A 57,671-nucleotide genomic window follows, 5' to 3' on the forward strand; every position below is an offset into this window, starting at 1 on the left:
CGCCGCTCATAACTTCAGACGGCATAAGAAGTATTGTTAAAATAGCTGAACTACCCTCAGGCGAATTACTACTAGCTTCGTCTCAGCTTGGGCTTATTTCTATTACACAGTCACACGAAGCTATAAATCTACTACATAAAGGTGAACAGGTACTTCGGCAAAACATCAAGTCGTTTGGTTTTAGTGATGAGTTTGGGTATGGAGTTAGTACTCAAAAGCAAGATTACCTAATAAATGTAGAAACAGGAGAGTTAAAACCCTTTAGTTTTTGGAAGGGGAACCGCTGTATCGATGAAAATTTATCAAAATATGCTGAACTGTCTAAAAGTAATATCCTTAACGGTGATTACTGCAGCTCTAGGTTTAGTCACGCCATTCAGCAATCAGGTTTTCTTCTCTATTTATATCATGATGAAGGGAATTCCGCCTTTTACAATATATTAGATAATGGTGTGGTAGTAGATAAAATTCCTGCACCCCGACAAATGCTTAGTTCATTCTTAACAACTTCAGGTGAAATAGTCGGTTTTGATAGTGATAGTAATTTCCATATACAAATGTCCAAGTTTAGTTGGAAGTCTATCTCTCCTGATGACGGGAGGTGGGTTGGGCTTACCTGTGTGATTGAAGTAGCTGAAGTATTCTTACTTTGCACTTCTGGACAAGGTATCAAATCGATTAACAAAGGTTCAGGAGAGATAAGTACCTCCGATTTATTAGCTGATACTGGTGCTAGGTTCATCAGAGGAGCCCTACATAGTGAAAGTAATCATTTGTGGTTTTTGACCAATATGGGGCTTTTTGTGGTCACTTCAGATAAGAAATTATTTTCCTTTAATGAAAGTGACGGCATATTCGATACAGACTTTGAATATCGTGGAATACACCAATTTGGAGAGCAGTTAATTATTCTTGGCGATAAGTATTCTTATTTGGTCAACGAAGAAAAAGCGATATCAGCCATGCAAGCCAAAGAAAGCTTGAAAAGTAAAGTTGTATTTACGAGAGCAGAATGGACTGATAGTAAGATGCAAACTCATAACATCTATTCGCAGCCGACAGCATCTCAGAAGTCTATTAAGTTAGAAAGTGATTTTGATAAACTTTCTCTTGATGTTAGGACGAGCAGCTTTTCAAACCATGATAATGAAAAGTTAGAGTTTAGAATCTTAGGTATGGACGAAGAGTGGAAGTTACACCCGTTATCCCAAGCATTTCTCACCATGGCAGATTTAGCGCCTGGTCGGTATGAGTTTCAAGCAAAAGTAAGTGGTAACGAAAATCCGATCACCTCTCTTACCTTCGAGGTAGAACCACCAATATACTTTCAAAGGTATGCGTTAGGCGGGTATCTTCTTGTGGCCCTAAGTTTGTTGATTGCATATAAGTTGAAATATTTAGCAGCGGCTTGGAGTTATTTCAAAACCACCAATCTATACGCACATCTTACTCGCTATGAAATTACTGACGGGCATTCAAAGTTCGAAAAAATGCTGCGCAGTAAAGAGCGTTTTATAAACGATATCACCTCTGAACTTCGAACACCTATTCAAGTGATTAATGGTTCATTAGAAAAAATTTCTGATGCAGATAAGGGCTCGCGCAAAGAACTAATCTGTATTCAAGACAATGTGAAAAGGGTCGAGCAATTAATTAACCAGATGAGTCAGGATGTCCCGACAGCTTTCAAAGCAGAAGATTATTACAAGTCCTATTCACCTGAAAATATTCGTTTTATTGTTTTATCTCTTGAGCCTTTAGCTAAACAAAAAAGACAAAATTTAGAAGTTCGGATAAAGATGAAGAAAGAGGTGTCGCTCATCAGCGGTAGCCTAGAAAAAATCTTAGCTAACTTAGTCCAGAACGCTATCAAATTTACAGCTGAACTGGGAACGATAAAAGTGAGTGCAGTACAGGATAGCAAGGCGCTAAAGATTATTGTAAATGATGATGGTGAGGGAATAGATGAGAACTTGCAAAGCAAAGTGTTTGAAAGGTTTGCTAGGGGCAACACAAAATTAGATGGAGATGGTGTGGGATTGGCTACGGTTAAAACTCTAGTAGAGTTAAACCAAGGAGAGATTGCACTCCAAAGCCAAAAAGGTGTGGGAACAAAAGTAACCGTAACATTGCCGGTTGATGATATTGCTTTTGTGAATTCGCACGCTGAAGATCTTGTGCCAGCGGATGCAAAAACAAACAAGAAATCGCTGTTAATTGTTGATGACAGCAGAGAATTCCGTTCTTACCTTTTCGACCTTTTCTCAGACAAATATCGTTGTCTAGTCGCGCGAAATGGTGTCCAAGCCTTAGATGTAATGCAACATTATTTGGTGGACTTGGTAATAACGGATCAAATGATGCACGAAATGGATGGCCTTGGTTTAACTAAGGCTATTCGCCAAAACCCTAGCTACGCAAACATTCCGATATTAATGCTCACTGCTGAAACAGGAGCTGAACTGGAGAAAGCAGCGCTAGAAGAAAAAGTGGATTACTTCTTAGCAAAGCCTGCTTCAAATGAAGAAATAATTCTGCGTGTTGAACACTTATTGTCGATCAGAGAAGCAAAAGAAAAAGAAGATGATGAAAGTACGCTTCCCGTTTTCAAATTCGGGTGCTTAATAATTCCAGAATTTGATAACGAGAAGGATATGGCATTTTATCTAAACTTTATAGCTGTTCTTGAAAAGAACTATCATGATGAAGCATTCAATAGAGACCAAGCTGCCTCACAATTATTGATAAGCCCAAGAAGCTTAAATCGAAGGATGTCGGAGTTGTTCGACTACAATTTCAGCGAGTTTCTGTCGCGCTTTAGAATCGAAAAGTCTATTCCACTGCTGCTAGAAGGAAATAGCATTTTGGATACATGTCTAGACGTGGGTTTTGGAACGGCTGCTTACTTTTCTACCTCTTTCAAAAAGGTCATGCATCTACCACCTAAAAAGTACATAGAACAATATAGTAAAACTGTCGCTTAGTTTTTTTAAGACAGAGTGAAAAAAGCTGCTAAACATACCTACGCCTTTCAGCCAAAAAGCCTATCAATAGAAACGATGCCACATAGCCTGCACCTTGGTACTGCCAAGGCAAGTAGGCTAGGGTGTGTTTCAAAAAGGGGGCGCCGTACAAGGTTAGTGCGCCATAGCCGAAGGCGCACAGCACTACAAACAAGCTAACGCGAATAATAAAGTGATAAGGTGCAAGAATGCGTTTTACATGGCCGTTAATCAGGTCGCCGTACACCACTAAAATTGTGGCCATAAGCATAATGCTCATTTCGGTGTAATAGGGGCTTAATGTGCGAGAAAGGGCACTGAAAAGTTCACTCATAAAATTACTACTATTATGATGCTTTGCTATGTGCCCATTATAAACACGGTGCGGTCAAAAGCGTTAGCTAACGCCTTTATTTAATGCGCTTACCGCTTTAAAGCCCTGTTCAATAGTGGCTATGCGGTCGGTGGTTTGGTCGCGCTCTACAAATTTATGTTCAATGCCAGCTAACTTGCCATGCGCAAATATCTCTTTAAAGTTAATAGTGCCTGTGCCCACATCAGCAAAACTGCCGTCTTCAGCCAAATCTTTTACATGCCAAAGCTTAAAGCGGCCTGGGTACTGCTTAAAGTAATCAACGGGATTTTTACCTGCTTTAACCGTCCAGTACAAATCTAACTCCATGGCAACAAGGTCTGGATCGGTCTGGGTAATTAGTACGTCCAACGGTGTCTTGCCGTCGCGTACTTCAAACTCGAAATCGTGGTTGTGGTAGGCAAGGGTAATGCCTTCTTTCTTACAGGCTTCACCAATGGTGTTTAGCTTTTCTGCAAGGGCTTGGTAAGGCGCTATACCCGTACCGCGCTGAGCTTCGCTAAGCCAAGGTACCACTAAGTACTTGTGACCAACGGTGTGAGCGTCATCTAAAATTTGTGAAAGGTTGGTATCGAACTCATCTAACTGAATATGAGCCGAGGGCGCAGTAAGGCCATTTTCGTCAAGCAGTTGCTTAATCTCTTTTGCACTATGGTCAAAGTAGCCTGCAAATTCCATTTCCGTATAGCCTACGTCAGCTACCAGTTTAAGCGTAGCCGGTACACTTACCTTCATAATATCTCTTAGGGTATAAAGCTGCAGGCCAACCGCGCTATTATGCATGCCCTTCATCATTGCTCCTTTATCACCACCATGCCCGTTCGCCAAACTCGTATCAGCCAAAACAGCAGGAGCGCTCATAGCCGCCAATAAACCAGACGAGTATTTAATGAACTGTCGTCTTGAAACGCCAGAGCCAATGTCGCTGGCCGCGTCTAAAATTACTGTCTTGCTTAACGTTTCTTTACTCCAATTCACTGTGTGCTCCTTTATATGTCTAGGTTCATAGGGGCTGGCGTTTTACTCTCACTAATTAACTCAAAGCTTTGCCTGTGCTCCCACGTACAATAAGTTCAAACGGCATAATAACCTTGGGGGCTTTGCGAATTTTGCCGTTCAGTAGGTCCACTAAAAGCGTTACCGCCGTTCTACCAAACTCTTCTGCCGGTTGTGCAATAGTCGTTAGCGGCGGGTCGACAAAGGCTGAGAACGCAATGTCGTCAAAACCTGCTACAGAAATATCGTTTGGCACATGCAAATTAGCCTGCTTGAAGGCTTGCATAGCACCAATGGCTGTTTCGTCGTTTTCACAAAAAACAGCGGTAGGCCTGTCTTTCAAACGGGCGATAGTTTCACCAGCGTTGTATCCGGCCTGCAATGTAAAGTCGCCTGGGAACAGCAAGTTTTCATCAAAGGAAATACCTGCTTGCTTTAGTGCGTCTTGGTAGCCAACTAACCGGTCCTGGGTCAGCGGGCTTGAGTTTGGCCCTTTGATCATGGCAATGCGGGAGTGCCCTAACGATATTAAGTGCTCGGTCATCGCTTTGGCCGCGGCGCGGTTATCTAACGACACAACAGGATATTGGCCATGGTCAATCACTTCACAGGCATTGACCATGGGAAGTAGACCGTTGTCGTTGACCATAGTGGCATCAAAAGGATTGTGTGCACGCAACTGAATAAGCCCGTCTGCCTGCGAAGTGCTTACCATTTTGGCGTAATGGCTTTCAATTTCACTGTTACCAAGGGTGTTGGCAAGCAAAATGGAATAACCTAGCTCTGCAGCGGCTTCCTGCATGCCGCTAATAACACGGGCAAAAAACACGTTCGCCACAGTGGGAACCAGCACCACCAAGTTGTGGGTTTTACCCGAGCGAAACTTAACCGCCATTAAATTAGGTTTGTATCCCACAGCCTGAACCGCAGCCATCACCTTGTTGCGTGTTTTTGGAGAAACACGCTCAGGTTGTTGTAGTGTTCTTGATACGGTAGCAACCGAAACGCCGGCACTATCTGCTACATCTCTAATATTTGCCATTTCTATTTTTGTTGTTTGTTAGTTCATGTATGCATTGTAAACCCAACCAGCTAACGGTAGGCGTTATACGATGGTAGCGAATTCAAATTAAACGTTAAGTTAAAAATGTAACCGTTTTCATTTTAACTTAAAGAATACGTACTTTAACGAGAACGTCAAAGGTTATTTGTAGATTAATTGTAAGTCTCACTTCATCCGTCTTCTATATTCAGCCCGTTTTATCGCCACTTATTTGGGCTGATAGCCAATGTTACACTACCAAATGTAAACTTTTGATTAATAAAATGCTGTTTTTTGTGTTGACCATTAAAATGTAACGGGTTACATTTAGTCGCATTAGCTACACCAATAGTGCAATTGCACAAAGAGGAATTTCGATGCAACCAATACGAATGGGAATGATCGGCGGCGGGGAAGGCGCATTTATCGGTGCCGTACATCGCCATGCCGCAGGGTTAGATGGGAACTACCAGTTGGTGTGTGGCGCATTTAGCCGCAATGAAGACAATAACTCACGCACTGCCGCATCGTTAAACGTGCCGTTAACTCGCGCATATAGTAGTTGGCAGGCAATGCTTGACGAAGAAGCGAAGTTGCCTGAGCAAGAGCGCATGCAGGTGGTAGTAATCGTCACACCTAATCATCTTCATGTACCCATTTCAATTGCCGCTATTAAAGCGGGTTTCCATGTGTTCTGTGAAAAACCAGCTGGCGTTAGCTTTGCTGAAGTAAAAGAACTGCAAGATGTTATTCACGCAAATGAATCGCTATATGGCTTGGCTCATACCTACCTTGGCTATCCAATGGTATGGCAAGCACGTCATCTTATTGAAAGCGGTAAGCTGGGCAACATTCGAAAAGTGTATGTTGAGTATCCCCAAGGCTGGTTGTCTGGCGAAGAAGAAACGCACAATAAACAAGCGCAGTGGCGCACCGACCCAGCAATTTCTGGGGCAACAGGCGCAATGGGCGACATAGGTACTCATGCCTTTGGTTTGGTTGAGTTTGTATTAAACGACGGTGTTACTTCGCTATGTGGCGAGTTGAACACGCATGTTGAAGGACGTCGATTGGACGATGACGGTGCTGCGCTTATCAAAACCAGAAAGGGCGCGTCGGGTGTGTTGATTGCTTCACAGGTATGTGCCGGGGAGGAAAACGCGTTGAAGATCCGTGTCTACGGTGACAAAGGCGGTCTAGAGTGGCGCCAAATGAAGCCAAACTCCGTTGTCTATCGCCCTGTTGATGCCCCTTATCAGGTGTTTAGAGCGGGCCAAGGTCAAGTTGGTCTATGTGATGAGGCATCTGCACGTTGTCGTGTTCCAGCTGGTCATCCAGAGGGTTACTTAGAAGCCATGGCAAATTTGTATACCGACTTTGCCAAAGCAGTGCGCGCTAATCGAAAAGGCAAAGCTGACGGCGTTCCTGGAATAAATTCAGGCTTACGCGGGATGGTATTTATCGACGCCATGCTAGCTAGTACTGACAGCGACACTAAGTGGGAGTCGGTTAGTCAGGAAGGAACGCAATAATGCAACTACAACTTAATATGAAAAAGGTGATCGCTTATGGCTACTAACCAACAACCTATAAAAGGGCCCGCAATCTTCCTTGCTCAGTTTATGGGAAAAGAAGCGCCTTTCGATACGCTCGAAAATATGGCGAAGTGGGCAGCGTCGCTTGGCTATAAGGGAATACAAGTTCCTACCGATCCTAGTCTTTTCGATTTAGAGAAAGCGGCTGAAAGCCAAGAGTACTGCGACAATATAGCGCAAATTTGTAAAGACGCTGGCGTGGAAATAACCGAGCTTTCTACGCACTTACAAGGTCAGTTAGTAGCGGTTCACCCCGCTTACGACGAGTTATTCGATAATTTTGCACCGGCGCACTTACATGGCAAGCCACAAGAGCGAACCGAGTGGGCAATCAACCAGCTGAAATGTGCGGCTATTGCCAGTAAACGTTTGGGGTTAAAAGCCCACGCTACGTTTTCAGGTGCATTAATGTGGCACTTGGTTTACCCCTGGCCTCAGCGTCCAGCTGGCTTGGTTGAGCAAGGCTTTGCTGAACTCGCTAAGCGTTGGAAGCCCATACTTGATGCATTCGATGATGCGGGCGTAGACGTGTGTTATGAAATCCACCCTGGTGAAGACCTGCACGATGGTGCGTCGTTCGAGCAGTTTTTAAGTGCGGTAGATAACCACCCTCGGGCAAATATTCTTTTCGACCCAAGCCACTTTGTTTTACAGCAGCTTGACTACCTCGACTTTATCGATCGTTACCACAGCCGTATCAAAATGTTTCATGTCAAAGATGCCGAATTTAACCCTAACGGCAGAAACGGTGTATATGGCGGCTATCAAGACTGGCAAGAACGAGCTGGCCGTTTTCGCTCTCTTGGCGATGGGCAGGTCGATTTCAAAGGAATTTTTAGCAAGCTTACCCAGTACGGCTTCACCGGCTGGGCAGTACTTGAGTGGGAATGCTGCTTAAAAGACAGTGCGCAAGGTGCTGCAGAAGGCGCGCCTTTCATTGCTTCACATATTATTGAGCCAAGCAAATACGCTTTTGACGATTTTGCGGGTGGTGATGTGAGTGAAGCGAAGAATAAACGTATTTTAGGGCTTGAGCGCTAAGCGCCATCAACAGGATAGCAATAACTATGATAACCCTACGCCTGAGTTTGATGATGTTTCTTCAGTTCTTCATTTGGGGAGGCTGGTTTGTAACATTAGGTACGTACTTGTCGAATACCTTGGCTGCTAATGGCGGGCAAATCGGTATGGCTTTCTCAACCCAAAGTTGGGGCGCCATCATTGCCCCCTTCATTGTGGGGCTTATTGCCGACCGATTCTTTAATGCAGAAAAGATCCTCGGTTTCTTACACCTCATTGGCGCCGTACTTATGTATTGTATGTACCAAGCGAATGATTTTGCCAGCTTCTACCCTTATGTGTTGGTGTACATGATTGCCTATATGCCTACGCTGGCACTGGTCAACTCGGTGTCATTCGGGCAAATGGTCGACCCGTCGAAAGAGTTCGGAAAAGTTCGTGTGTGGGGCACTATCGGCTGGATTGTGGCAGGTCTTATGATTAGCTATGTATTCTCATGGGATTCTGCCCAATCTATTGCCGATGGTATGCTCAAAAACACCTTCTTATTATGTAGCATTGCCTCGTTAATTTTAGGTGTGTTCAGTTTTACACTACCAAACACGCCACCTCAATCTAGCGGCAAAGCCGTAACCATACGCGACATTCTTGGCTTAGACGCGTTGGCACTGTTAAAAGACAAAAACTTCTTTGTATTCTTTCTCTCATCAGTACTTATTTGTATTCCACTGGCGTTTTACTACCAGAATGCGAATCCATTCCTTACTGAAATAGGCGTTGAAAATGCAACGGGCAAAATGACATTAGGTCAGGTATCTGAAGTGCTGTTTATGTTGGCTCTACCGGTATTTTTGAATCGTTTCGGCATTAAAGCCACCTTAGTGATTGGTATGGCTGCATGGGTTGTTCGCTATGCGCTGTTCGCATTTGGGGACGCTGACGAAAGTTTATTCATGCTTATTGTTGGTATTGCACTGCACGGTATTTGTTACGACTTCTTCTTTGTATCAGGGCAAATCTATACCAATGCGAAAGCGGGAGAGCATGTAAAAAGTGCCGCGCAAGGGCTAATTACGTTAGCAACATACGGCGTAGGTATGCTGGTGGGGTTTGCTGTAGCAGGCGCAATTACCGATACCTATACGACGGAAACAGGTGCCCATAGTTGGCAGCAGGTTTGGTTATTCCCAGCAGCGTTTGCCGCGGTGGTGTTAGTACTATTCGCCATTCTATTTAGAAAGGAGAAGGTTAATGCCGATGCATAACAATGCCCGCAGAAAGTTACTTCAAAGCATGGCAGTGACTGGGGTAGGAATAGCTGGAGTAGGATTAACCGCCTCTAGTTTAGCGGTAGCCGAGTCAACCACAGCAGGTAAAGGTAGTAATGCCATGAATACACCGCTTAAAGGCAATGTGAATCACTCGGTAAGTCGATGGACTTACGGCGATTTAAGTATTGAAGAGTTGTGCAAAACCGTAAAAGACTTGGGCTTTAGTGCAATTGATCTAGTTGGTCCTGAAGATTGGCCTGTACTAAAGCAATATGGCATCGACTCTTCTATGTGTAATGGCGCTGAAATTAGCCTTGAAGATGGCTTTGTTCATGCTGAATTACACGATGAACTAGAAGCACGCTATTTACAGCACATCGATTTAGTCGCCGATGCAGGTTACACCAACCTTATTTGTTTTAGCGGCAATGCCAGAGGCATGTCGCAGGAAGACGGGCTTGAAACTGCCGTCGAAGGATTAGAGCGAATTTTACCTTACGCTGAAAAACGCAATGTGGTGATCTTCATGGAACTATTCAACAGCAAAGTCGATCACCCTGATTACATGGCCGACAACTCTGCGTGGGGCATAGAACTCTGCAAACGTCTTGGCTCGCAGCACTTCTCACTGCTTTACGATATCTACCACATGCAAATTAATGAAGGGGATATCATCCGAACTATTCGCGATAACCATCAGTACTTTGGTCATTATCACACGGCCGGCGTTCCTGGACGTCACGAAATAGATGCTTCACAAGAACTGAATTATGAAGCCATTGCTAAAGCCATTGTTCAGACCGGGTTCAAAGGCTATCTAGCACAAGAGTTTATACCCACACCGAAAAGCAAAGCCAGCAGAATTGCGTCGTTACACCAAGCGATTCAAATTTGCGATGTATAACGTGCGAACAGGCACAGCGACGAATGAAGTTTTAAGGACGTGTTATGGCGAGTAACGAATACGATGCAATAGTCATTGGGTCTGGTATCAGTGGTGGTTTGGCTGCGAAAGAGCTTACCGAGAAAGGCTTAAAAGTGCTTATGCTTGAGCGTGGTCAAAATATTGAACATATAAAAGACTACAAGAATGCCCATAAAGAAGATTGGGATTATCCACATCGCGACTTACCTACACAGGCGATGAAAGTAGATTATCCCGTGCTCAAACGCGACTACCCACTAAATGAAAAAACCTACGGTATGTGGGCAAATGAAAAAGAAAATCCTTATACCGAAGACAAGCGCTTTGACTGGTACAGAGGCTACCATGTAGGCGGGCGCTCATTGTTATGGGGGCGCCAAAGCTACCGTTTAAACAAAGAAGATTTTGAAGCCAATGCTAAAGAAGGTATAGCGGTTGACTGGCCTATTCGCTACGAAGACTTAGCACCCTGGTATGACTATGTAGAAAAATTCGCAGGTATCAGCGGCAACCGAGATGGTTTAGATGTGTTGCCTGATGGTATTTACCAGCCGCCGATGCCAATGAATATTGTAGAGGAAAGTATCGCTGCACGGGTTAAAAAAGCTTACGAAGGCTCGCGCCATTTGGTACACGGTCGAACATCTAACATGACACAAAGCAAACCTGAAGAAGGGCGTGTTCATTGTCAGTACCGCAATAAGTGTTGGTTGGGATGTCCGTTTGGTGGCTACTTTAGTACGCAAGCATCTACGCTTCCGGCGGCTGTTAAAACAGGTAACTTAACCCTTCGTCCTTTCTCGATTGTAAAAGAGATCTTGTTCGACAAAGACAAAAAGCGCGCCACTGGCGTTGAAATTATCGATGCAGAAACCAACGAGACTTATGTATTCAAAAGTAAAATCGTTTTCGTTAATGCGTCAGCTTTGAACTCGGCATGGGTACTAATGAATTCTGCCACGGATGTGTGGGACGGTGGATTGGGAAGCAGTAGTGGCGAGCTAGGCCACAACGTTATGGACCACCATTTTAGAGTAGGAGCATCGGCAGAAGTAGAAGGCTTTGAGGATAAATATACTTACGGACGCAGACCAAGCGGTTTCTATGTGCCAAGGTTTAGAAATTGGGGTGGTGATAAGCGTGACTATCTACGTGGATTCGGCTATCAAGGCAGCGCAAGTCGTTCGGGCTGGCGCAAAGACATTGCCGAACTTGGTGTAGGAGCAGGGCTAAAAGATGCGATCACCGAGCCGGGTCCTTGGACCATCGGGATGACCGCTTTTGGTGAAATACTTCCGTATCACGAAAACAAAGTGTACCTGAACAAAAAAGTCACTGATAAGTGGGGCTTGCCAGTACTTGCCATGGACGTTGAGATCAAAGAAAACGAACTCAAGATGCGTAAAGATATGCAGCAAGATGCCGTTGATATGTTCGAAGCAGCTGGGCTTAAGAATGTTCAAGGTTGGGATGCCGACTATGCTCCTGGCATGGGTATTCACGAAATGGGTACGGCGCGTATGGGCAGAGATCCAAAAACGTCCGTATTAAATGCGCATAACCAAGTATGGGACGCACCTAACGTCTTTGTTACAGATGGTGCAGCAATGACATCAGGCAGTTGTGTTAACCCATCGCTCACTTACATGGCACTAACGGCAAGAGCTGCTGAGTTTGCCGTGGAAGAGTTAAAGCGAGGTAATCTTTAATGGAACGCAGAGAACTACTTAAACTTATCGCGACAGCCACGGGTACGGCGTTATTCGCAGGAAATGTGTTTGCCTACAAAGATATTCCTGCGGTACCGCTAAGTGACACATTATTTAATGAAAAAGACGTGGCTCTACTCAACGAGATGGGGGAGGTAATCATCCCCCAAACAGATACGCCTGGAGCAAAAGCTGCAAACGTTGGTGCAACAATGGCTGTGCTGGTAACCGATTGCTACACACCCTTACTTCAAAAGACGTTTGTCGATGGCATAAAGAAAATATCTTCATTAAGTAAAAGTCGCTTCAATAAGCCATTTATCCAGCTTAGCAAGCAAGAGCGAGAAACTTTCTTTAACGGTTTGGATGTGGAAGCAAAAGCGGCGAATCTTTCTAACGGCGTTTATCAAGGCGTTGAAACAGGCAAGCCAAGTCAATGGGAGCCTGGTACCGATGAGCCAACCCCTCACTACTTCACCTTATTAAAGCAACTGACACTTTATTGCTTTTTCACGTCACAAGTTGGTGCTACCAAAGTACTTCGATATGTAGCTATTCCTGGGCGTTACGACGGAGCATTTCCTTATAAGAAGGGCGACAAAGCGTGGGCCACGTAAGCCTGATATACAAAGGCCTGATAGACAAGAGCTTGATATATAAAGCTAAGTGCGAATAAAGCAAAACAAAAAAGCCAATCGCTACATATTGATGAAACAGATTAGAAAAGGTACTAACACAATGAATAAGACTCTTCTTGCCTCCACAGTGGCGCTACTTATGCCGCTTACCGCGTGCGCTACAACAGAAGCAGATACGGAGAAAAGCGAGTCACGTCTAACTCGTGAACAGCAGGCAGCCAAAACAGAAGTTTGGGAGCCGGTTCCGGAAGTTGTTTCTTTTGATAAGGCGGGCGTGCCTTCTGATGCCACCATTTTAATTGGCAATGACTTATCAAATTGGAGTTCGGTAAAAGAAGGTGAGGCTAAATGGACGCTTCAAGATGGTGTACTTACCGTAAAACCGGGCACGGGCGATATTAAAACGAACGAAGCGTTTTGTGACGTACAACTGCACGTAGAGTGGAAAGCGCCCCAGCCAGAAGCCGGTATGGAAGGACAGCAGCGTAATAACAGCGGTATCTTCCTTCAACAAAGATACGAGATTCAGGTATTAGACTCATATCAGAATAAGACCTATCCCAATGGTCAGGCTGCAAGTGTATATAAGCAAACTATCCCGTTAGTCAATGCTATGAAGGCCCCTGGTGAGTGGCAAACCTATGACATTATCTATAAAGCTCCTACCTTTAACGGTGAAGACTTAGCAACAAAGGGCTACGTTACCGTTATACATAACGGTGTAGTAGTTCAAAACCATACCGAGATCCAAGGAACTACAGAATGGATAGGTGCACCTAAATATAAAGCGCACGGATGTGCCCCACTTCAATTGCAAGATCACGGTAACTTAGTGAGCTTCAAAAATATGTGGGTAAGACCGCTTTAAAACGCAAGCCGATATATATCTTCAATCTCTTCTACACTTAATTGCTTGGGATTATTGCGAAGAAGGCGAGTTACTTCACTCGCTTCTTCTGCTAGTTCCCTTACACAAGTTGGCGAAATATTAAAATGGGTGAGTGAAGCGGGTATGTCTACTTCCCGACACAGCTTTTCTATAGCACCTAATAGCAGCTTAACTGCTTCTTCTTTTGAATGGTGGCGCTCACATACCTTCAGTAGCTTGGCCACGCAGTAAAGTTTGTCTTGGCAGAAAGGCGCATTAACTTTCAAAACGTGAGGAAGCATTACCGCGTTACTCATGCCATGTGATAAATGAAAGCGCCCGCCTAAGGGGTAAGCCAGTGCATGTACTGCGCCCACGCCCGCGTTTCCAAACGCAAGACCTGCCATTAAACTACCGGTGGCCATATCTTCACGAGCCGACAAGTTCTCACCATTATAATAAGCGTGAAGTAATGAATTAAAGATAAGCTTCAGTGCTTTCTCTGCTAACGCATCGGTAATTGGGCTGGCATTTACACTTATATAAGCTTCAAGAGCGTGAACGAATGCGTCTATTCCACTAGCTGCTGTAATGGACGCAGGGCACGTTTTAGTCATCTCAGGTGCAACAATTGCTACATCGGGTAGTAAGCAGTGGCTAACAATGCCTTTTTTCATTTTGGCCTTAGGGTCAGACAATATAGCAATGTTGGTAACTTCGGAACCTGTACCAGCGGTAGTGGGGATAACAATAAGGGGGAGATTTCTTTGTGTAAGTGTATTTTCACCGAAGAGATCTACAAGAGGTCCGGTATAGTCATATGTTGAGGCAAGTACTTTAGCGCTATCAATAGCACTGCCTCCGCCCAGCGCGATTATTCCGTCTATTTGTTTTTCCCGAAGCGCGCACAACTTTCTTTCTATAACATCTACTTCAGGCTCAGGAGGTATGTCATCAACAATAAGTAAAGGTTTAGAAGGAGTGAGCGTGAGTATTTGGTCGAGAAGCACTGAAGAAGATACGCCTTTATCAGTTATCACAGCGCAGTTATTTATGCCTAAACGCTTCATTTCATCAGTAAGGGCTTTAATAGCACCTAGTCCAGTAATGAGTTTTCCCGCGGTCTTAAATTCCGAAACCTTCATAAAGTGCTCCTGATAAGGGCGTTTTTTAATAGCTACGAGTTATTTAATTTATAGTACAACACAGCGGATACCACTTAACTAACCTTATAGATGGTTAAAAGTGAGGTGAATTCGTGGTTTTAATGAACGTTTTGTGTGTTGTTTGTGCAAACGATCGAAAAATAAGGTTTTTTTCGAAATAAGTGTTGACGTGAGCGCTCATTTCCCTAAAATGCGCATCCGCTTCGGGGGAAAAGCAAAACAGCAACCCTCCTGAAGTAAGTCTCTACTACCTATATAGGCCAGTAAAGACGGGAGTTTAGAAGAAACGCTTCAGAAAATAAATTTTCAAAAAGTGTTGACAACGAAAACTTCCAGCGTATAATGCGCACCTCACTCGAACAGGGTGAGTCACTAAGAAGCAGCGGCTTCTAGTGAATTGCGACGAAGTCGCAACGTTCTTTAACAATTTAGACAAGACAATCTGTGTGGGCACTCGTTAAGAGTGTCACAACGACGATTCATATTTCGATATATTTAATTGAAGAGTTTGATCATGGCTCAGATTGAACGCTGGCGGCAGGCCTAACACATGCAAGTCGAACGGTAACATTTCTAGCTTGCTAGAAGATGACGAGTGGCGGACGGGTGAGTAATGCTTGGGAACTTGCCTTTGCGAGGGGGATAACAGTTGGAAACGACTGCTAATACCGCATAATGTCTACGGACCAAACGGGGCTTCGGCTCCGGCGCAAAGAGAGGCCCAAGTGAGATTAGCTAGTTGGTAAGGTAAAGGCTTACCAAGGCAACGATCTCTAGCTGTTCTGAGAGGAAGATCAGCCACACTGGGACTGAGACACGGCCCAGACTCCTACGGGAGGCAGCAGTGGGGAATATTGCACAATGGGGGAAACCCTGATGCAGCCATGCCGCGTGTGTGAAGAAGGCCTTCGGGTTGTAAAGCACTTTCAGTTGTGAGGAAAAGTTAGTAGTTAATACCTGCTAGCCGTGACGTTAACAACAGAAGAAGCACCGGCTAACTCCGTGCCAGCAGCCGCGGTAATACGGAGGGTGCGAGCGTTAATCGGAATTACTGGGCGTAAAGCGCACGCAGGCGGTTTGTTAAGCTAGATGTGAAAGCCCCGGGCTCAACCTGGGATGGTCATTTAGAACTGGCAGACTAGAGTCTTGGAGAGGGGAGTGGAATTCCAGGTGTAGCGGTGAAATGCGTAGATATCTGGAGGAACATCAGTGGCGAAGGCGACTCCCTGGCCAAAGACTGACGCTCATGTGCGAAAGTGTGGGTAGCGAACAGGATTAGATACCCTGGTAGTCCACACCGTAAACGCTGTCTACTAGCTGTTTGTGACTTTAAGTCGTGAGTAGCGAAGCTAACGCGCTAAGTAGACCGCCTGGGGAGTACGGCCGCAAGGTTAAAACTCAAATGAATTGACGGGGGCCCGCACAAGCGGTGGAGCATGTGGTTTAATTCGATGCAACGCGAAGAACCTTACCTACACTTGACATGCAGAGAACTTTCTAGAGATAGATTGGTGCCTTCGGGAACTCTGACACAGGTGCTGCATGGCTGTCGTCAGCTCGTGTCGTGAGATGTTGGGTTAAGTCCCGCAACGAGCGCAACCCTTGTCCTTAGTTGCCAGCCTTAAGTTGGGCACTCTAAGGAGACTGCCGGTGACAAACCGGAGGAAGGTGGGGACGACGTCAAGTCATCATGGCCCTTACGTGTAGGGCTACACACGTGCTACAATGGCATTTACAGAGGGAAGCGAGACAGTGATGTGGAGCGGACCCCTTAAAGAATGTCGTAGTCCGGATTGGAGTCTGCAACTCGACTCCATGAAGTCGGAATCGCTAGTAATCGCAGGTCAGAATACTGCGGTGAATACGTTCCCGGGCCTTGTACACACCGCCCGTCACACCATGGGAGTGGGATGCAAAAGAAGTAGTTAGTCTAACCTTCGGGAGGACGATTACCACTTTGTGTTTCATGACTGGGGTGAAGTCGTAACAAGGTAACCCTAGGGGAACCTGGGGTTGGATCACCTCCTTACCATTACGTCGAAAGACGCACTTGATGCAGTGCCTACACAGATAGTCTTGTTTAAAATGAAGAACGACACAAGTTTATGGGGCTATAGCTCAGCTGGGAGAGCGCCTGATTTGCATTCAGGAGGTCAGCAGTTCGATCCTGCTTAGCTCCACCATCTACTTGACACTGAGCTTGCATAAGCGAAGTACTGAAGGCTTGTAGCTCAGCTGGTTAGAGCGCACCCCTGATAAGGGTGAGGTCGGCAGTTCAAGTCTGCCCAAGCCTACCATTTCCTTGCTTTAAAAAAGGAAGGTAACAAAGGTAGAAACGTGTCACGTTGGACCCGAAATCCTAATGAATATTTACTGTTTCAGTAAAGATTGATTAGGGTTTTTTACTCTAAAGATGAAAGTACTGCTTTTGCAGGAAACATCAAATGTTCTTTAACAATTTGGAAAGCTGATATTAATAGTAATCAATCAAAATTGAGTAACTGAGAAATCGAAAGATGAACTTTTTACTCTACTTGACTGAATTGCTTGTTATCAATTTATTGATAGCAAGGCAATTCTTCCGATTAGCTTGTCATTCATGCGACATAACTTAGACAGAAGTCAAAAGGCTGTTTGGGGTTGTATGGTTAAGTGACGAAGCGTATACGGTGGATGCCTTGGCAGTTAGAGGCGATGAAGGACGTGTAAGTCTGCGAAAAGCTGTGGTGAGCCGACAAAATGCATTTGAGCCACAGATGTCCGAATGGGGAAACCCACCTGTTTACAGGTATCGTTACATGAATACATAGTGTAACGAGGCGAACGAGGGGAACTGAAACATCTAAGTACCCTTAGGAAAAGAAATCAATTGAGATTCCCCTAGTAGCGGCGAGCGAACGGGGAACAGCCCTTAAGCTGTATTGAATGTAGTGGAATCCTTTGGGAAGAGGAGCGATACAAGGTGATAGCCCTGTACACGACGCAATCTTTACAGTGAAATCGAGTAGGTCGGGACACGTGTTATCTTGACTGAATATGGGGGGACCATCCTCCAAGGCTAAATACTCCTAACTGACCGATAGTGAACCAGTACCGTGAGGGAAAGGCGAAAAGAACCCCTGTGAGGGGAGTGAAATAGAACCTGAAACCGTATACGTACAAGCAGTGGGAGCCCTTCGGGGTGACTGCGTACCTTTTGTATAATGGGTCAGCGACTTATATTTAGTAGCAAGGTTAAGCGAATAGCGGAGCCGTAGCGAAAGCGAGTGTTAACTGCGCGTTTAGTTGCTAGGTATAGACCCGAAACCCGGTGATCTAGCCATGAGCAGGTTGAAGGTTGAGTAACATCAACTGGAGGACCGAACCCACTGACGTTGAAAAGTCAGGGGATGACTTGTGGCTGGGGGTGAAAGGCCAATCAAACCGGGAGATAGCTGGTTCTCCCCGAAATCTATTTAGGTAGAGCCTCGGACGAATTCCATTGGGGGTAGAGCACTGTTAAGGCTAGGGGGTCATCCCGACTTACCAACCCTTTGCAAACTCCGAATACCAATGAGAACTATCCGGGAGACACACGGCGGGTGCTAACGTCCGTCGTGGAGAGGGAAACAACCCAGACCGCCAGCTAAGGTCCCAAAATATTGCTAAGTGGGAAACGATGTGGGAAGGCATAGACAGCTAGGAGGTTGGCTTAGAAGCAGCCACCCTTTAAAGAAAGCGTAATAGCTCACTAGTCGAGTCGGCCTGCGCGGAAGATGTAACGGGGCTAAGCAATATACCGAAGCTGCGGCAGCATGTTTACATGCTGGGTAGGGGAGCGTTGTGTAAGTGGATGAAGGTGAGTTGTAAAGCTTGCTGGACATATCACAAGTGCGAATGCTGACATGAGTAACGATAATGGGAGTGAAAAACTCCCACGCCGGAAGACCAAGGTTTCCTGTCCCATGCTAATCAGGGCAGGGTAAGTCGGCCCCTAAGGCGAGGCAGAAATGCGTAGTCGATGGGAAACGGGTTAATATTTCCGTACTTATATAATCAGTGATGGAGGGACGGAGAAGGCTAGGCAAGCTTGGCGTTGGTTGTCCAAGTGAAAGTGCGTAGGCTGAAGACTTAGGTAAATCCGGGTCTTCAAGGCCGAGACACGAGACGAGCTCCCAAGGGAGTGAAGTTGTTGATGCCCTGCTTCCAGGAAAAGCTTCTAAACTTATGATTATATGAACCGTACCCCAAACCGACACAGGTGGTCAGGTAGAGAATACTAAGGCGCTTGAGAGAACTCGGGTGAAGGAACTCGGCAAAATTGTACCGTAACTTCGGGAGAAGGTACGCCTCTGTTTGTGAACACTTCGCGTGGTAAGCAAATGGAGGCCGCAGTGACCAGGTGGCTGGGACTGTTTATTAAAAACACAGCACTCTGCAAACTCGTAAGAGGACGTATAGGGTGTGACACCTGCCCGGTGCCGGAAGGTTAATTGATGGGGTTAGTTTTCGGACGAAGCTCTTGATCGAAGCCCCGGTAAACGGCGGCCGTAACTATAACGGTCCTAAGGTAGCGAAATTCCTTGTCGGGTAAGTTCCGACCTGCACGAATGGTGTAACCATGGCCACGCTGTCTCCACCCGAGACTCAGTGAAATTGAAATCGCAGTGAAGATGCTGTGTACCCGCACCTAGACGGAAAGACCCCGTGAACCTTTACTACAGCTTGGCACTGAACATTGAACCTACATGTGTAGGATAGGTGGGAGGCTTTGAAGCACAGTCGCTAGATTGTGTGGAGCCGTCCTTGAAATACCACCCTTGTATGTTTGATGTTCTAACATTGGTCCCTTATCGGGATTGTGGACAGTGTCTGGTGGGTAGTTTGACTGGGGCGGTCTCCTCCCAAATAGTAACGGAGGAGCACGAAGGTTAGCTAATCACGGTCGGACATCGTGAGGTTAGTGCAATGGCATAAGCTAGCTTAACTGCGAGACAGACACGTCGAGCAGGTACGAAAGTAGGTCATAGTGATCCGGTGGTTCTGTATGGAAGGGCCATCGCTCAACGGATAAAAGGTACTCCGGGGATAACAGGCTGATACCGCCCAAGAGTTCATATCGACGGCGGTGTTTGGCACCTCGATGTCGGCTCATCACATCCTGGGGCTGAAGTCGGTCCCAAGGGTATGGCTGTTCGCCATTTAAAGTGGTACGCGAGCTGGGTTTAGAACGTCGTGAGACAGTTCGGTCCCTATCTGGTGTGGGCGTTGGATGATTGATGGGAGCTGCTCCTAGTACGAGAGGACCGGAGTGGACGAACCGCTGGTGTTCGGGTTGTGATGCCAATCGCATTGCCCGGTAGCTATGTTCGGAACGGATAACCGCTGAAAGCATCTAAGCGGGAAGCCGGCCCAAAGATGAGTCATCCCTGAACTTTAAGTTCTGGAAGGGTTGTTATAGACGATGACGTTGATAGGCAGGGTGTGGAAGCGTTGTAAGGCGTTAAGCTAACCTGTACTAATTGCCCGGGAGGCTTAACCATACAACGCCCAAAAAGCTTTAGGCTTTTGAAGTGTTGTAGACAAGCTAAAGTAAGTAGAGTGAAAAGTAGTTACTCACTGATTGAATTGATATCCAGTTTTCTAGATTGTTACCAGTTTTTCCTGGCAGCCATAGCGATACGGTACCACCTGAATCCATTCCGAACTCAGAAGTGAAACGTATTAGCGCCGATGGTAGTGTGGGGCTTCCCCATGTGAGAGTAGGACACTGCCAGGTCCCATTAAGAGAAACCCGCCTAACGGCGGGTTTTTTGCTTTCTGCACCAGAGAAAAATAATGGGGTCAGAGTCGTGACTCTGACCCCATTATTTGTAAGCTGTCAGTATTTATAGACATTCTTATTCGATAAAAGCCTTAATAGAATCGACTTACTTTTAGCAATGTTCAGGTTTTTTGGTAAACTCTTGCGAATATCATTTTAGTCGAAGTAAATAGGACGAACTAATGGCCGTATTCGGTACAGTATTCATGCCACAAATGGCGCTTGCTACCTTTGTCAACGATAAGTGGACTGACACCGAATTTGTCAGTGCAGACAGTATTTCACTTCACCCTGGTGCACACGTGCTTCACTACTCAAGTACATGCTTTGAAGGTTTAAAAGCATTTAAGCATGAAGATGGCAGCATCAATATATTCAGAATGGATAAGAACATTGAGCGCTTTGCTCAAAGTAGCCGCCTTTTAAATTTGCCTGAAATAGATAAAGCGCAAGTTGAAAAGATGATTATCGATATTGTTGCAAAGTATGCCTCTGAGGTTCCAGAGCCTCCTGGTTCTATGTACATTCGTCCTACCCACATTGGTACAGAAGCATCTATTGGCAAGGCTGCAGCACCGTCAGCAGATTCGATGCTATACGTATTATTGTCTCCAGTGGGTGATTACTTTGCGGGCGGAGCAAAGCCGCTTCGATTGTTACTAGACGAAACAGGGATGCGCTGTGCGCCGCATATGGGAATGGTAAAAAGTGGCGGTAATTATGCCAGTGCATTACCACCTATTCTGAAAGCCCGCGCAGAAGTTCAGGCTGATCAAATACTGTTTTGTCCCAATGGTGACGTTCAAGAAACCGGTGCAGCAAACTTCTTACTAATTGACGGTGACGAGATTATTACAAAAGGGTTGGACTCTAGCTTCTTACACGGAGTAACCCGTGCAACCGTTCTTCAAATTGCTAAAGATCACGGCATGAAAGTAAGTGAGCGTGATATTACAGTTGAAGAGCTATTAGAACGCTCTGCAAAACCAAATACAGAAGCGGCGCTGTCTGGTACAGCGGCTGTGCTTACGCCAGTGGGTACTTTTATTCATAACGACAAAGAGTATCAGGTTGGAAGCGGTGAAGCTGGCCCGGTCACTATGAAACTTAGACAGGCGTTAAATGATATCCAATGGGGTAAAGCCGAAGATACCCACAACTGGCTAGTCAAAGTGCCAAACTAAACTAGTCATAATCAGATACCCATAAAAAAGCCTGCTTAAGCAGGCTTTTTAGTATTTAAAAGGTTTACGCTTATTTCGCTTGGCCTTGTTTAGCAACTGCATCCATCATTGCTTTAATTGCATCAGCATCGCCAAGATACTCTTTAGAGATTGGCTTAAGGTTTTCATCTAGTTCGTATACTAGTGGCACACCTGTAGGGATGTTAAGACCTAATACTTCTTCGTCTGACATACCATCTAAATACTTAACAAGCGCACGAAGGCTGTTGCCATGTGCCGCTATAATTACACGCTTACCAGCTTGGATGTCTGGGCGAATAACATCATGCCAGTAAGGTAATACACGTTCGATAGTAAGTTTCAGGCTTTCACCACGTGGCAGAATATCAGCATCTACATTGTTATAACGAGCGTCGTGACCAGGGAAGTGTTCACTGTCGTCTTCAACTGCCGGAGGTGGAATATCGAAGCTACGACGCCAGATTTTCACTTGCTCTTCGCCGTGCTTAGCAGCAGTTTCCGCTTTGTCTAGACCGGTCAGAGCACCGTAGTGACGCTCGTTCAGGCGCCAGTGGCGCTCAACTGGAAGGTAGTGTTGACCCATTTCTTCAAGGGCAATATTAAGCGTTTTGATTGCGCGAAGGAGTACAGACGTATATGCCTGATCAAATGTAAATCCAGCATCTTTAAGAAGCTGACCTGCGGTCTTTGCTTGTGCTACACCAGTGTCAGTCAAGTCAACGTCGTGCCAGCCCGTGAAACGATTTTCCAAGTTCCACTGACTTTCTCCATGACGAATAAGTACCAATTTATACATAGTTGGGTTACCTGCGGCGTTAAAGTGAAATAGTCTGAGATAATTCCGGAAGTTGGACGTTCAGACGTATATTTAAAAACTGCTGTTATCATCCTTGATTGGCGCTTAAAAATCCAGTTTAAGCGGTTATAAAATCGCAGGTAAGACGTGTCTTTGCCGTTCAGTTAAGAGATTTATTAAATAAACCGTGTCAGGTCTGGATGGGCAACTTTTATCCACTCTTTCATTGATGGTTCTTCAATAAAGCTAAAATCTTCAAAATCAAACCCTGGCGCGACTGTACAACCGACAAATGAGTAGTCACCCATAGTTGCAGCTCCTTGAAAATTGCCCGCCTCAACGACTTCAACATAATCGTTGTTACCACCACCTATACGGCGTTCCCATAACTGCTGTTTTTGAATTTGGAATAGCTGTAAAGGAGCACCTTCATAGTGATTCCATACTTCATCGTGTAAAACGCGATGAAAGCGACTGACTTGGCCCTTGAGTAAAAGAAAATAGATATGGGTGAGTGCTGGACGACTGGCACCATGGACATAGGATGTAGTCTTATTTTCTGAACGAAAAACCTGACGATAAAAACCTCCCTCGGGATGAGGTTCTAGGTCGTATTTCTTAATAAGCGGATGGGTCATGATAACTTCGTATTGTTGTTATTGCTTTTTTACCGGTGCTCGTTTTTCAATGACTTTCTGAGCATGTATCAAGGCATTAGACGTTTAGCGTGGTAATAAGCATACCGCTTGAAAGATTATAAGAAAACAGGGATGTTATATATTTGTAAATGAACGAGGTGTATGACATTTCATTCGTAATAACTTCCTCCTTGTCGCCACAGGCCAAAAGCTTCTATTTGTCCATAAAGGCTAACTATTCTAACTGGGTGCTTTCGCTGATAGGGTACACTTTTTCCGCCCACCTCTTTAGAGGCACATGTCGAAACGAAAAGCGTCGATACGAATAACTAATAATAGGTGAACTTTTTTTCATGTTTATGCCGTACAAACTTGAAAATAACGCGACGGATTAGACACGTCGCTCGTTTCTTGCATTGGCAAAATTGAAACGTTGACAATATTCATGAACAGGCAAAGAAGGATGAGAGCGTATGACATATAAGTCTTTTTCGCAGCTTGAAGTAAACGGCAAAAACTTCAAGGCGGTCAATTTTGACAGTATAGGTAATCAGTATGCTCTCGACCGGCTACCTTTTTGTATTAAAATTCTTCTCGAGAACCTAATCCGACATGAAGATGAAGAGTTTGTTTCTAGTGGTGATATTGAGCAAGTAGCTAAGTGGGATACTGAAAACCACGCTGATCACGAAGTATCTTTTGTTCCTGCACGAGTTATTCTTCAAGACTTTACCGGCGTTCCTGCCATAGTCGATTTAGCGGCTATGCGAGATGCAGTTAATCGCTTGGGAGGCGATGCGCAGGCAATTAACCCGCTAAACCCAGTTGAGCTGGTCATTGACCACTCCGTGATGGTTGATCATTTCGCTGAAGAGAATGCATTAGAAAAGAATACCGATATAGAGATTGAGCGCAATAAAGAGCGCTATCAGTTTCTAAAGTGGGGGCAGTCTAGTTTTGATAACTTTAAAGTTGTCCCTCCAGGTCGCGGTATCGTGCACCAAGTTAACCTTGAGTATCTGGCTCGCTGTGCGTTCACTAAAGAGCAAGATGGTGAGACCTTGGTTTATCCAGATACCCTTGTGGGTACTGATTCTCACACCACGATGATTAATGGTCTTGGCGTACTTGGCTGGGGCGTGGGCGGTATTGAAGCAGAAGCGGCAATGCTTGGACAGCCAGTTACCATGCTGCTACCCAAGGTTGTTGGCTTCAGACTTTCAGGTAAGTTACCTGCTGGCGTCACTGCCACCGACATGGTGCTAACTATTACACAGCAATTACGTGAACATGGCGTAGTTGGAAAATTTGTAGAATTCTATGGTCCAGGTCTTAAACACCTAACTACAGCAGATCGCGCGACAATTGCGAACATGGCACCAGAATATGGCGCAACGTGCGGTATCTTTCCAATAGACGATGTTGCGCTAGACTACCTTCGACTCACCGGACGAGACGAGGATCAAATTGCCCTTGTTGAGGAATATGCGAAATTCAGTCACTTATGGCACGACGACCACTCAAAAGATGCGCAGTATCATGAGACCCTTGAACTAAACTTAGACGACGTTGTTCCTTCACTAGCTGGACCGAAGCGTCCTCAGGATCGCATTGCCCTAGATAAGGCAGCAGAAGCATTTAATGAATGGCATCGTTCGCAAATTGATGTGAAAGTACTAGATGAAGAAACCGATTTAATTGCCGAGGCTGGGCTGGGTTCCAGTGACGATGTTGATGAAGACCATGACTCTTTTGTTGAGTTCAGAGGTGATAAGTTCAACTTAGAGGATGGTGCAATTGTAATCGCTGCTATCACAAGTTGTACTAACACGTCGAATCCATCAGTACTTGTTGGTGCAGGCTTACTTGCTAAGAAAGCCGCGGAAAAAGGATTAACACGTAAGCCGTGGGTTAAAACATCATTAGCGCCTGGCTCACAGGTTGTTACTCAATATCTAGAAGATGCTGGTCTTATGGACCCGTTAGAATCCCTAGGGTTTAACCTAGTGGGCTATGGCTGTACGACGTGTATCGGTAACTCTGGTCCACTACCTGATGCCATTACTGATGCTATTAGAAAGGCGAAACTTACTGTTACTTCGGTGCTATCTGGTAATCGTAACTTTGAAGGACGCATTCACCCTGATGTAGCGGCAAACTATCTTGCATCACCACCTTTAGTAGTCGCGTATGCATTAGCAGGGAACATGAATATAGATATCACTAAAGAGCCGCTAGGCCAAGCGAGTGATGGCTCACCTGTTTACCTAAGAGACATTTGGCCTACTGAAGACGAAATTCAGCAATATATTGCTGAAAACGTAACGGGTGACCTATTTAAAGAAAAATATGCGGATGTGTTTAAAGGCGCCGGCGAATGGAATGAACTGGAAGTGAGTAAAACATCAGTTTATGACTGGCCAGAGTCGACTTACATTAAGCACCCGCCTTTCTTTGAAGTGATGGGAAAAGAGCCGGAAGCCTTGACGACAATCGAAAATGCGCGATGCCTAGTGAAAGTTGGTGACTCAATCACGACAGACCATATTTCACCAGCGGGAGCCATCGCAAATGATAGCCCAGCAGGTGAGTACTTGCAGGCACAAGGTGTTGAGCCTAAAGACTTTAACTCTTATGGCTCTCGTCGCGGTAACCATGAGGTTATGATGAGAGGGACGTTTGCGAACGTTCGTCTTCAAAACCAACTGGCGCCGGGTACACGAGGCAGTGCGACAACCCACTATCCGAGCGGCGACAGCATGTCTATCTTCCACGCTGCTATGCGCTATAAAGAAGACGGTGTACCCGCAGTTGTCATTGGTGGTAAGGAGTACGGCACTGGCTCAAGTCGAGACTGGGCAGCAAAGGGGCCATCTCTTATGGGCGTGAAGGCCGTACTTGCCGAAAGCTATGAGCGTATTCACCGCTCTAACTTAATAGGAATGGGTATTCTGCCGCTTCAATTTAAGTCTGGTGACAGTGCGAGTTCTTTAGAGCTTAAGGGCAATGAGTCTTTTTCTATTGATGCCGTCGAACGCGGGCAGACCGAGGTTGAAGTAAAAGCCGTGTCGGATGAAGGGAATACAACAACGTTTGTTATGGATATCAGAATTGATACATCTAACGAGTTTACCTACTTCGAAAATGGTGGAATTCTTCACTACGTTATTCGAGAGTATTTAAAACGATAAGCGTTTATAAATAAGGCTGCGGTTAGTTCGCAGCCTTTTTATTTATGGCGCCCGGCAGGGGCATTTATTCTCCACCAATAATTTGGACTTGTGCTATATCAGTATCGCCTTTTAACACTTTGAAAATTGCATCTTGCACAAGGGTGCGCATACCATCTTTGGCCGCTTGTGATTTCATTTCTGAAACGCTGGCTTCTTTATATACCATTGAGCGAAGCTCTGGTGTCATCCCCAGTAATTCGTGCACACCTGTTCTGCCTTTATAACCTGTGTTTCCACATTCTTCACAGCCTTTGGCTCTGTAGAGTTCAAGTGGGGCCTGAATGTTCAGTTCAGACAGGTGCTCTTTGCCATATTGGCGCTCAATAAACGCCATGTCTTTCTCGCCTGCTACATACTTCTCTTTACAGTTCCCACACAAGGTTCTTATAAGACGCTGGGCCAATATCCCTACGCATGCGTCTGAGAAGTTTACCGGATCAAGACCTAAGTCAAGTAGACGGGTGATGGTCTCTGGTGCTGAGTTAGTATGCAGCGTTGAAAGTACTAAGTGACCAGTTAATGACGCTTCAATACCCGCATGAGCGGTTTCCTTATCACGCATCTCACCAATAAGAATGATGTCCGGGTCTGCACGTAAGAATGCCCGAAGCGCTGCGGCAAAGTTAAAGCCAATTTTAGGGCTTACCTGAACCTGTTGCAGACCAGGTTGAGTAATTTCTACCGGGTCTTCAGCCGTCCAAATTTTCTTTTCAGGCGTATTCAAATATCCCAAAATGGCGTGAAGCGTAGTGGTTTTACCGGAACCTGTAGGTCCTACAACAAGCAAGATGCCGTGAGGCTTTTTGATCATTTCTTCTAACCTTGTACGGTTAGAAGGAGCCAAATTCATTTTGTCGATAGGCATTGCCCCACCAGATGCCAAAATACGCATTACTACGCCTTCACCAGCAACAGTAGGAATGGTAGCAACACGAACTTCTACGAGTTTGCCGTTCATTCTAAATGCAAGCTTGCCATCCTGAGGAACGCGCTTTTCCGCAATATTAAGATTTGACATGATCTTAATACGCGCAATCACTGCATTATGGTGTGAGTTTGGCACTTGGTTCATATCGCGACATACGCCATCCACGCGCATGCGCACCCGAGTAGGCGCATTCTTTTCTGGGTCTATATGAATATCTGAGGCATTTAAACGTTTAGCGTCGTGAAGGATACGACTTACCAAACGAACAACAGCCGGAGCATCGTCTGAAAGCTCGTCAATCTGGTCTTCATTGTCATCGGTAGATGAGCCAATTTCATCAAGGATGTCGCTCATTTCACCAGGGCCGCCGCCACCGCTATTCTCCCCTAAATATTGAAGAATAAGGTTAGGTAAACTTACCGCGATTTCGTAGCTATCTATGCCCATAGCGCTTTCAATTTCCATTAAGAGCGCGGCATTGTTTGGCTCAGCCATTAGCACAATGGGTTTATCGTGTGCATCGGCGATAACTGCCACATAGTTTCGCTTGAGGTAAGAAACGTTTAGACGACTTTCGTTTTCGAACCTGTGATATTTTTCCGGCAGGTAAGAAATGAACGGCACTTGATAGTGGATTGAAAGAGAGTTACCAATTTCATCTTCCGATATGCGATGTTCAGATATTAACCGCTGCACTAAGGCGCGTATATCTGGAGTTGTCGCTTGTATATCGGCGAGGGTGGCCTCTTCTAGCAAGCTTTTGTGAACTAACAGGTCAAACGGGTTATTGGTGCCGCCTAACTCGAATCTGAATTTATCACCAAGAATTAACGCTAATGCATTCCCACGCTTGAGGTCCTCTTCGGTAAACCCGCCGCTTTCCTTATTAATGATCTGAATTACACCCATTAACACCCCAGCGTTCATTATTGGTACGCAAAGAATGTTTTGAGTTCTAAAGTCATTGTCTTTATCGAATTTATCGGCAAAGCGAAGACGTGGGTGAATGCTTTGAAGTAGGGTAGGGTTGTACGGGTCATCAATGACAACAGGCTTTTGTGAAAGCGCAACGTAGCCAGCAATAGACATGGGGCTAATCGGTACTTTTATCTCTAGGGTTTCTTTACCTGTTTTAAATCTGGCGACTAGGTCTTGGTGTTGACGACGGCGTTGAAAAATACTCATGCGTGTGGCGTCAAACAAGCCAAGTATCATAGGTTCTAATAGGCCGTAGGCATCTAACAACGTAGAGTGGTTATTTAAGATGCGCTTTATTTGTGCAAATGTTTGCTGGTTATTTACTACTTCCATATTCTCGCTACTAATAATGTTGGCGCCTATTCCTTTACGCTTTTGACGCTATAAGCATGTTTTACGCTAGGGTATCAAGATATCCTGTTACCATAAAACCAACAATACTACTTATAGACAGTTACATACACTGTTATAGCGTAAAAATATGTGTATAAAAAGCAAACTGCCTCTTGCATTGCCCTCTGCTTTCTGTATAATTCGCGCCCACTGCCCAATTAGGGTATGAAGTTTTTAGCCGCAACCTCACTGCTTTTAGGGTGGTTGCCGAAGTAACGGATTCATCATTACTGATTAGCCTGTTGCTGGCGTGCTAGAAAAAAGAACAGGGTTCCGATAGGGAACCATCGGTTTACGCACATCTTTTCTTTCCGGAATTAATGGAAGAGAAAAGGTGAATTTTTTTGTTCTTTCGATTGGAGCTTAATCGATGCCAAATCAAAGAATTCGCATTCGTTTGAAAGCGTTTGATCACAAGTTGATCGATCAGTCTACGGCTGAAATCGTTGAAACTGCGAAACGCACTGGTGCTCAGGTAAGTGGTCCTATTCCTCTACCTACTCGCAAAGAACGCTATACAGTTCTGATTTCTCCGCACGTTAACAAAGACGCGCGTGATCAATATGAAATCCGTACTCACAAGCGTTTGGTAGACATCATCGAGCCAACTGATAAAACAGTTGACGCGTTGATGCGTTTGGACTTGGCTGCTGGCGTTGATGTTCAAATCAGCCTGGGCTAATAAGAGAGGGTTATAACAATGGCGATTGGTCTAGTCGGTCGTAAAGTGGGTATGACTCGCATCTTCACTGAAGATGGTACGTCTATCCCTGTGACTGTTATTGAAGCGACCCCAAACCGCGTTACTCAGCTTCGTACTGAGGAAACTGACGGTTATCGCGCTCTTCAGGTTACTGCTGGAACTAAGAAAGCTAACCGCATCAACAAAGCTGAAGCAGGTCACTTTGCTAAAGCTGGTGTTGAAGCTGGACGCACTCTAGTAGAATTCCGCCTAGAAGAAAACGAAGGTGCCGATATTGAAGTAGGCAGTGAAATCACTGTTGAAATCTTTAACGACACTAAAAAGATTGATGTAACTGGTACATCAAAAGGTAAAGGTTTCCAAGGTGCAATCAAACGCTGGAACTTCAGTTCACAGCGTATGACACACGGTAACTCTTTGTCACACCGCGCACCTGGTTCAATTGGTCAAAACCAATCACCAGGTAAAGTATTCAAAGGCAAGAAAATGGCTGGTCAGCTTGGTAACAAGCAAGTGACTACTCAGTCTTTGGAAGTTGTACGTGTTGACGTAGAGAACGGCCTTATCCTAGTTAAAGGTGCCGTACCTGGCGCAACTGGCAACGATGTAATCGTAAAGCCAGCTGTTAAAGCGTAACGTCTGGGGAGTGAACTGATGGAATTAACATTGAAAGACGCGCAAAGCGCTCTTGAAGTATCCGAAGCGACCTTTGGACGTGAATTCAACGAAGCCCTGGTACACCAGGTAGTTGTAGCTTACGGTGCAGGCGCTCGTCAGGGTACAAAAGCGCAGAAAACTCGCGCTGAAGTTCGTGGTGGCGGTAAGAAGCCATGGCGTCAAAAAGGTACTGGCCGTGCACGTGCTGGTACAATCCGTAGCCCAATTTGGGTTGGCGGTGGCCGTGCTTTCGCAGCAAAGCCTCGTGACTTTGACCAAAAAGTTAACAAGAAAATGTATCGCGGTGCACTTAAGAGCATCCTGTCTGAACTAATCCGTCAAGACCGTTTGGTTGTTGTAGAGAAGTTCGGTGTTGACGCACCTAAGACTAAAGCTCTTATTTCTGCACTTAACGAATATGAACTAAATGATGTTCTAATCGTTACTCCAGAAGTTGATGAGAACTTGTTCCTAGCGGCGCGCAACTTGTACAAAGTTGACGTACGTGACGTAGCAGGCATCGACCCAGTGAGCTTGATTGCATTTGAAAAAGTGCTAATTACTGCTGATGCGGTTAAACAACTTGAGGAGGCGTTAGCATGAAAGAAGAACGTCTACTGAAGGTGCTAGTAGCACCTCACGTTTCAGAAAAGTCTACAATGGCTGCTGAAGCGAACAACACAGTTGTATTTAAAGTAGCTAAAGACGCGAACAAAGCTGAAATCAAAGCTGCAGTTGAAAAACTGTTTGAAGTTGAAGTTGAAGGTGTTCGTACTGTGAACGTTAAGGGTAAAACCAAGCGTCACGGCATGTCTTTCGGTAAGCGCAGCGACTGGAAAAAGGCCTACGTGGTTCTTAAAGAAGGTCAGGACATCGACTTTGTCGGTGGTGCTGAGTAAGAAGGGGATTAGAAATGCCATTATTGAAAGCTAAGCCAACTTCTGCCGGTCGTCGTCACGTTGTTCAGGTCGTAAATCCTGACCTGCACAAAGGTGCACCGTACGCACCTTTGCTTGAAAAGAACAGCAAATCTGGCGGTCGTAACAACAATGGTCGTATTACCACTCGTCACATTGGTGGTGGTCATAAGCAACACTACCGTGTAATCGACTTTAAACGCAACAAAGACGGCATTCCAGCCAAAGTTGAGCGTTTAGAATACGATCCAAACCGTTCTGCAAACATTGCACTAGTATTGTACGCAGACGGTGAACGTCGTTACATTCTGGCTCCAAAGGGTATGAAAGCAGGTGATGCAATCCAGTCTGGTTCGGGCGCTCCGATCAAGTCTGGTAACACGCTACCTATGCGTAACATCCCTGTAGGTACTGTTGTACACGCAATTGAAATGAAGCCTGGCAAGGGTGCGCAAATCGCACGTTCTGCTGGTGCTTACGCTCAGATCCTAGCACGTGACGGAAACTACGTTACTCTACGTCTACGCTCTGGCGAAATGCGTAAAGTTCTTTCTGATTGCCGCGCCACCATTGGTGAAGTTGGTAATGCAGAACACATGCTTCGTTCACTAGGTAAAGCTGGTGCTACACGCTGGCGTGGTGTTCGTCCTACCGTTCGTGGTGTTGCCATGAACCCGGTTGATCACCCACACGGTGGTGGTGAAGGTCGTACATCAGGCGGTCGTCACCCAGTAACTCCTTGGGGTGTTCCTACCAAAGGTAAGAAAACCCGAAGCAACAAGCGTACTGATAAGCTTATCGTACGTCGTCGAAACAAGTAATAGCGAGGATTCACCATGCCACGTTCTCTCAAGAAAGGTCCTTTTATTGACCTTCACTTGCTGAAGAAGGTAGAGGCTGCAGTGGAAAAGAACGAACGTAAACCAATCAAAACTTGGTCTCGTCGTTCTATGATCATCCCAGATATGATTGGGTTGACCATTGCGGTCCATAACGGTCGCCAACATGTACCTGTCATTATTAGTGACGAAATGGTCGGCCACAAGTTGGGCGAATTTGCGCCAACGCGTACTTACCGCGGCCATGTCGCGGATAAGAAAGCTAAACGTTAAGGGGTAGGAAGATGGAAGCATTAGCTAAACACCGTTTTGCCCGCACGTCGGCTCAAAAGGCACGCTTGGTTGCGGATCAAATTCGCGGCTTGCACGTAGAGAAAGCTTTAGAAGTTCTTGCGTACAGCCCGAAGAAAAGCGCAGCGCTAGTAAAGAAAGTTTTGGAATCTGCGATTGCTAACGCAGAGCACAACGAAGGCGCAGACATCGACGAATTACGCGTGTCTAAAGTTTTCGTTGACGAAGGTCCAACTATGAAACGCATCAAGCCACGTGCTAAAGGCCGTGCTGATCGTATCTTTAAGCGCAGCAGTCACATCACTGTGGTTGTAGCGGATAACTAGGAGTAGATAATGGGACAGAAGGTACATCCTACAGGTATACGCCTGGGTATCAGCAAACCATGGACTTCTACCTGGTACGCTAATACTGCAGACTATGCAGACAACCTGTATAACGATCATCAGGTACGTCAGTATCTGACTAAGCAACTTAAGAACGCTTCACTTTCTAAAATCGTGATCGAGCGTCCTGCTAAGAGCATCCGTGTGACTATTCACACTGCTCGTCCAGGCGTAGTAATCGGTAAGAAAGGTGAAGACGTAGAAAAGCTGCGTAACTACGTATCTAAGCTAGCCGGTGTGCCAGCTCAGATCAACATCGCTGAAGTACGTAAGCCAGAGCTAGATGGTCAGCTAGTAGCTGACAGCATCTCTAGCCAGCTAGAGCGTCGTGTTATGTTCCGTCGTGCTATGAAGCGCGCAGTACAAAACGCAATGCGTCTAGGCGCGAAAGGTATTAAAGTTGAAGTTAGCGGCCGTTTGGGCGGTGCAGAGATTGCACGTTCTGAATGGTACCGTGAAGGTCGCGTTCCTCTGCACACTTTCCGTGCGGACATCGATTACGCAACCTCTGAAGCGTCAACTACTTACGGTATCATCGGCGTTAAAGTATGGATCTTCAAAGGTGAAGTTCTAGGTGGTCTACCTACAACTCAAGAGCAAGCACCAGCTGCTCAACCTAAGAAGAAAGGCCGCAACGCTAAGCGAGAGGGCTAATCATGTTACAACCAAAACGCATGAAGTTCCGTAAGATGCACAAAGGCCGCAACCGCGGCTTCGCAGCGGGTAGCACTGTTGCCTTTGGTACTTACGGCCTTAAAGCAGTTGGCCGTGGTCGAATGACTGCGCGTCAAATCGAAGCAGCGCGTCGTGCTATGACTCGTCACGTTAAGCGTCAAGGTAAAATTTGGATTCGAGTTTTCCCTGACAAGCCAATTACTGAGAAGCCTCTTGAAGTGCGTCAAGGTAAAGGTAAAGGTAACGTTGAGTACTGGGTATGCCAAATTCAGCCTGGTCGTGTTCTTTACGAGATGGAAGGTGTTCCTGAAAATCTTGCACGCGAAGCGTTTGAATTGGCAGCGGCTAAACTGCCATTTAAAACAACCTTTGTAACTCGGACGGTGATGTAATGAAAGCGACTGAACTGAAAGACAAAAGCGTAGAAGAGCTGAACGCAGAGTTGATTAACCTGCTACGCGAACAGTTCAACCTACGCATGCAGCACACAACAGGTCAGCTTGAAAAAACTGATCAGTTGAGAAAAGTACGTCGTAACATCGCGCGTGTTAAAACCATTCTGACTCAAAAGGCTGATGCGTAATGACTGAGCAAAAAATTCGTACAGTACAAGGTCGTGTGGTTAGCAACAAGATGGATAAAACCATCACTGTTGTAGTTGAACGTTTTGTTAAGCACCCAATCTACGGGAAGTTCATCAAGCGCTCTACTAAGCTTCACGCCCACGACGAAAACAACGTGTGCAACCAAGGTGACGTAGTAACAGTACGTGAATGTCGCCCGCTATCTAAGAACAAATCTTGGATGCTAGTTGACGTTGTTGAAAAAGCTGGCGTTTAATCGCTAACTTTTTTAAAGTCTTAAAAAAGCCGCTTTCGAGCGGCTTTTTTGTTTTCTTTGAATGACCTGTCCTAAAAAAGCGTTCGCGCTTCGTTTCATTTACGCTTTCACAATCTGGCGGTAAAGCGCAGCATACTCTCTTGCCATATTCTCTATGCTAAAGTGTGTTTTCACATGCTGGTGAAGTGCTTTGCCTAACGCTATTTTTTGCTCGGGTTCCGCTATCAATAAGCTTACTGCTTGCACTAAACCGTTAACATCTCCAGGGCTTATCATCAAACCCGTTTCCTTGTGTTTTATAATTTCCGGAATTCCGCCAACGGGGGTTGATACAACGGCACAGTTGCTTACTCCTGCTTGTAGAAGTATAACGCCAAGGCCTTCAGCGTAAGCGGGGTGAACCAGCGCGTCTATATTTGGCAATATGCTAGCGACTTCGTTAGTAAACCCGCACAGCTTTACGCTACTGTGCAGGTTGTACTTGTCGATTAACGACTTATAGTGTTCTTCTTGCGAGCCCTTACCAAAGAGAAGGCAAGTTAGGTTATCGAATTGCGTGGTTAGCTCGCGCATAGCGAAGATTAAATCGGCTTGCCCTTTGCGGGGAATATATTGTGCAAAATTAGCGATAACGAAGTGGTTCTGTGGAATAGTAAACTTATTCCTTAACCACTGCTGGTCAGAAGGCTGTCCGTATTCTTTCTGGTCAACGGCAGAGTGAATAACTCCTTGGTATTTTACTTTTTCGCAATGCTTTGAGACAACCTTGCGCACACCTTCCGATATGCTTATTACCGCTTCGTACTCTCGATATTTAAAGCGAGCGAATTTACTTTCAGTGTTATCTACTCGGCGGGTACATACTGCCGGTATTCCAGTGAACTTTGCTGCCAGTGCGCCCCATACATCAGCGCCACGTCGACTATGTACGTGAATTATGTCGGGCCTAATACGCTTTATCGCGTCAAGTAAACGCTTAAAGCCCATTAGGTCGGTATCGCCTTTGTAGTCAATAGAGAAAGTTTTACAGCGGTCAAAACTGTAGTGACTGATTTCGCTGTTAGCAGCACAAACAAGCTGTTGGGTAAACCTACTGTCATTATCTAGCGCATCAATAAGATAAGTTACTTGCTTCGCACCACCATATAAATGCCTTCCCAATTCGATATGCAAAACATTAATGTCGAAAGAATGCTGGTTGCTCATACTAGTGACTTATATATGGCTTAAGTTGATTAAACACTTGTTCAGGTGTAACGAGCGTCATGCAGTCAAATCGGCCATTGCACGTGGGTTTTCGTTTACATGGGGCGCAAGGCATGTCTTTAAACAGAACATGGGTATCTGCACTGTCAGTGATGGTGTAGGGTCTCGTTGAACCAAAAATGGCAATTGTTGGTTTGTTATAGCTTGTAGCTAGATGAGTAAGACCCGTATCTACGCCAACAAACGCATGGCAAAGTGATAGCACGCTTATGGACTCCTCTAAGCTAATTTTTCCTGCCAGCGAAATTACCCCGTTACACTCGAAGGTTAAGGCTTCAGCTTTTGCAGCATCTCCAGGGCCTCCTAATATGGCTACAGGTAAATTAGAGTGTTTGCGTACTTTGAGAATTAAACTTTGCCAGTGTTCAGAAGGCCAATGCTTTTGAGGGCGAGTGGTAAAAGGCGCGATGGCTATAAAGGGTTGTGTTAAGCCTAAGTGACTAGTTTTCGATATCGCTGACTGCATAGCAGCGCTACTTGATCTGATGCACATTTCATAGTCTGAGCTATCATTGTTTTCAGCGCTGCAAAGTGAATATAGTGTTTTAGCGAGATGTCGATATTCGCTGCTAATTTGTTGTGATGTTGGCTTATCTAGCGCGAGAGTGAGTAATCTCTGGCTATTTTCCTTGCTCTTAAAACCTATGCGCTCTGAAGCACCACTGATGTAAGCGAAAAAGGCGCTTTTCAACAGACCTTGCGCTTCAATTGCCACTTTGAAGTTCTTTTCTCTGAGCTGTTTTCTAAATGCTTTTATAGTTTTAAAAAGCGCCCAGTATTTTTTAGCCTTTAACAGCGCTCGCCATTCGTTTTTGGGCCACGCAATAACATGGTCGACATAAGGCTGACTGCTAACTAGTGCGACATAGGGGGCTTCTACTAGCCAAGTCAATTCAACAGGCTTACCGTATTGGGAATAACTTTGCTTTATGCTAGACGGTAGGCCAGAAGCCATTACAATATCGCCAATTGCGCTAAGCCTGATAAAAAGAATTTGTTGTACGTCTTTAGGCATTAGAATAGGCTTTCAAAATTCACGTGAAGCTAACTAGCTAGCAATATCATCACAGTTTGACGACACTTTAATGACGCACATTGTATTAACGGTTATGTATGCGTTTATGTTTACCATTAAGGACAATTTATGTTTGCTGCCGAGCGTAACGGCTACAAACCCACACTTATCGAAGATATATGCCGATGGGGATACTCGCTGGTATTAGTATTCATTATTCCCTTCGCCTTTTTACAGTTAATGCTAAGAGGTACTACCAGAAACAAAGACTATAACCGTAGAAGGTTTGAACGTTTTGGGTTCGTCGCACATGCACCTAAAAAAGACGGATACTTATTTCACTGTGTTTCAGTGGGAGAGGTGGTTGCGGCTTCTTGTTTAATTAAGCGCATCATGGCGGACGAGCCCGATTGCCAAATTACGGTGACCACCACTACGCCTACGGGCTCTGCGCGGGTTCGGGCAATCTTTGGTGACAGCGTGCATCACTTTTACTTACCTTACGATCTGCATATGGCTATGGCAGGAATGCTTAAAAGAATTCAGCCCAAAGCTGTGCTAATTACCGAGGTAGAGTTATGGCCTAACCTTATCCACGCATGCTGGAAACGGGATATACCTGTAATGGTCGTCAACGCCCGTATGACCGACAGGTCTGCCAGACGTTATAAAAAGATTGGTAAGTTGTTTAACCCTATGCTCGCTAAGCTTTACCATATTTGTGCCCAAGGGCAGCGCGACTACAAAAATTATGCATGGCTTGGGGTGCCCGATAAAAAGCTTACGCTTACTAACAACATTAAGTTCGACCAAGTAGCTTCTGCTACCGCGCCGGAGCATCCTTTTTTAGGTTTGAATCGAGCAGATTACCCCATACTTGTAGCGGGGAGTACCCATGACCTTGAAGAAGAAGCGGTACTTCAAGCAGCAAAAGAGTTATGGCAACAAAGCCCTTCCCTGAAAGTCATTATTGTTCCGCGTCATCCTGAGCGTTTCGATGCAGTTGCTAAGCTTATTGAAGCTAAGTCGCTACCCTTTGTGCGAAGCTCTCAGGTGCAATCTGTACCAGAAGATACCAATGTGGTGTTACTCGATGAGATGGGCAAGTTAAATGATGCCTATGCGGTGGCTTCTTTCGCCTTTGTTGGTGGCTCCATAGCTGATAGAGGGGGGCACAATGCCCTAGAGCCTGCAAGCTTTTCTATTCCAATAATAATGGGCCCTCACACTTATAATAATCCGGTTATCTGCAGTTACTTAGAAGAGTGTGGCGCGCTGATAAAAGTAGAGAGTGGAGAAGCAATGTCGGCGATTGTGAATAGATGGCTTCTAAACCCGAATGAGCGAGAAAAGGCAGGCCAATCAGGCCGTAAAGTACTAGAAGAAAATAGTGGCGCTCTTGAGGCTACTGTTCAGTGCATACGAAAATACGTTAACTAATTGTTTTTGTGGTCAAAAAGTGGGCCCCTAAACAGTGCGCACTGTGCACTTTAATGGGGTTTTCTATGAGGTGTCTGTAAAGCTAGAATGTGTAAATTAACGTAAGTTATTGTAAAGCATGGCTTTTGATATTTTGGTCTACTCTTTGCTACAAAGGCTACGACAGCGTAACGGCAGTAAAATCCAAATAAATATGCACCTTTAAAAAAGGGCACTGTGTTACGTGTTCTCCAGGGAGAGACCTCCTGCCGAGAGGCAGGAGGTTTTCTTACTTTTACTCTTCTATTTTTTGTTCAAGCTCTGGCTCAATCAAGCTGATAATACGCCAGCCAGCTTTAGGCTGAATACTGTTTCCGTTAATAAAAGTGTAGCTTTTACCTTCGGCGTTAATAGCAATAAGCGGCGTAGCCCGTTCACCATACTGCTTCGTATACTGCTCAAAGGTAAACTCTTCTGAAAGCCGGGTCGTTTTAACCGCAGATTCACGGGCAATGGCTGACGCTAAATAGCCATAGGTAACACCCTCATCAAATAACGTAAGCTTTTTAGCATACTGCTCGCTAACTTGGTGACTAGGTCTCGTAGACTGTTCATTGTTGGTTAGCGCCCACACTTTGTCTTTACCCATAGTGTACTCAAAGTGATAAGCAATAAGCGGGTTCAATTGTTTGTAGGGCGACATTATCAATACAGTGCCAAAGGTGTTTAAATCGAGATGTCGAGCCGCATGATCGGACATAGGGTTTCCGAAATACACCGGAATATCCATCATGCGCGCCTCTCTAATGGCATCCCAGTTAGTATCTGCAATAGTCACGTCTAATTTTTGATTCAACATCTCACACGCAAGGGCGCGATTGAATTTGCTACCTCCAAAAATAAGGTAGCCAGTAGGCGCCGGCGCTCTAACCTTAAGAAGAGATGCAACACTGCGAGAGGTAAGACTTTGCACTACAACCGTCGCGATAATCACCATAAAGACGATAGGAACGATAATGCCTGCTCCTTCATAGCCAATTTCTTCAAGCTTAAGAGAGAATAGGGCTGAGACTGCTGCAGCAACAATACCGCGTGGGGCAATCCAACTTAGCAACGCTAACTCATTAAGCTTAAGTCCAGTACCAATGGACGATGCTAATACCGACAGGGGGCGGGCTATAAACATAATAGCGGCTAGCACCACAATCGAGCCCCAGCCTACATCGATGACAGACTGTAAGTTCAGTCGCGTGGCAAGCAGTATGAATAAGCCTGAAATAAGCAAAACGCTTAAGGTTTCTTTAAATTCTAGGATGTCTTCTACATCAACATCTTTCATATTGGCCAACACCATGCCAGAGATGGTCACCGCCAGAAGGCCCGATTCATGCGCTACGTAGTTTGAGGCTGCAAATACACCTAAAATAACGGTTAACACAGCGGTGTTAAGCAGGTAGTGGGGGATCCATTCCTTACGAATAGACAGGCCCAGTAAATAGCCTGAGGCAAGCCCCAATACCGACCCTATACCAACGGTTTTTCCAAAGGCAATGAGCGTATGGGTGATAGCTGTTTCTTGTGACGCTACGATGAATTCGAATACCAGTACCGCTAACAAGGCCCCAATGGGATCGATAACAATACCTTCCCAACGTAAGATATTGGCTAGATTGGTTTTAGGTCGTACAGTCCTTAACATGGGAACAATAACGGTAGGTCCAGTTACAGTAACAATTGCACCGAACAAAAAGGACAACTGCCATGAAAGGTCTAGGCTATAGTGTGCGGTTGTCGCCGCAACCACCCAGGTGACTAATACACCGATAGAGCACAGATTCCTCACCATATTGCCATGGCCCGCAATATCACTAAACTTTAGCGTCAGTGAGCCTTCGAACAGGATAATGGCAACAGAAAGAGAAACGACGGGAAACAATAAATCGCCGAATAAGTCGTCCGCATTAAGTACACCGAATACCGGGCCGACAACAATACCGACTATCAAGAGTGGCAAAATTGCAGGAAGCCTTACCTTATAAGCTAAGTACTGGCATGTTATTGACAGCAGTCCTACTGCAACGAGTGAGAGAAGCGGGTCTGACAAATTAAATCCTTATCGCGTTATTATTTATCCATCCTATATCAGCCTAATTATTTGTCATATAGAGACTTTAGGCCAAGCATTAGCTCATAGCGATATACGCTGAGGTTTGAAGTTTAGACCAATAGACCATTTTTAGCGCGCTAAATACATATTCGATGTTTAAAAGCTTTGGTATTATTACAAGAGGTTACTGGTCTTTTAGGAGCGACTTTTTGAACTCTTTTTCTAAACTTGCACTTTTAATGTCAGCGCTTTTACTAGCGTCTGCATGTGCGAATCAATACCCTACCTCGGACGCTTCGTTTAACGTTAAGAGTGTTGTGGAATTGCCTGAAGAGCTTTCGGAAACGTCGGGTTTGTTTTGTGAAATTGATAGTATGTATTCGCTTAATGACTCAGGCAACGCACCGGTAATTTACCGTATCAATTACCAAGGTGAGATAACCGAGCGGACGCGTTTACCATTGACCAATAGAGACTGGGAAGCAATAACCGCTGACGACACGTCGTTTTACATTGCAGACGTCGGAAACAATAAAGGAAAAAGAGAGAAGGTTGAAGTTCACAAAGTAAATCGCCGTAACACAAACGATATAACTACCTTCACGCTAAAATATGCAGGCAATAATGCTTCGAGCAATATTCCTTACGCACACGATTTCGATTCAGAGGCCATGGTCAAGTATGGTAATGAACTGCTTCTGTTCTCAAAAAGCTGGAGAACGGGCATTACTCATGTTTACAAGGTCAACGAAGGGGAAGCAGAACAAACCATCAGCCCCTTTGCATCGATTGAAGGCCTACCAGGTGTAGTAACGGGCGTTGATTTCGACCGTCATCAAGGCAAGTTCGTTATCACAGGGTATAAATCAGATCCCTTTGGCAATTTCGCAACCTTTATCGCGCAAGTTTCACAAGACTATACGCTTCTTGATATATGGCCATTAGAGCAATACAAGCAAGTTGAAGGTGTATGCGTGGATAACAAGGGCACCTATTGGTTTAGTGAGGAAGCAACGGAAGGACGCAAAGCTTCACTATCTAGCGCTGAAGTAACACAAAGATAAGCGAAATTCGGTCGTTATTGCTTGTTTAAGACCGTTAACAAGTCTACTGCCATTAACAGTATTCATTCTTTTTAAGTTATCTTTTAGCTGTTGTTAGTAAAATGGCTAATACCCTACTGGCCGTACTAGCGTCTATACTGAAATTGTTATCGAACAAGTTGTAGCCAACCACAATTTCAGAGGCAACCAAAATGAGACGTTTTCACCAGTCCTTTTTAGCAATGTGTGTTTGCCCATGTTTATTAATGGCAGGAGCAGCTAATGCCTCCGTGGTTGAAGAGGCGCAGCAATGGCTCAACAAATATTCAGATAGCGATGATACCTTTTCTCTAACCCTCACAAAAAATAAGATTAAATTCAAAGGCTGCAAGCAGAAACAATATCAATTAGCGTTCAGCCAAAAACTAGCGCCTACGTTTAATATTGAAGCTATTGTGCACTACAATAAAGGGCTTCTTGACTATGGTGTTCTATCTCAGCGCGTGAAAAGCCACGAATTTGAAGTAGTCAGCTGGTGGGATAGAGGAGGCTACCGCCTAGGATTGAGCCACAAAGTTCGTCCTCGCCATGAAATGCGTATTCCTGTCGCCGATACGATTAGACTACCAACTAGCACAACGGCTGGGCTGTACGTTGAAGTTCCGTTTAACGAAGATAAACACTTACTTACTGTAGGTGCCTTAAGAGAGTCGTGGGAGAGTGGTGATGCGTCACTTCAACTACCATGGCGTTCAAGCCGCGATAATCAAGTTAAGTTGCAATACGCCATCACCTTCTAAATGATAGCGTATAAGGTTTTGTTACTAACCGCTTAGCGCGTAAAGTAATAGAGGCTATTTATAATTTAAACCTGCTTACTTCTAGCGAAAGTTCCTGCGCCAGCTCGTCAAGTTTGTCACTTACATTCACCAATATTTGCGTTGCATTTAAAGTTTCTTCACTAGATGCACTAATATCGTTAATGTTTCGGTTTATATCTTCAACCACAGTTGCTTGCTCTTCGGTTGCAGTGGCAACTTGCGTATTCACATCATTGATATGAGCAATCTCTTCGGCGATATCTTGAAGCAATTTATCAATCTCAGTGGTTGCGGTTACAACGTCAGTGGTGCGCGTACGACTTGACTCCATTTGCGAAACCGCAGATTTGGAGTCCTGCTGGAACTTGTCAATTTTAACCTGTATTTCATCAGTCGCTTGGGCGGCACGTTGCGCCAAAGTTCGAACCTCATCGGCAACAACCGAGAAACCTCGGCCGTGATCGCCAGCCCGCGCTGCCTCAATTGCAGCATTAAGCGCAAGTAGGTTAGTTTGCTCCGAAATACCCCTTATCGTATCAAGAATACCGCCAATGGCTGCGGTGTGTTCATCTAGCGACTGAATAACGCGTGATACATCTTGGATTTGCTCTGACAGGCCGTTTATCGCATGCACCGCACGCTGAGTAATCTCGCGACCGTGAGCCGAGTTGGTGGTGGCCAAGTTAGCATTTTGGGCTGCATGAGTAGCAGACTGAGCCACCTCATTTACCGTACTGCCCATCTCTGTTAATGCCGCAGCAGCTTGCAACGTCTGATCTCGTTGGCTTTTCGTAGAGTTTTCAGTTTGATGAGACTGCTTTGCTACATCCTGAGCCGATGCCTTCAATGCATGGCTTGTTTTAGCTACTTGAGAGATAGTGCCGTGAAGGTGGTCGATAAAGTTATTAAACCCTTCTACTAAGCGGGCAATTTCTTTTTGTTCAGGCATAGGAATTCGCGAGCGCAGATCGCCTTGACCTCTACCAAGTTGTTGGAAGACATCCGCGAGTGATTCAAGTGGTTTAGTAAGCGTTCCAGCTAGCCATATTCCGATAAATGCAAAAGCACCGGCAATTATCAACGCCCATATAATGATTTGGCGGCTACCCGCATCTAAAGATGCATAAAGTTCGTGCTCCGGTACTTGCGCTACTACGTACCAACCCGCCTTTTCCACATAGGTACTGGCAAATAACTGAGTATCGCCTGCTGAGTCGCTGGTGGCCATAGCGAAACCCTGACGATTAAGCAGTTGCCCCGCTGTGTTCGAATCACTTATTGACGCTAATTTGGCTTTGCCTAATAACTCGGTATTGGGGTGCGCGATAATAGTGCCGCTACCGTCTACAAGAAAGACAAATCCGGTTTGTGCAATTTTAACGGCATTGATAATACCCAATAACTCATCTACCGATTTAGCGACACCCGACATACCTCTGCCGTTTACTTGCTGATAATTCGCAAACAGGCGGTAACCCTGTCCGGGTTCGTTGTACAAACTCAGCGAGATGGGTTCGCCACTATTTTTGTAAGCGAAAAACCACCCATCGAACTCATCGTTCTTAAGTACACGCAAAAAGCCATCTTGATTCCAATATTTGTAGGTGGTTCTGTCTACAAACGAGGCTACCGTTAAATCATTAAATTCAACGATATTATTTAGATAGCCCAGTAGGCGACGTTCACCTGCCGTATCGGCGCCGGCTGATGACCAAGCGAGAATATCCGGGTTAGAGGCAATGCTGTGTGCTACGGTAAGCATCACGCTAGCCTCTCTGTCTACGCGGTTGCCAACCTGTTTCAGTAAAGAAGGGAGACTTGTAGTTCTTCCATGTTCTCTTTAACGAGATCACGGGCAATCCATTGGCTAATTGAACCTACAAGAATTGCAGCAGCCAGTACCGCTACAATAAGAGAAATAATGAGTTTTTGTTTAATACTGAAAGTCATGACTTTCGACCACGTAAGTTAATGCTGAAAATTAATTGATCAAAGTTGACGTTACATTGCAGGCACAGCGACGTCTGGCACTGAATCCTAGGCGGGCCAGTACTACTTTATAATTCTTACGCTAATGCTTTTATTATTTTTTAAAGCGCATAGAAGTTATCGACCTATTCATTGCAAAGTTTATACTTTTTGCTAATAAAAAGGGTAAATTGATTGTGAGGCATAATTGACCAACAGGTCAACAAAAAATATTAGCCTTTACATATGTAGGGGATAAATAAAAAGGCTCTCGTATTTGTTATAACAAATACGAGAGCCTAAGCATTTCAGAAACGGATTTGGTTAGTCGCAGGCGTTAACTTAGCCTGCTGCTGCCGCCGTTTCGCTTATTCTTTATTTTCCTGAGGAATAGGGAAACCACGGTCACGCATCAATGCGTCTACCTTGGCGTCACGACCACGGAACTTGCGATATGCTTCAGCTGGATCCATTGCGTTACGTACAGCGAATAGATATTTTACTAAGCGATCGCCTACTTCTTTATCGTAGAAACCACCCGGTGCTTCCATAAAGGCTTCTGCTGCGTCAGCGGTTAATACCTCTGCCCACATGTAGCCATAATAGGCCGCTGCATAACCTTCGCCTGAGAATACGTGGCCGAAATGAGGTGAGCGGTGACGCATAACAATTTCTTCCGGCATGTCTAGCTTCTTAAGCTCTTCACGCTCAAAAGTGTCAGGGTCAATCTTGCTAGGATCGGTAGTGTGGTACTTCAGATCCATGATGGCTGAAGCCATGTACTCGGTAGTTTTAAAGCCTTCGTTGAAGGTTGAAGCCTTTTTAATTTTTTCTACCAGCTCAGAAGGAATAGGCTCACCTGTTTCGTGGTGAACCAAGTAGTTGTTGATAACCTCATCGGTAGTTAACCAACGCTCTAGCAACTGAGACTGGAACTCAGTGTAATCGCGTACACCAGAATGCGACGACGGGTATTCTACATCAGACGCCAAGAAGTGAAGTGCATGACCAAATTCGTGGAAGTAGGTTTCAGCATCATCCCACGAAATAAGCGTGGCTTCACCTTCAGCACCTTTTACGAAGTTCGAGTTGTTAGAGGACAATACGGTTTTCTTGCCATCAAAGGTAGTGTAAGAGCGGTATGTAGTTGCCCAAGCGCCAGAGCGTTTACCTTGGCGTGAGAATGGGTCAAGGTACCAAAGACCGATATGCTCACCGCTGTCTTTGTCAGTTACTTCCCATACTTTCACGTCTTCGTGGAAAACGGGTACTTTGCCTTCTTCAACAGGTGTGAAGTTGAAGTTGAATAAGCGACCTGCAACGTAAAACATCGCTTCGCGAAGCTTATCAAGCTGTAAGTACTGCTTTACTTCGTTTGAATCTAGGTCGTACTTCGCCTGGCGCACTTTCTCTGCATAGAAGCGGTAGTCCCAAGGTGCAATAGTAATCTCTGCACCTTCTTCATCTGCAATGGCTTGCATGTCGGCCACTTCTTCTTCAACACGAGCAATAGCGGCAGGCCATACTTTCATCATCAGGTCCATGGCGTTTTCTGGGTTCTTTGCCATGCGATCTTCTAAGCGCCACTGAGCGTAATTTTCGTAACCTAATAGCTCAACGCGCTCGTCACGAAGAGTTAAGATGCGTTTAATAATGTCGTTGTTATCAAACTCGTCAGCATTGTCACCGCGGTTGTAGTAAGTACGCCATACTTTCTCGCGAAGCTCGCGATTGGTGGAGTATGTTAAGAACGGGTCCATTGATGAACGCGTATTGGTAATTGCATATTTACCTTCTTCGCCGCGAGACTCGGCTGCCGCTTTTGCTGCTTTAACAAATGAGGCAGGCAAACCGTCAAGCTGGTCTTCAGTAATATAGGTAACGTAGCTTTCTTCGTCTGCTAGTACATTGTTAGAAAACTTAGTGTGTAGCGTAGCAAGCTCTTGGTTAATTTCAGCGTAGCGCTTCTTCGCTTCGCCATCTAAGGTCGCTCCATTGCGTGCGAAGCTATTGTAAGTCATCCATGTTATACGCTGTTCTTCTGGCGTAAGTGAATCTAACTCGTCAGATTCGTATACCGTTTTAACTCTTTCAAAAAGTTTTTCGTTTTGCGTAATTTGCGTGAAGAAAGCCGATAACTTAGGCGACATCTCTGCCTGAATTTCGCGGAATTCAGGGCTAGACTTGTTTGAACTCCAAATGCCGTAATAGGTGAATACGCGACCAAGTTCTGCACCTGCACGCTCCATTTCTACAATAACGTTTTCAAACGTTGGTGGCGCTTCATTATTCGCGATAGCTTCAATTTCTTTAAGATTCAATTCCATTGCTTTTTCTAGCGCAGGCTTTAAATCTTCCAAATTCATCTTATCAAAAGCAGGTACACCGCCATAGGGGCCTTTAAACTCTTGAAGCAGAACGTTATCAAACTGTGCTTGTTGAGATGCCGTTGTATTTTGCACTTCTGTGCTAGACGTTTCTGGTGCCTTTTGTTCTGAACATGCACCAAGTGCAACCACAACCGCTATCGCGGTAAGTGATGTTTTAAATTTACCCATGAGTTTTCCTGTCTGTTTTTATCTATAGGTTTTTTGACAAAAACCATCTTAAGATAATGTAAAAATAAGTTAAATGCTCTTTAACGTAATTCCTTGCAGTACAGCGGTTTGGAGGAGAAATCGTACTGGTATGCAATTCGTCGAAATTGCACAAATTTTGATTGGCTTTGCGCTGGTTGGAAATTACACTGCGCGCGTTCTGAATTAGCTGTATTCCACAGCGCGTAAACCACTGACTTATTTACTGTGATCACCATGTTTGAATTACTTCTTCACGGGTTTCCCGTAGCATTCGCCTTGGCCTCCTTTTGGTCGAATACTGAACGCAAATTACTGCTGCTGAATTTAGGGTTATGTATTGCTATTGGTTCTCTTTTGGCTTTTGAGCAAGCATGGGGAGGCGTTGTGGTTATTACGGTAGCAGGAATGAGTACCAGCTATCGCATAATAAAAAATAAGCTACTTTCGCCTATTGCAACTTACATTACTTTAATCACTATGATGGTGATTGTACTGACAGTAAATAACTTAACCGGTAAAACCTCGCTGATTGAGGCTATGCCTGTGTTAACTTTCATGGCTTATCGCTTTGGTGAACTGCATTGTAAGGAAGCAGGTCTTCGCGTGTGTATGATTATTGGTTCAATCAATTTCACTGCATACGGTGTAATTACTCAGACGTGGGGCTTAGCTATTACTGAAGCACTATTTGCAGCATCAAACCTGTGGTACTACATGAAGCTTAGACGGGCCATACGCACTAGCCCAATTTAGGTCTACGTTTAATCTAATTCATTTGGGCTGAAGGTACAGGTGTTGAACATATCGTCCTTTTGTGATGTATTTATTGTCAAACGGAATTGAATCCACAGGCAAGGTAATGCAACGTAAATCCATCGACAAAGCTCTATTTTTCGCTGTTCCTGCTTTTCTATTGGCGCTTTTTGTCCTGCGCTTAAATGTAGAAGACGATCTAAAGCTTGCAATGACTATTAGTAGTGTAGGGCTTCTTATTGGCTATGTTTCCTATTTCAGAAGTAGGGGCCTTAGCAAGAAATATTCTATCGAAAGCTTAATAGAAAAAGAGAATGAGAGCGTTGTGTTTCACTATTTACACGGTTATGACCGCCAGCCACTAAAAGTGAACGCTGACACAATTTATGCGCTTAATTATTCTAACCAATATCTAGGGGTAATTTTAGATAGGAATGGCAGAGGATTTGATTTTCACTATCCACACAAGGAAGCCGTAATAAAAGCTAGGCTTCAAGAAGTACTTGGTGAAGATGGGTTCAATAACGTGAAAAAGAATGTCTAGATAGAGCGAGAACCGACCAAATCAAAGCCCGAGAGTAATGTTACTGTCGGGCTTTTTTTATTAGGCAATCGTAAAAGCTTACGCGAATACCACGGTTTTGTTTCTGTGAATAATTACGCGGTCTTCTAAATGGTAGCGCACACCGTGAGCCAGTGCGGTTACTTCACAGTCTTTACCTTTGCGCACCATATCAGCTGCGCTGTCGCTATGGCTGATACGTTTTACGCTTTGCTCAATGATCGGACCTTCATCTAAGTCTTTGGTGACGTAATGACAGGTTGCGCCAATTAATTTTACGCCGCGATCATAAGCTTGCTGGTAAGGCTTAGCACCTGCAAAGCTAGGTAAGAAGCTGTGGTGAATATTAATGGCTTTACCTTCCAGCTCTTGGCACAACGTATCAGGTAAAATCTGCATGAAACGGGCAAGCACGGTCAAATCAATTTTGTATTCTTGAAGTAAGGTAGTGATTTGCGCGAACGCCGCGTCTTTGCCTAACGCCTTAAAGTCTACCCAATGGAAAGGGACTTTATACCAGTCGGCAAACTGTTTCATTTGCGGGTGGTTGCCAATAATCACTGGAATATCACAGTGTAGTTCGCCAGTGTGCCAGCGGTGAAGCAGGTCAACTAAACAGTGAGATTCAAGGCTCGCTAACAAAGCAACGCGCTGTTTTTTGTCTGAGTCACTGAGTTTCCAGTTCATCTGATACTCGTTAGCAAGTGGGGTGAACTCTTTAACGAAGCTTTGGTGATCTAACTTAAGCGAATCGGTACTAATTTCATGGCGCATAAAAAAGCGGCCGGTTTGTAAATCGGTATGATGGCTGGCTTCAACGATGGTTGCGTTGTGGTCGGCTAAAAATTGCGACACGCTGGCAACTAGCCCGATTTGGTCAGGGCAGTCTATAACTAATCTAAATGTTTGTTGCATGTGGGCAGTGTGAATAAAAAAACAGGCTATCTTTTTACCCGTGACGCTAGGCGTTGTAAAGGCTATAGGCAATTTAAAACCAGCTTAAATTGCTATAACTCATAATCACTCTCAGTCATTGCTCTCAGTCTTTACTTTCAGTCATCAGGGCTGCTTGGCTATAAAAAGGTATTTGCTATAGCTGTACAGATGCGGATAACCCAGCTCGGTAGTACATTTTCCTTATTCGCCGCTCTTTACTTGCCTCTTTTTACTCATCTGTAATACCGCGGCGAAGTTTCTCTCTTACCGACATATTGTGTTTCAACGGCCAAGATTGACGAATAGGGTAGGTCACCCCCTGCGGCGTAGTCACAGATTCAAATAGGTGAAATGCTGAAATGTGAACGTCTACGCTCGGGCTGTAAAGCGGTAGCGGCAATGTCGACGTAGCCTTTCTTACAAGCGTGACGTGAGGCTTATACTCTCTGCTTTCTACTTCGATTGCTGCTTTACGGGCCGCTTTTCTCGACAGTTTAGCGAGTTCATTAAGTGCCTTTGGTGTTTCAGTGGGTGCAGCAAAGAGTATTTTAGGTCCATTCCACAACCCGGTAGCATTAAGAGTTAGAGAAAATGGTTCACTGACGAGCTGGTCGAGTTCATACACAAGCGCTTCGTGCTGACGGTGATATATTTCGCCTAAAAAGCAAAGCGTGATATGAAAGTTTGCTGCTGGCACTGCATAAGGTATTGCGGGCCCTTGATTGTTGATGTGTTCGTTACGCTTGTTGCCAGACTTACGAGTACGAGTCACCTCGCTTTTCACCCATTGACGAGGCATTACTTCAGGCAACGCCTGTTGACGCCAGCTATCTAGAGCAAGTTTTTCTGTGGCGCTAAGATCTAAACCAATAAAGCTTCGCATAGCTTTCCTCCTTTAAATTTGCCCTATCTATGTACATTAAACAGTAGTGCAGCCCACAAGTTTAAGAAGGCAGCGAACGTCCGTACACAATAAGTTTATCATGGCGCTGCGGACGAGTTCCAAAACAAGTCGCGCGTATTGAATATTTACCAAATTTAAAAAAATAGCTGTGATGTTCGAGTGCATTGTTTACATCAGGTACACTATACCCACCAACTTATAACACCTTTATGCCCTTTATGTTACAGCCGTTTTCTCACCTACCCGCTTATGAACTTGTTACGCCGCTACAAGAAGCCGTAGCTACTAACAACATCATCATAGGGGCGCCTCCGGGGGCAGGGAAATCTACTGTACTGCCTTTGTCACTGCTGCAATCTTCGCTAAAGGGAAAAATACTGCTTATGCAGCCACGCCGGGTGGTGGTAAGAAATCTTGCTGACCACTTAGCAAAACAGTTAAATGAAAGTGTGGGTGAAACAGTTGGTTATCGTATAAAGGGCGAGTCGAAAACATCGTCTGCCACTCGGCTTGAGATAATAACCGAGGGGGTGTTAACGCGCATGATTCAGCAAGACCCAGAGCTTACCGGTGTGGATGCTATTGTCTTCGATGAATTTCATGAGCGCAGTATTCATAGTGACTTTGGTTTGGCACTGGCACTTGAAGTCCAGTCTGGACTTCGCGATGACTTACGCCTAGTGGTGATGTCGGCTACTTTGGATATTGCGCCACTTCAAACATTGCTTAATGCGTTTAGCGTACTGCCAGTAGCGAACTTAGAAACTCAAGGTCGTATGTTTCCTGTTGATGTTCGCTACACCCAAGATGTGCAGGCTTATGAGCTGGTACCAAAAATCAGTAATCTCATAAAACAGGCAGTAAGTGAGCACAAAGGTGATATTTTAGTGTTCCTTCCTGGTCGAGGTAGCATAAATGCTGTTGCCAGAGAAATAAAAGGGGTAGCTGAAAGTGCGGACATAGCCGTTCACATGCTTTATGGCGCTTTAGGAAAATCAGCGCAACAAGCAGCCATAGCGCCAGAGCCGCAGGGCAAGCGAAAAGTTATATTATCTACCAATATTGCAGAGACAAGTTTAACCATTGAAGGCGTGACAGTGGTTATTGATAGTCTGTGGGAGAACAGTGCTCAGTATCACCCTTCAAGCGATATTACCGCCCTCACCCAGCAACGTATTTCGCAAGCATCTGCCATTCAAAGAGCCGGACGAGCAGGACGGGTAATGGCCGGAACCTGCTATAGGCTATGCAGTAAAAGCAGCTTCGAGCGTTTAGCTAAACATAATGCAGCGCAAATTGAAAAAGAGGACTTAAGCAGCTTCTTGCTAGATACTCTGGCGTGGGGTAGCAGCCCAGAGTCCTTGGCATTGTTGACGAAGCCTACACAAGCGCAGCAGCAGGTGGCACAACAAAAGCTTCAGCGGGTTAATGCTATCTCTCAATCGAGCATTACTCCCTATGGAAGAGCGCTGGCCCAGTTGCCATGTCAGCCCCATTTAGCCCATTTATTGCTAACGGCAAAAACAGGCATAGACGGACTAAGTTCTGATGAAAATAGCGCGCTTCGCTTTGCTGCACCTTTTGTTGTGGCAATAAGCGAAAGTAATATTAATGTGAGTGGTGTCACAAACGTAATGGATGCTCTGCGTCATGCTAATAGCAGCACTCGCAATCAGCTTATACAACAAGCTTCCCGTTATGCGCGCTATGTGCAAAGCGGGCAGGGCAAAGCGCAGACTTTCACGCCCGATATCAATGCATTAGACGAACGCGCCCTTGGCCTTTGTATCGCCATCGCATTTCCTTTGCAGGTGGGCTACAGGCGCAATGCGCCAAGCGGTAATAGCGGTAACTCTGGTAATTCGAAAGCCGTAATAAAAGGGGCTACACGAAGCAGTGCTTCTCAGTCTCATATTATTGAGTACAAGTTGGCGAGTGGGAAGGGGGCTGAGCTAACCGCTACAGCCGGTAATACATTTTCCAATGAAAACGAGAAAGATAATGAACCTTGGATAGCGGTACTTGAAGGGCAGCTAATCAAAAGCACAGTGGTAATACGCCTAGCTCAGCATGTACCCGAGCGCTGGTTGCGTTTAGCTTTTCCTGACGCATTTAGCGAAAAGCGTAGTGTTATTCTTAACAGCGACACTGGCGTAATGGAAGCAAGAGTAAGTACGGGGTTTTATGACATAACGCTAAATAGTGCGCCAGTGTCCGGGCAGGAAAAAAGCCGCGAAAAAGCGTTTTGGGAAAGTGCAATGTGCGATGCCTGGTTTGCCTATCTCGATACCTTGCCGTTATCCAATTGGCCACTGTCGGATGGCGATTGGCAATGGTGGCGAAGAGTTCTGATGGCCGCAAAGCTCAATCTCCCGCAAGATAAAGCCTTTGACGAGCCAGATCCCTGGCCATTGTCATTGAGCGACCTGGTGCGTAGGGCAAAAGACAGCCTAGCGCCTGTTTTAAAAAGCTGTAAAAGTATTAAAAACCTTAAGCAGTTACCGTGGAAGACGGCCTTAAATAATGGGTTATCTTGGCCTCAGCAAGACGCATTAGCCACGCTTTTGCCCACTCACATGACTATTCCTACGGGCAGAGAGGCTAGCCTAGATTATCGCGACAATGGAGATGTAGTGCTGTCGGTCAAAATGCCAGAATTGTATTCGCAAAGCGCTCCATTAACCTTAGCGGGTGGGCGAGTGACTGTTGTGTGCGAGCTGCTGTCGCCAGCAGGCAGGCCACTGCAAACCACCAGTGATTTAGGTGCGTTTTGGCAAGGCAGCTACAAGGAAATACAAAAAGAGATGAAGGGACGTTACCCCAAGCACTTTTGGCCAGATGACCCAGCAAATGCATTGCCGACCAGCAAAACAAAAAAGCATATGTAGCGGCTGATACGGCCATACCTCTTACTGTTTTTAGTTGATTGTTGTGTATTTCAAACACCAGCCATTGCTTATACACCAATTTCTTACACAGTCTGTTTTTAACGACAGTGGTTACACAATAAAAACTAAGCTAAGTTGATGGTAGCAATTACAAACTTTTATTTAGGTAACGTTACGCTATGAAATTATCCCGTTTAGCCACAGCAGGCTTTCTGTTTGCTACATCTTTAAGCGCTCAGGCTCACGATTTTTGGTTAGAGCCAGCAAGCTACCGTTCGCAAGAACCAAGTGCTGTTGCCTTGCAGTTTAAAGTAGGCCATAAAGAAGATACCTCTCATTGGAACCTTGCGTGGGATAGGATAGTCGCGTTGCGCACTTATTCTTCTGACGGCGTGAGTGATATGGCCGCCAGCGTAGTACCTAAAACGTCAATGCTACCCGGCATGGCTAAAACGGTCGAGCTTTCACCTGGCACTCACGTTATAGGGTTTGAAAGCTATCATGCTACTAGTGTACTAAAAGCGAAGAAGTTTAATCAGTATGCGAAAGATGAAGGTTTAACAGAAATACTAGCCCATCGCGAGGCGAGAGGGCAGAACGATATTGCCGGAAAAGAGCTTTATTCAAGAAAAGCGAAAACCATTGTGCAAGTGGGTGAGGCAATAACGGATAATGCGCTAAAACCCATAGGCCATACGCTAGAAATAGTGCCCCTTGAACACCCTTATAAACTTTCAGATAACACTCTATCTGTTCAGGTGTTATTCAAAGGAAAGCCCTTAAGCAACGCACTTATCGATGCTGCATCCTTGGTTGATCACAGCGCCGAAGTGCAAGCGGTTCAAACTGACAGTGAAGGAAAGGCGACGTTTAAACTTAATGTCGAAGGGCCTGTTATGCTTAATACGGTTTGGGGCGTACCTCTTACAAATAGTTCTGCAGCAGATTTTGAAACTTACTTTTCAAGCCTAACGTTTGAATACGTTCAGTAACCAATAATCTGAACGGTTTTTACCTTACCGGTTACTGAAAATACCAAATGATTAATGCGCCCCTGAAAGGGCGCTGTTTTAATCAAGATTAAGAGGTAGCCTTGCTTGCAAGGTCAATGTTAAGGGCTGCCATTACTTCCAGACCTGGAAACCCATCTGCGATCATATTATTGCTAATTTGGTAGTTGCGGATACCCTCGCGAGTGGCAGGGCCAATAATGCCGTCGGGTTTGCCCACATCGAAGCCTAAATTATTCAGCTTACTTTGAAGCGCAATAATGTCTTTGCGACTGTAGGCGGGGAGATCAGGTAAGGTTGCTTTAATACCAGACGCCCCAGCTATGCGGTCAGCCAATACGCCTACGGCGATGGCATAAAACTCGGAGTTGTTCCAGCGCATAATAACGCGGAAGTTCTTGTAAGCGATAAAGGCTGGGCCGTTATGTCCTGCAGGTACGATAACATAAGCATCGGTATCGTCTTCGCCCAGCGCAGAACCATCGGCTTTCTTCACGCCTTGAGCGTTCCATTCGCTAAGAGGTTTTCTGTTTTTATAGCCAGACTCTTGATAGTCAAAGTTTTCAGGCAATTGCACTTCACGACCCCAGCGGAAGCTGCGCTCCCAACCAAGGTTAGCAAGGAAGTTTGCGGCAGAAGATAACGCATCTTCTTCACTTGCCCACAAATTGATTTGCCCATCGCCATCGCCGTCAATGGCATAGTGGGTATAGGCCGAAGGCATAAACTGAGTGTGGCCCATAGCGCCAGCCCACGAACCAATCATATCTTCTTTTTGTAGCTTTTCCCGTTCCATTAGCTTCACGGCCACAAGGAACTCTTGGGTAAAGTACTTACTTCTTCGTTTATCACAAGCCAGCGTGGCAAGAGAATCAAGTACCGGCATTTTGCCTTTGTAAGAGCCAAAGTTTGTTTCTAAGCCCCAGAAAGCGAGCAGGTAGTGAGGAGGCACGCCGTACTTATCACTTAGTTTGTGCAAAAGCTCCTCGTGCTTAGCGTACATCTCTTTGCCTTTCTGAGTACGCCAGTCGGTAACGCGCTTACTAAAGTAACCTGGAAAAGTTTGTACAAATTCGGGTTGGCTTCGGTCTAGCTCAATCACACGGTCCTGGTGAACAAGACGAGGAAATACATCATCAATGGTTTGCTGGCTAACCCCTTCTTGCTTGGCTTTATCTGCAAGCACGGCGGTGCAGCTAGCAAATTGTTCATTGGCATACGCGAAGTTAATCGACGCACTAGCAATAAGCAGAGCCAAAGATGTACGAATGAATGAGGGGTAAGACTTGGTCTTCTTAGGTGAACGGTCAGAAAGAAAAGAAGACTTAAATGAAGCTAAGCGCATAGTACGATTCCTGTGTTACTTGCCAGCATGCTATCGCATTGTGACCGTGAAACGCGAGTAAAATTCACTTTTCGTAGTGCGTATAGAAGCACTTTATCCCGCTTCAATAGTAAATGGGCTTTAAGTGTGCATATTTGGAAACAGTTGTTGAGCGGCGGCCCGAATGGTAATGTTGATACTATTAAAACTAACGTTTTAAGCAACGTTCGTTAAATCTATATCGCAAAGAATGCGATGTCATCTTCAATGATCTTCATGGCGTTTTCACGTGGCAAAAAGACAGACACAAAACAAATCATCTTCAAAAAGTAAAGCAAGCAACAAGGATAAGAGCTCAGCCAAGCGCTCGTGGTTTTTCAAGCTGTTCTGGCGAGTCACTTTAATTGGCTTAGTGGTGCTCGGGGCTTATGCGTTTTATCTCGACGCACAAATTAAACATGCGTTCTCGGGTAACAAGTGGGAAGTACCTGCGCAAATCTTCGCTCGTCCTTTAGAAGTGAGTAAAGGCGAAGAGATCACGCCACAAGAAGTCATTGATGAGCTTAATTTGCTGGGCTATCGCAAGGTGACTTTTGCTGACAGTAGCGGTGAGTACAGCTATCAAAACAAGGTGTTAACCGTGCAGCGCCGAGCGTTTCAGTTCCCTGAAGGCGCTGAGCCGCTTCGACACTTGGTAATAACGTGGGAAGGTGCACGCATTGGGGAAATCTATGACAAATCGCAAGGGCGCCCTTATGGTTCTGTAAAACTTGAACCTTGGTTAGTGACGCGTATGACAAGCGGTTCGCAAGAAGACCGTATGTTGGTGACTTTAGACACTATTCCTGAAATGTTACCTAAAGCGCTGACGCTGGTGGAAGATCGCAATTTTTATAACCACCATGGTGTTGCACCACTTTCAATATTGCGCGCCCTAATGGCGAATATTGCTGCTGGTCGTACGGTTCAAGGTGGCAGCACGCTGACGCAGCAGCTGGTTAAAAATATGTTTTTAACCCGAGAGCGCTCAATTGTGCGTAAGGCAAAAGAAGCTATCATGGCGGTGATCATTGACGCACGCTACAGCAAATCAGAAATAATTGAAGCTTATTTGAACGAAGTGTTTTTAGGTCAAAACGGCGACATGGCCGTACATGGTTTTGGACTTGCCAGCTATTTCTACTTTGACCGACCAGCCAACGAGTTAAGCACGCCTGAAATAGCCACGCTTGTTGCCATTATTAAAGGCCCATCTTATTACAACCCCCGCAAATATGCCGAGCGCACAAAAGAGCGTCGTGACTTAGTGCTGCGCATGCTGTTTGATGAAAATGAAATAAGTCGTCAAGACTACGAACGTTTCGTGAATATGCCGTTAGGGCTTGCCAGCGGTGCGAGTTTAGCAAGCGGCAAACACCCTGCTTTCATGGAGCAGGTACGTCGAGAGCTTAATGAAATTTTAGCAGAGCCAAGTTTAAGAGACTCGGGCGTTAAGGTGTTTACAACATTGGATATTGTTGCCCAGCGCAGGGCAGAAAAAGCACTTTCGGGCACCTTAAATGGCCTGCAAAAAGATAGAAGCGTTCCATTGCAAGGTGCCATGGTAGTCACCGACAGCGCAAGTGGTGAAGTGCGCGCGATTGTGGGCGGTAAAGACTTTGCGTTTAAAGGTTTCAACCGAGCATTAGACGCTAGGCGGCCGATAGGTTCTTTGATTAAGCCCGCTGTGTACTTGACTGCATTAGAAGACCCTACACAGTTTAACTTAGCAACACCGCTTGAAGATGAGCCGATAACGCTTGAGAGTCGAAACGGCACCGAGTGGTCACCGCAAAACTACGATAAAGAGTTCAGAGGGCAGGTGCCTCTGCTTCAAGGACTAGTCGAATCTTTGAACGTGCCAACAGTTAATTTAGGCATGCAGATAGGCCTAGATGCGTTAGCTGATACTATTGAGCGCTTAGGGGTTACCACTCCGGTAGATAAAGTACCGTCGTTAACCCTAGGCGCCTTCGAACTGACGCCGTTTAGCACTAATCAGATGTATCAAACCCTATCTAACGACGGGCGCTATATACCCCTTCATACAGTGACCTCGGTAGTGACAGCGGATAATGCGTTGCTTTGGAAAAAAGCGGAGTTCTTTAGCCAGCGAACTGATGAGGCTGCCACCTACTTGCTCAACTACGCGTTGTACAAGGTGACTACAGAGGGCACAGCGAAACGTATAGGCTGGAATTTTGGTAATGTGAACATGGCAGGCAAAACGGGTACCACAGATGATTACCGCGATAGCTGGTTTAGCGGCTTCGATAGAAACAATGTGGTTACGGTTTGGGTAGGTAACGACGATAATAAACCCGTTAACTTAACCGGTGCCGGTGGTGCGCTTCCCGTGTTCATTAATTACATGAAGTCTCAATCACCTAAATCATTATCAAGACGTTTCCCGAAAGGTCTGGGCATTGCGCATTTTGATGCAAAAACCGGGGCGGTAGTGGTTGCAGGTTGTGCGGGCAGTTTGAGCGTACCGGCTATTTTGGATGTGCTTCCTCCACCGCAGCAAGACTGCTCAGGCCGTCCTGTAGATGAAAATAGCGATAAAGATGAAAAAAGCTGGTGGGAACGGATATTCGGATAAAAAAACTCCAGTAAGAAGATAGAAAACACAATCACTTGGCTGGGATACTGTCAGTGCTTTCTATCTCCCTCTGGAGTAAAAGGCCCAGGGAAGGCAAATCTTTTAGCGGTAGTCGGTTTGGCACCTATTTGTTTTTATTGCGTTTTCAATGCCCTTTCTGAAGGAATAGGCGCGCTGTAGAAAACACCAGCGCACTTACAGCAAACGCAATAACCGGCCCGAGTACTATCATAAACAGGGTTGCGGCGGTTAACATGTGCACTCTCCTTATGCGTCGTTATCGTCCGAGCTGACTGACTCAATTGGTGTAATAGTTATCTCTGCAACCAATGAGCGCGCCTCTTCTACTTCTGGTTCAAATGTGTGACTTGTAGTTAACACGTCATAGGTCACATCCAGCGCTAAGTTCTGCTTTACGTCATTCATGGCGCTTTCAACGATAAAATCTGTATGTGAAACAATGTTGTTCTGAGATTCGTCAGCGAATGCTGCTGCGCTCAATACGCTAGTTGCTAAAGTTAGTGCAGTGAAAGTTTTGCGACCGATAA

46 protein-coding genes, 2 tRNA genes and 3 rRNA genes (2 of these 51 running past the window's edge) are annotated in these 57,671 nt (G+C 45.3%); 34 read left to right on the forward strand and 17 right to left on the reverse strand.

Going from position 1 to position 57,671, the window contains the following annotated elements; genetic code table 11:
* Positions 1-2,984: the 3' portion of an ATP-binding protein gene (locus ACYX4W_RS05055; RefSeq protein WP_476074879.1), read on the forward strand. It extends 901 nt beyond the left edge of the window; the window shows 2,984 of its 3,885 coding nt (coding positions 902-3,885); its start codon lies beyond the left edge, outside the window; its stop codon occupies positions 2,982-2,984.
* A 28-nt stretch (positions 2,985-3,012) separates the two neighbouring features.
* On the opposite strand, the gene ACYX4W_RS05060 is transcribed toward ACYX4W_RS05055, so the two are convergent.
* From ACYX4W_RS05060 to ACYX4W_RS05070, 3 genes are all read right to left on the reverse strand, one after another.
* Positions 3,013-3,336 (reverse strand): DUF3392 domain-containing protein, encoded by a 324-nt coding sequence (locus ACYX4W_RS05060; protein ID WP_476074880.1) that lies wholly within the window; start codon positions 3,334-3,336, stop codon positions 3,013-3,015.
* A gap of 63 nt (positions 3,337-3,399) precedes the next feature.
* The gene (locus ACYX4W_RS05065; protein WP_476074881.1) at positions 3,400-4,353 is read right to left on the reverse strand and encodes a sugar phosphate isomerase/epimerase family protein; all 954 of its coding nucleotides are present in this window, start codon (positions 4,351-4,353) and stop codon (positions 3,400-3,402) included.
* Positions 4,354-4,408: 55 nt separating this feature from the next.
* The gene (locus ACYX4W_RS05070; protein WP_476074882.1) at positions 4,409-5,413 is read right to left on the reverse strand and encodes a LacI family DNA-binding transcriptional regulator; all 1,005 of its coding nucleotides are present in this window, start codon (positions 5,411-5,413) and stop codon (positions 4,409-4,411) included.
* A gap of 377 nt (positions 5,414-5,790) precedes the next feature.
* Here ACYX4W_RS05070 and ACYX4W_RS05075 point away from each other — a divergent pair, with 377 nt between their 5' ends.
* The 7 genes from ACYX4W_RS05075 (at position 5,791) to ACYX4W_RS05105 (ending at position 13,439) form a co-directional block, all read left to right on the forward strand.
* Complete coding sequence (locus ACYX4W_RS05075; protein WP_476074883.1) at positions 5,791-6,945, forward strand: Gfo/Idh/MocA family protein; 1,155 nt, start codon at positions 5,791-5,793, stop codon at positions 6,943-6,945.
* A gap of 36 nt (positions 6,946-6,981) precedes the next feature.
* On the forward strand, positions 6,982-8,049 hold the full coding sequence (locus ACYX4W_RS05080; RefSeq protein ID WP_476074884.1) for a sugar phosphate isomerase/epimerase family protein: 1,068 nt from the start codon (positions 6,982-6,984) through the stop codon (positions 8,047-8,049).
* Positions 8,050-8,075: 26 nt separating this feature from the next.
* Positions 8,076-9,293, forward strand: a complete 1,218-nt coding sequence (locus ACYX4W_RS05085) for a nucleoside permease (RefSeq protein ID WP_476074885.1) — start codon at positions 8,076-8,078, stop codon at positions 9,291-9,293.
* Positions 9,286-10,203, forward strand: a complete 918-nt coding sequence (locus tag ACYX4W_RS05090; RefSeq protein ID WP_476075445.1) for a hydroxypyruvate isomerase family protein — start codon at positions 9,286-9,288, stop codon at positions 10,201-10,203. The genes ACYX4W_RS05085 and ACYX4W_RS05090 overlap by 8 nt, the downstream gene beginning before the upstream one ends.
* 44 nt (positions 10,204-10,247) lie before the next feature.
* On the forward strand, positions 10,248-11,933 hold the full coding sequence (locus tag ACYX4W_RS05095) for a GMC oxidoreductase (protein WP_476074886.1): 1,686 nt from the start codon (positions 10,248-10,250) through the stop codon (positions 11,931-11,933).
* Positions 11,933-12,550 carry a gluconate 2-dehydrogenase subunit 3 family protein gene (locus ACYX4W_RS05100; RefSeq protein ID WP_476074887.1) on the forward strand — a complete coding sequence of 206 codons (618 nt, stop codon included), beginning with the start codon at positions 11,933-11,935 and terminating at the stop codon, positions 12,548-12,550. Before ACYX4W_RS05095 ends, ACYX4W_RS05100 begins: the two co-directional genes overlap by 1 nt.
* Positions 12,551-12,671: 121 nt before the next feature.
* Complete coding sequence (locus ACYX4W_RS05105; protein ID WP_476074888.1) at positions 12,672-13,439, forward strand: 3-keto-disaccharide hydrolase; 768 nt, start codon at positions 12,672-12,674, stop codon at positions 13,437-13,439.
* Here ACYX4W_RS05105 and ACYX4W_RS05110 read toward each other — a convergent pair.
* On the reverse strand, positions 13,436-14,584 hold the full coding sequence (locus ACYX4W_RS05110; protein ID WP_476074889.1) for an iron-containing alcohol dehydrogenase: 1,149 nt from the start codon (positions 14,582-14,584) through the stop codon (positions 13,436-13,438). The two genes, ACYX4W_RS05105 and ACYX4W_RS05110, sit on opposite strands and share 4 nt — an antisense overlap.
* Before the next feature lie 517 nt (positions 14,585-15,101).
* On the opposite strand from ACYX4W_RS05110, the gene ACYX4W_RS05115 reads away from it, so the two are divergent.
* From ACYX4W_RS05115 to ACYX4W_RS05140, 6 genes are all read left to right on the forward strand, one after another.
* Positions 15,102-16,634, forward strand: a 16S ribosomal RNA gene (locus tag ACYX4W_RS05115).
* Positions 16,635-16,712: 78 nt separating this feature from the next.
* Positions 16,713-16,788: transfer RNA gene (locus ACYX4W_RS05120), tRNA-Ala, on the forward strand.
* 37 nt (positions 16,789-16,825) lie between these two features.
* A tRNA-Ile gene (locus ACYX4W_RS05125) sits at positions 16,826-16,902 on the forward strand.
* 349 nt (positions 16,903-17,251) lie between these two features.
* Positions 17,252-20,127: ribosomal RNA gene (locus ACYX4W_RS05130) — 23S ribosomal RNA — on the forward strand.
* A gap of 120 nt (positions 20,128-20,247) precedes the next feature.
* Positions 20,248-20,363: ribosomal RNA gene (gene rrf, locus ACYX4W_RS05135) — 5S ribosomal RNA — on the forward strand.
* Together the 16S, 23S and 5S rRNA genes with 2 tRNA genes alongside form the textbook arrangement of a ribosomal RNA operon.
* Before the next feature lie 227 nt (positions 20,364-20,590).
* Positions 20,591-21,592: a branched-chain amino acid aminotransferase gene (locus tag ACYX4W_RS05140; RefSeq protein ID WP_476074890.1), complete on the forward strand. Its 1,002-nt coding sequence runs from the start codon at positions 20,591-20,593 to the stop codon at positions 21,590-21,592.
* Positions 21,593-21,662: 70 nt separating this feature from the next.
* Here the strand turns inward: ACYX4W_RS05140 and gpmA are convergent, their stop codons facing one another.
* Positions 21,663-22,409 carry a 2,3-diphosphoglycerate-dependent phosphoglycerate mutase gene (gene gpmA / locus ACYX4W_RS05145; RefSeq protein ID WP_474809166.1) on the reverse strand — a complete coding sequence of 249 codons (747 nt, stop codon included), beginning with the start codon at positions 22,407-22,409 and terminating at the stop codon, positions 21,663-21,665.
* 176 nt (positions 22,410-22,585) lie between these two features.
* Positions 22,586-23,047: a cupin domain-containing protein gene (locus ACYX4W_RS05150; protein WP_476074891.1), complete on the reverse strand. Its 462-nt coding sequence runs from the start codon at positions 23,045-23,047 to the stop codon at positions 22,586-22,588.
* A 473-nt stretch (positions 23,048-23,520) separates the two neighbouring features.
* On the opposite strand from ACYX4W_RS05150, the gene acnA reads away from it, so the two are divergent.
* Positions 23,521-26,238, forward strand: coding sequence for an aconitate hydratase AcnA (gene acnA, locus ACYX4W_RS05155; RefSeq protein WP_476074892.1), 2,718 nt, complete (start codon positions 23,521-23,523; stop codon positions 26,236-26,238).
* A 64-nt stretch (positions 26,239-26,302) separates the two neighbouring features.
* Here acnA and ACYX4W_RS05160 read toward each other — a convergent pair whose 3' ends face one another.
* Positions 26,303-28,519 (reverse strand): GspE/PulE family protein, encoded by a 2,217-nt coding sequence (locus ACYX4W_RS05160; RefSeq protein ID WP_476074893.1) that lies wholly within the window; start codon positions 28,517-28,519, stop codon positions 26,303-26,305.
* A gap of 430 nt (positions 28,520-28,949) precedes the next feature.
* On the opposite strand from ACYX4W_RS05160, the gene rpsJ reads away from it, so the two are divergent.
* From rpsJ to rpsQ, 11 genes are read left to right on the forward strand one after another with little or no spacing between them, the layout of a single operon-like run.
* On the forward strand, positions 28,950-29,261 hold the full coding sequence (rpsJ, locus tag ACYX4W_RS05165; RefSeq protein WP_010179497.1) for a 30S ribosomal protein S10: 312 nt from the start codon (positions 28,950-28,952) through the stop codon (positions 29,259-29,261).
* 18 nt (positions 29,262-29,279) lie between these two features.
* Positions 29,280-29,918: a 50S ribosomal protein L3 gene (rplC, locus tag ACYX4W_RS05170; RefSeq protein WP_014947975.1), complete on the forward strand. Its 639-nt coding sequence runs from the start codon at positions 29,280-29,282 to the stop codon at positions 29,916-29,918.
* A gap of 18 nt (positions 29,919-29,936) precedes the next feature.
* Positions 29,937-30,542 (forward strand): 50S ribosomal protein L4, encoded by a 606-nt coding sequence (gene rplD / locus ACYX4W_RS05175; protein WP_118490523.1) that lies wholly within the window; start codon positions 29,937-29,939, stop codon positions 30,540-30,542.
* Entirely contained in the window at positions 30,539-30,838 is a 300-nt protein-coding gene (rplW, locus tag ACYX4W_RS05180) for a 50S ribosomal protein L23 (RefSeq protein WP_012516959.1), read from the forward strand. The genes rplD and rplW overlap by 4 nt, the downstream gene beginning before the upstream one ends.
* Positions 30,839-30,852: 14 nt before the next feature.
* Positions 30,853-31,677: a 50S ribosomal protein L2 gene (gene rplB / locus ACYX4W_RS05185; RefSeq protein WP_474853248.1), complete on the forward strand. Its 825-nt coding sequence runs from the start codon at positions 30,853-30,855 to the stop codon at positions 31,675-31,677.
* A gap of 15 nt (positions 31,678-31,692) precedes the next feature.
* Positions 31,693-31,968, forward strand: coding sequence for a 30S ribosomal protein S19 (rpsS, locus tag ACYX4W_RS05190; protein WP_012516961.1), 276 nt, complete (start codon positions 31,693-31,695; stop codon positions 31,966-31,968).
* Positions 31,969-31,979: 11 nt separating this feature from the next.
* A complete protein-coding gene (gene rplV / locus ACYX4W_RS05195) occupies positions 31,980-32,312 on the forward strand; it encodes a 50S ribosomal protein L22 (protein WP_474809158.1) in 333 nt (110 codons plus the stop codon).
* Between the two features lie 9 nt (positions 32,313-32,321).
* Positions 32,322-33,026, forward strand: coding sequence for a 30S ribosomal protein S3 (rpsC, locus tag ACYX4W_RS05200; protein WP_014947978.1), 705 nt, complete (start codon positions 32,322-32,324; stop codon positions 33,024-33,026).
* A gap of 2 nt (positions 33,027-33,028) precedes the next feature.
* On the forward strand, positions 33,029-33,439 hold the full coding sequence (gene rplP, locus ACYX4W_RS05205) for a 50S ribosomal protein L16 (RefSeq protein WP_012516964.1): 411 nt from the start codon (positions 33,029-33,031) through the stop codon (positions 33,437-33,439).
* Complete coding sequence (gene rpmC / locus ACYX4W_RS05210; RefSeq protein ID WP_012516965.1) at positions 33,439-33,630, forward strand: 50S ribosomal protein L29; 192 nt, start codon at positions 33,439-33,441, stop codon at positions 33,628-33,630. Before rplP ends, rpmC begins: the two co-directional genes overlap by 1 nt.
* On the forward strand, positions 33,630-33,887 hold the full coding sequence (gene rpsQ / locus ACYX4W_RS05215; RefSeq protein ID WP_012516966.1) for a 30S ribosomal protein S17: 258 nt from the start codon (positions 33,630-33,632) through the stop codon (positions 33,885-33,887). The genes rpmC and rpsQ overlap by 1 nt, the downstream gene beginning before the upstream one ends.
* 99 nt (positions 33,888-33,986) lie before the next feature.
* Here rpsQ and ACYX4W_RS05220 read toward each other — a convergent pair whose 3' ends face one another.
* Positions 33,987-35,093, reverse strand: a complete 1,107-nt coding sequence (locus tag ACYX4W_RS05220; protein ID WP_476074894.1) for a glycosyltransferase family 4 protein — start codon at positions 35,091-35,093, stop codon at positions 33,987-33,989.
* A gap of 1 nt (position 35,094) precedes the next feature.
* Entirely contained in the window at positions 35,095-36,168 is a 1,074-nt protein-coding gene (locus tag ACYX4W_RS05225; RefSeq protein ID WP_476074895.1) for a glycosyltransferase family 9 protein, read from the reverse strand.
* 129 nt (positions 36,169-36,297) lie between these two features.
* Between ACYX4W_RS05225 and ACYX4W_RS05230 the strand changes: the two genes are divergently transcribed.
* Positions 36,298-37,608 (forward strand): 3-deoxy-D-manno-octulosonic acid transferase, encoded by a 1,311-nt coding sequence (locus ACYX4W_RS05230; RefSeq protein WP_476074896.1) that lies wholly within the window; start codon positions 36,298-36,300, stop codon positions 37,606-37,608.
* Positions 37,609-37,882: 274 nt separating this feature from the next.
* On the opposite strand, the gene ACYX4W_RS05235 is transcribed toward ACYX4W_RS05230, so the two are convergent.
* Entirely contained in the window at positions 37,883-39,691 is a 1,809-nt protein-coding gene (locus tag ACYX4W_RS05235; protein ID WP_476074897.1) for a cation:proton antiporter, read from the reverse strand.
* Between the two features lie 212 nt (positions 39,692-39,903).
* Between ACYX4W_RS05235 and ACYX4W_RS05240 the strand changes: the two genes are divergently transcribed.
* Together ACYX4W_RS05240 and ACYX4W_RS05245 are read left to right on the forward strand one after the other, a co-directional pair.
* On the forward strand, positions 39,904-40,758 hold the full coding sequence (locus ACYX4W_RS05240) for a hypothetical protein (RefSeq protein ID WP_476074898.1): 855 nt from the start codon (positions 39,904-39,906) through the stop codon (positions 40,756-40,758).
* 191 nt (positions 40,759-40,949) lie between these two features.
* Positions 40,950-41,537 (forward strand): hypothetical protein, encoded by a 588-nt coding sequence (locus ACYX4W_RS05245; protein ID WP_476074899.1) that lies wholly within the window; start codon positions 40,950-40,952, stop codon positions 41,535-41,537.
* Positions 41,538-41,595: 58 nt separating this feature from the next.
* Here the strand turns inward: ACYX4W_RS05245 and ACYX4W_RS05250 are convergent, their stop codons facing one another.
* The 3 genes from ACYX4W_RS05250 to ACYX4W_RS05260 all read right to left on the reverse strand — a co-directional run bounded on the left by ACYX4W_RS05250 (position 41,596) and on the right by ACYX4W_RS05260 (position 46,084).
* Positions 41,596-43,320, reverse strand: a complete 1,725-nt coding sequence (locus ACYX4W_RS05250; protein ID WP_476075446.1) for a methyl-accepting chemotaxis protein — start codon at positions 43,318-43,320, stop codon at positions 41,596-41,598.
* A 38-nt stretch (positions 43,321-43,358) separates the two neighbouring features.
* The gene (locus tag ACYX4W_RS05255; protein WP_476074900.1) at positions 43,359-43,508 is read right to left on the reverse strand and encodes a hypothetical protein; all 150 of its coding nucleotides are present in this window, start codon (positions 43,506-43,508) and stop codon (positions 43,359-43,361) included.
* Between the two features lie 386 nt (positions 43,509-43,894).
* On the reverse strand, positions 43,895-46,084 hold the full coding sequence (locus ACYX4W_RS05260; RefSeq protein ID WP_476074901.1) for a M3 family metallopeptidase: 2,190 nt from the start codon (positions 46,082-46,084) through the stop codon (positions 43,895-43,897).
* Between the two features lie 255 nt (positions 46,085-46,339).
* On the opposite strand from ACYX4W_RS05260, the gene ACYX4W_RS05265 reads away from it, so the two are divergent.
* Together ACYX4W_RS05265 and ACYX4W_RS05270 are read left to right on the forward strand one after the other, a co-directional pair.
* Positions 46,340-46,858 (forward strand): YgjV family protein, encoded by a 519-nt coding sequence (locus tag ACYX4W_RS05265; protein WP_476074902.1) that lies wholly within the window; start codon positions 46,340-46,342, stop codon positions 46,856-46,858.
* A gap of 106 nt (positions 46,859-46,964) precedes the next feature.
* Positions 46,965-47,402 carry a hypothetical protein gene (locus ACYX4W_RS05270; protein WP_476074903.1) on the forward strand — a complete coding sequence of 146 codons (438 nt, stop codon included), beginning with the start codon at positions 46,965-46,967 and terminating at the stop codon, positions 47,400-47,402.
* Between the two features lie 78 nt (positions 47,403-47,480).
* Here ACYX4W_RS05270 and purU read toward each other — a convergent pair whose 3' ends face one another.
* Positions 47,481-48,335, reverse strand: coding sequence for a formyltetrahydrofolate deformylase (gene purU, locus ACYX4W_RS05275; protein WP_474809134.1), 855 nt, complete (start codon positions 48,333-48,335; stop codon positions 47,481-47,483).
* 250 nt (positions 48,336-48,585) lie between these two features.
* Entirely contained in the window at positions 48,586-49,239 is a 654-nt protein-coding gene (thpR, locus tag ACYX4W_RS05280; protein WP_476074904.1) for an RNA 2',3'-cyclic phosphodiesterase, read from the reverse strand.
* Positions 49,240-49,424: 185 nt separating this feature from the next.
* Here thpR and ACYX4W_RS05285 point away from each other — a divergent pair, with 185 nt between their 5' ends.
* Both ACYX4W_RS05285 and ACYX4W_RS05290 read left to right on the forward strand, forming a co-directional pair.
* Entirely contained in the window at positions 49,425-52,148 is a 2,724-nt protein-coding gene (locus ACYX4W_RS05285) for an ATP-dependent RNA helicase (protein WP_476074905.1), read from the forward strand.
* Between the two features lie 179 nt (positions 52,149-52,327).
* Positions 52,328-53,140, forward strand: a complete 813-nt coding sequence (locus ACYX4W_RS05290; RefSeq protein WP_476074906.1) for a DUF4198 domain-containing protein — start codon at positions 52,328-52,330, stop codon at positions 53,138-53,140.
* A gap of 88 nt (positions 53,141-53,228) precedes the next feature.
* Here the strand turns inward: ACYX4W_RS05290 and ACYX4W_RS05295 are convergent, their stop codons facing one another.
* A complete protein-coding gene (locus ACYX4W_RS05295) occupies positions 53,229-54,503 on the reverse strand; it encodes a lytic murein transglycosylase (protein ID WP_476074907.1) in 1,275 nt (424 codons plus the stop codon).
* Positions 54,504-54,771: 268 nt separating this feature from the next.
* Between ACYX4W_RS05295 and mrcB the strand changes: the two genes are divergently transcribed.
* A complete protein-coding gene (gene mrcB, locus ACYX4W_RS05300) occupies positions 54,772-57,123 on the forward strand; it encodes a penicillin-binding protein 1B (protein WP_476074908.1) in 2,352 nt (783 codons plus the stop codon).
* A 267-nt stretch (positions 57,124-57,390) separates the two neighbouring features.
* On the opposite strand, the gene ACYX4W_RS05305 is transcribed toward mrcB, so the two are convergent.
* A protein-coding gene (locus tag ACYX4W_RS05305; RefSeq protein ID WP_269918149.1) for a hypothetical protein crosses the window boundary here: on the reverse strand, positions 57,391-57,671 show its 3' portion. The gene runs 4 nt beyond the window's last position; the window shows 281 of its 285 coding nt (coding positions 5-285); its start codon lies beyond the right edge, outside the window — the gene reads right to left on this strand; its stop codon occupies positions 57,391-57,393.

Source organism: Alteromonas sp. ABH4_454 (assembly GCF_056311775.1).

Coding starts and splice junctions, on each gene's coding strand:
- ACYX4W_RS05105 (WP_476074888.1), top strand. CDS start 12,672: ATGAATAAGACTCTTCTTGCCTCCACAGTGGCGCTACTTATGCCGCTT.
- rplW (WP_012516959.1), top strand. CDS start 30,539: ATGAAAGAAGAACGTCTACTGAAGGTGCTAGTAGCACCTCACGTTTCA.
- rplD (WP_118490523.1), top strand. CDS start 29,937: ATGGAATTAACATTGAAAGACGCGCAAAGCGCTCTTGAAGTATCCGAA.
- ACYX4W_RS05075 (WP_476074883.1), top strand. CDS start 5,791: ATGCAACCAATACGAATGGGAATGATCGGCGGCGGGGAAGGCGCATTT.
- ACYX4W_RS05095 (WP_476074886.1), top strand. CDS start 10,248: ATGGCGAGTAACGAATACGATGCAATAGTCATTGGGTCTGGTATCAGT.
- ACYX4W_RS05110 (WP_476074889.1), bottom strand. CDS start 14,584: ATGAAGGTTTCGGAATTTAAGACCGCGGGAAAACTCATTACTGGACTA.
- ACYX4W_RS05150 (WP_476074891.1), bottom strand. CDS start 23,047: ATGACCCATCCGCTTATTAAGAAATACGACCTAGAACCTCATCCCGAG.
- ACYX4W_RS05230 (WP_476074896.1), top strand. CDS start 36,298: ATGTTTGCTGCCGAGCGTAACGGCTACAAACCCACACTTATCGAAGAT.
- ACYX4W_RS05225 (WP_476074895.1), bottom strand. CDS start 36,168: ATGCCTAAAGACGTACAACAAATTCTTTTTATCAGGCTTAGCGCAATT.
- ACYX4W_RS05160 (WP_476074893.1), bottom strand. CDS start 28,519: ATGGAAGTAGTAAATAACCAGCAAACATTTGCACAAATAAAGCGCATC.
- ACYX4W_RS05255 (WP_476074900.1), bottom strand. CDS start 43,508: ATGACTTTCAGTATTAAACAAAAACTCATTATTTCTCTTATTGTAGCG.
- ACYX4W_RS05260 (WP_476074901.1), bottom strand. CDS start 46,084: ATGGGTAAATTTAAAACATCACTTACCGCGATAGCGGTTGTGGTTGCA.
- ACYX4W_RS05290 (WP_476074906.1), top strand. CDS start 52,328: ATGAAATTATCCCGTTTAGCCACAGCAGGCTTTCTGTTTGCTACATCT.
- ACYX4W_RS05100 (WP_476074887.1), top strand. CDS start 11,933: ATGGAACGCAGAGAACTACTTAAACTTATCGCGACAGCCACGGGTACG.
- ACYX4W_RS05080 (WP_476074884.1), top strand. CDS start 6,982: ATGGCTACTAACCAACAACCTATAAAAGGGCCCGCAATCTTCCTTGCT.
- ACYX4W_RS05085 (WP_476074885.1), top strand. CDS start 8,076: ATGATAACCCTACGCCTGAGTTTGATGATGTTTCTTCAGTTCTTCATT.
- ACYX4W_RS05070 (WP_476074882.1), bottom strand. CDS start 5,413: ATGGCAAATATTAGAGATGTAGCAGATAGTGCCGGCGTTTCGGTTGCT.
- rpsC (WP_014947978.1), top strand. CDS start 32,322: ATGGGACAGAAGGTACATCCTACAGGTATACGCCTGGGTATCAGCAAA.
- ACYX4W_RS05295 (WP_476074907.1), bottom strand. CDS start 54,503: ATGCGCTTAGCTTCATTTAAGTCTTCTTTTCTTTCTGACCGTTCACCT.
- thpR (WP_476074904.1), bottom strand. CDS start 49,239: ATGCGAAGCTTTATTGGTTTAGATCTTAGCGCCACAGAAAAACTTGCT.
- rplP (WP_012516964.1), top strand. CDS start 33,029: ATGTTACAACCAAAACGCATGAAGTTCCGTAAGATGCACAAAGGCCGC.
- rpsS (WP_012516961.1), top strand. CDS start 31,693: ATGCCACGTTCTCTCAAGAAAGGTCCTTTTATTGACCTTCACTTGCTG.
- rplC (WP_014947975.1), top strand. CDS start 29,280: ATGGCGATTGGTCTAGTCGGTCGTAAAGTGGGTATGACTCGCATCTTC.
- ACYX4W_RS05060 (WP_476074880.1), bottom strand. CDS start 3,336: ATGAGTGAACTTTTCAGTGCCCTTTCTCGCACATTAAGCCCCTATTAC.
- rpsQ (WP_012516966.1), top strand. CDS start 33,630: ATGACTGAGCAAAAAATTCGTACAGTACAAGGTCGTGTGGTTAGCAAC.
- ACYX4W_RS05140 (WP_476074890.1), top strand. CDS start 20,591: ATGGCCGTATTCGGTACAGTATTCATGCCACAAATGGCGCTTGCTACC.
- ACYX4W_RS05270 (WP_476074903.1), top strand. CDS start 46,965: ATGCAACGTAAATCCATCGACAAAGCTCTATTTTTCGCTGTTCCTGCT.
- gpmA (WP_474809166.1), bottom strand. CDS start 22,409: ATGTATAAATTGGTACTTATTCGTCATGGAGAAAGTCAGTGGAACTTG.
- ACYX4W_RS05265 (WP_476074902.1), top strand. CDS start 46,340: ATGTTTGAATTACTTCTTCACGGGTTTCCCGTAGCATTCGCCTTGGCC.
- rpmC (WP_012516965.1), top strand. CDS start 33,439: ATGAAAGCGACTGAACTGAAAGACAAAAGCGTAGAAGAGCTGAACGCA.
- ACYX4W_RS05090 (WP_476075445.1), top strand. CDS start 9,286: ATGCATAACAATGCCCGCAGAAAGTTACTTCAAAGCATGGCAGTGACT.
- rpsJ (WP_010179497.1), top strand. CDS start 28,950: ATGCCAAATCAAAGAATTCGCATTCGTTTGAAAGCGTTTGATCACAAG.
- ACYX4W_RS05250 (WP_476075446.1), bottom strand. CDS start 43,320: ATGCTTACCGTAGCACACAGCATTGCCTCTAACCCGGATATTCTCGCT.
- ACYX4W_RS05220 (WP_476074894.1), bottom strand. CDS start 35,093: ATGAGCAACCAGCATTCTTTCGACATTAATGTTTTGCATATCGAATTG.
- purU (WP_474809134.1), bottom strand. CDS start 48,335: ATGCAACAAACATTTAGATTAGTTATAGACTGCCCTGACCAAATCGGG.
- rplB (WP_474853248.1), top strand. CDS start 30,853: ATGCCATTATTGAAAGCTAAGCCAACTTCTGCCGGTCGTCGTCACGTT.
- ACYX4W_RS05245 (WP_476074899.1), top strand. CDS start 40,950: ATGAGACGTTTTCACCAGTCCTTTTTAGCAATGTGTGTTTGCCCATGT.
- rplV (WP_474809158.1), top strand. CDS start 31,980: ATGGAAGCATTAGCTAAACACCGTTTTGCCCGCACGTCGGCTCAAAAG.
- acnA (WP_476074892.1), top strand. CDS start 23,521: ATGACATATAAGTCTTTTTCGCAGCTTGAAGTAAACGGCAAAAACTTC.